Origin of the sequence: Bacillus gaemokensis, from assembly GCF_001590835.1 — a bacterium.
In the GTDB taxonomy this organism is placed as follows: domain Bacteria; phylum Bacillota; class Bacilli; order Bacillales; family Bacillaceae_G; genus Bacillus_A; species Bacillus_A gaemokensis.
Window position 1 is genome coordinate 57,672 of sequence record NZ_LTAQ01000067.1, and the last position, 57,671, is coordinate 115,342.

51 protein-coding genes, 10 pseudogenes, 1 riboswitch and 3 other annotated features (2 of these 65 cut by a window edge) are annotated in these 57,671 nt (G+C 35.0%); of the genes and pseudogenes, 20 read left to right on the top strand and 41 right to left on the bottom strand.

The features are described 5' to 3' along the window. From AZF08_RS30605 to AZF08_RS25265, 5 genes and pseudogenes are all read right to left on the bottom strand, one after another. Nucleotides 1-71 carry the 5' portion of a hypothetical protein gene (locus tag AZF08_RS30605; protein ID WP_156029123.1) on the bottom strand. 103 nt of this gene lie to the left of the window's left edge, so the window shows 71 of its 174 coding nt (coding positions 1-71); it begins with the start codon at nt 69-71; the stop codon falls past the left edge of the window. A 138-nt stretch (nt 72-209) separates the two neighbouring features. Beyond that, entirely contained in the window at nt 210-632 is a 423-nt protein-coding gene (locus AZF08_RS25250; protein WP_033675482.1) for a MarR family winged helix-turn-helix transcriptional regulator, read from the bottom strand. Nucleotides 633-780: 148 nt separating this feature from the next. Then, nucleotides 781-1,386: a PRK06770 family protein gene (locus tag AZF08_RS25255; RefSeq protein ID WP_033675481.1), complete on the bottom strand. Its 606-nt coding sequence runs from the start codon at nt 1,384-1,386 to the stop codon at nt 781-783. 509 nt (nt 1,387-1,895) lie between these two features. Beyond that, nucleotides 1,896-2,537: pseudogene (locus AZF08_RS25260) on the bottom strand (chloramphenicol acetyltransferase). A 22-nt stretch (nt 2,538-2,559) separates the two neighbouring features. Beyond that, nucleotides 2,560-3,462, bottom strand: a complete 903-nt coding sequence (locus AZF08_RS25265; protein ID WP_033675480.1) for a CPBP family intramembrane glutamic endopeptidase — start codon at nt 3,460-3,462, stop codon at nt 2,560-2,562. A gap of 494 nt (nt 3,463-3,956) precedes the next feature. Between AZF08_RS25265 and cspD the strand changes: the two genes are divergently transcribed. Further along, the gene (gene cspD / locus AZF08_RS25270) at nt 3,957-4,160 is read left to right on the top strand and encodes a cold-shock protein CspD (protein ID WP_000176367.1); all 204 of its coding nucleotides are present in this window, start codon (nt 3,957-3,959) and stop codon (nt 4,158-4,160) included. An 88-nt stretch (nt 4,161-4,248) separates the two neighbouring features. Further along, the gene (locus AZF08_RS25275; protein ID WP_000286198.1) at nt 4,249-4,434 is read left to right on the top strand and encodes a cold-shock protein; all 186 of its coding nucleotides are present in this window, start codon (nt 4,249-4,251) and stop codon (nt 4,432-4,434) included. Between the two features lie 139 nt (nt 4,435-4,573). Here AZF08_RS25275 and AZF08_RS25280 read toward each other — a convergent pair whose 3' ends face one another. Both AZF08_RS25280 and tyrS read right to left on the bottom strand, forming a co-directional pair. Then, nucleotides 4,574-5,128 carry a GNAT family N-acetyltransferase gene (locus tag AZF08_RS25280; RefSeq protein WP_033675479.1) on the bottom strand — a complete coding sequence of 185 codons (555 nt, stop codon included), beginning with the start codon at nt 5,126-5,128 and terminating at the stop codon, nt 4,574-4,576. Nucleotides 5,129-5,269: 141 nt separating this feature from the next. After that, nucleotides 5,270-6,520 carry a tyrosine--tRNA ligase gene (gene tyrS, locus AZF08_RS25285; RefSeq protein WP_033675478.1) on the bottom strand — a complete coding sequence of 417 codons (1,251 nt, stop codon included), beginning with the start codon at nt 6,518-6,520 and terminating at the stop codon, nt 5,270-5,272. A gap of 53 nt (nt 6,521-6,573) precedes the next feature. Beyond that, nucleotides 6,574-6,790, bottom strand: a binding site (T-box leader). 287 nt (nt 6,791-7,077) lie between these two features. On the opposite strand from tyrS, the gene AZF08_RS25290 reads away from it, so the two are divergent. Then, on the top strand, nt 7,078-7,635 hold the full coding sequence (locus AZF08_RS25290) for a hypothetical protein (protein ID WP_033675477.1): 558 nt from the start codon (nt 7,078-7,080) through the stop codon (nt 7,633-7,635). 130 nt (nt 7,636-7,765) lie between these two features. Beyond that, nucleotides 7,766-8,921 (top strand): annotated as a pseudogene (locus AZF08_RS25300) (IS3 family transposase). Between the two features lie 117 nt (nt 8,922-9,038). Here the strand turns inward: AZF08_RS25300 and AZF08_RS25305 are convergent. Then, on the bottom strand, nt 9,039-10,439 hold the full coding sequence (locus AZF08_RS25305; RefSeq protein ID WP_033675475.1) for a protoporphyrinogen oxidase: 1,401 nt from the start codon (nt 10,437-10,439) through the stop codon (nt 9,039-9,041). A 342-nt stretch (nt 10,440-10,781) separates the two neighbouring features. Between AZF08_RS25305 and AZF08_RS31905 the strand changes: the two genes are divergently transcribed. Beyond that, nucleotides 10,782-10,904, top strand: coding sequence for a hypothetical protein (locus tag AZF08_RS31905; protein ID WP_265182911.1), 123 nt, complete (start codon nt 10,782-10,784; stop codon nt 10,902-10,904). 12 nt (nt 10,905-10,916) lie between these two features. Here AZF08_RS31905 and AZF08_RS25310 read toward each other — a convergent pair whose 3' ends face one another. The 3 genes from AZF08_RS25310 to AZF08_RS25320 form a co-directional block, all read right to left on the bottom strand. Then, complete coding sequence (locus AZF08_RS25310; protein WP_033675474.1) at nt 10,917-11,066, bottom strand: aspartyl-phosphate phosphatase Spo0E family protein; 150 nt, start codon at nt 11,064-11,066, stop codon at nt 10,917-10,919. A 215-nt stretch (nt 11,067-11,281) separates the two neighbouring features. Next, entirely contained in the window at nt 11,282-12,232 is a 951-nt protein-coding gene (locus AZF08_RS25315; protein ID WP_033675473.1) for a hypothetical protein, read from the bottom strand. A 276-nt stretch (nt 12,233-12,508) separates the two neighbouring features. Continuing rightward, the gene (locus AZF08_RS25320) at nt 12,509-13,642 is read right to left on the bottom strand and encodes an RNA-guided endonuclease InsQ/TnpB family protein (protein ID WP_033675472.1); all 1,134 of its coding nucleotides are present in this window, start codon (nt 13,640-13,642) and stop codon (nt 12,509-12,511) included. 369 nt (nt 13,643-14,011) lie between these two features. Between AZF08_RS25320 and AZF08_RS25325 the strand changes: the two are divergent. Beyond that, a pseudogene (locus AZF08_RS25325) lies at nt 14,012-15,411 on the top strand (HD domain-containing protein). A 168-nt stretch (nt 15,412-15,579) separates the two neighbouring features. Here AZF08_RS25325 and AZF08_RS32420 read toward each other — a convergent pair. From AZF08_RS32420 to AZF08_RS25335, 3 genes and pseudogenes are all read right to left on the bottom strand, one after another. Next, a pseudogene (locus tag AZF08_RS32420) lies at nt 15,580-15,687 on the bottom strand (DUF2935 domain-containing protein); the annotation flags it as partial. Nucleotides 15,688-15,759: 72 nt separating this feature from the next. Continuing rightward, a complete protein-coding gene (locus AZF08_RS25330) occupies nt 15,760-16,098 on the bottom strand; it encodes a YmaF family protein (protein WP_033675471.1) in 339 nt (112 codons plus the stop codon). A gap of 321 nt (nt 16,099-16,419) precedes the next feature. Further along, on the bottom strand, nt 16,420-16,929 hold the full coding sequence (locus tag AZF08_RS25335; RefSeq protein ID WP_033675470.1) for a GNAT family N-acetyltransferase: 510 nt from the start codon (nt 16,927-16,929) through the stop codon (nt 16,420-16,422). Between the two features lie 154 nt (nt 16,930-17,083). On the opposite strand from AZF08_RS25335, the gene AZF08_RS25340 reads away from it, so the two are divergent. Next, the gene (locus tag AZF08_RS25340) at nt 17,084-17,935 is read left to right on the top strand and encodes a hypothetical protein (protein WP_033675469.1); all 852 of its coding nucleotides are present in this window, start codon (nt 17,084-17,086) and stop codon (nt 17,933-17,935) included. A 248-nt stretch (nt 17,936-18,183) separates the two neighbouring features. Here the strand turns inward: AZF08_RS25340 and AZF08_RS25345 are convergent, their stop codons facing one another. The 3 genes from AZF08_RS25345 to AZF08_RS25355 all read right to left on the bottom strand — a co-directional run bounded on the left by AZF08_RS25345 (nt 18,184) and on the right by AZF08_RS25355 (nt 19,985). Next, nucleotides 18,184-18,678, bottom strand: coding sequence for an NUDIX hydrolase (locus AZF08_RS25345; RefSeq protein ID WP_033675468.1), 495 nt, complete (start codon nt 18,676-18,678; stop codon nt 18,184-18,186). 63 nt (nt 18,679-18,741) lie between these two features. Continuing rightward, entirely contained in the window at nt 18,742-19,344 is a 603-nt protein-coding gene (locus tag AZF08_RS25350; RefSeq protein ID WP_033675467.1) for a hypothetical protein, read from the bottom strand. Nucleotides 19,345-19,406: 62 nt separating this feature from the next. After that, nucleotides 19,407-19,985 carry a histidine phosphatase family protein gene (locus tag AZF08_RS25355; RefSeq protein ID WP_051725801.1) on the bottom strand — a complete coding sequence of 193 codons (579 nt, stop codon included), beginning with the start codon at nt 19,983-19,985 and terminating at the stop codon, nt 19,407-19,409. A 321-nt stretch (nt 19,986-20,306) separates the two neighbouring features. On the opposite strand from AZF08_RS25355, the gene AZF08_RS25360 reads away from it, so the two are divergent. Then, entirely contained in the window at nt 20,307-20,771 is a 465-nt protein-coding gene (locus AZF08_RS25360; protein WP_033675466.1) for a hypothetical protein, read from the top strand. 410 nt (nt 20,772-21,181) lie between these two features. Here the strand turns inward: AZF08_RS25360 and AZF08_RS25365 are convergent, their stop codons facing one another. After that, nucleotides 21,182-21,655 carry a GNAT family N-acetyltransferase gene (locus tag AZF08_RS25365; protein ID WP_033675465.1) on the bottom strand — a complete coding sequence of 158 codons (474 nt, stop codon included), beginning with the start codon at nt 21,653-21,655 and terminating at the stop codon, nt 21,182-21,184. Nucleotides 21,656-21,714: 59 nt separating this feature from the next. Next, nucleotides 21,715-22,365, bottom strand: a complete 651-nt coding sequence (catA, locus tag AZF08_RS25370; protein ID WP_033675464.1) for a type A chloramphenicol O-acetyltransferase — start codon at nt 22,363-22,365, stop codon at nt 21,715-21,717. Between the two features lie 152 nt (nt 22,366-22,517). Between catA and AZF08_RS25375 the strand changes: the two are divergent. Then, nucleotides 22,518-22,922 (top strand): annotated as a pseudogene (locus AZF08_RS25375) (arsenic resistance protein); the annotation flags it as partial. 151 nt (nt 22,923-23,073) lie between these two features. Here AZF08_RS25375 and AZF08_RS30285 read toward each other — a convergent pair. Both AZF08_RS30285 and AZF08_RS25380 read right to left on the bottom strand, forming a co-directional pair. Continuing rightward, a pseudogene (locus tag AZF08_RS30285) lies at nt 23,074-23,220 on the bottom strand (metal ABC transporter solute-binding protein, Zn/Mn family); the annotation flags it as partial. A 141-nt stretch (nt 23,221-23,361) separates the two neighbouring features. Then, nucleotides 23,362-23,871, bottom strand: a complete 510-nt coding sequence (locus AZF08_RS25380; protein WP_033675462.1) for a GNAT family N-acetyltransferase — start codon at nt 23,869-23,871, stop codon at nt 23,362-23,364. Between the two features lie 471 nt (nt 23,872-24,342). Between AZF08_RS25380 and AZF08_RS25385 the strand changes: the two genes are divergently transcribed. Then, complete coding sequence (locus AZF08_RS25385; protein WP_033675460.1) at nt 24,343-25,080, top strand: ZIP family metal transporter; 738 nt, start codon at nt 24,343-24,345, stop codon at nt 25,078-25,080. A gap of 217 nt (nt 25,081-25,297) precedes the next feature. Here AZF08_RS25385 and AZF08_RS25390 read toward each other — a convergent pair. From AZF08_RS25390 to AZF08_RS25400, 3 genes and pseudogenes are all read right to left on the bottom strand, one after another. Beyond that, a pseudogene (locus AZF08_RS25390) lies at nt 25,298-25,598 on the bottom strand (peptide ABC transporter permease); the annotation flags it as partial. A 508-nt stretch (nt 25,599-26,106) separates the two neighbouring features. Continuing rightward, nucleotides 26,107-26,337, bottom strand: coding sequence for a hypothetical protein (locus tag AZF08_RS25395; RefSeq protein ID WP_033675458.1), 231 nt, complete (start codon nt 26,335-26,337; stop codon nt 26,107-26,109). Nucleotides 26,338-26,478: 141 nt separating this feature from the next. Beyond that, nucleotides 26,479-26,883, bottom strand: coding sequence for a GNAT family N-acetyltransferase (locus tag AZF08_RS25400; protein ID WP_033675456.1), 405 nt, complete (start codon nt 26,881-26,883; stop codon nt 26,479-26,481). 226 nt (nt 26,884-27,109) lie between these two features. Here AZF08_RS25400 and AZF08_RS25405 point away from each other — a divergent pair, with 226 nt between their 5' ends. After that, a complete protein-coding gene (locus AZF08_RS25405) occupies nt 27,110-27,883 on the top strand; it encodes a TioE family transcriptional regulator (RefSeq protein ID WP_033675455.1) in 774 nt (257 codons plus the stop codon). Between the two features lie 66 nt (nt 27,884-27,949). Here the strand turns inward: AZF08_RS25405 and thrS are convergent, their stop codons facing one another. The 4 genes and pseudogenes from thrS to AZF08_RS25425 all read right to left on the bottom strand — a co-directional run bounded on the left by thrS (nt 27,950) and on the right by AZF08_RS25425 (nt 32,713). Beyond that, nucleotides 27,950-29,875, bottom strand: coding sequence for a threonine--tRNA ligase (gene thrS / locus AZF08_RS25410; RefSeq protein ID WP_033675454.1), 1,926 nt, complete (start codon nt 29,873-29,875; stop codon nt 27,950-27,952). 44 nt (nt 29,876-29,919) lie between these two features. Continuing rightward, nucleotides 29,920-30,150, bottom strand: a binding site (T-box leader). A 42-nt stretch (nt 30,151-30,192) separates the two neighbouring features. Continuing rightward, nucleotides 30,193-30,423: a binding site (T-box leader), on the bottom strand. 134 nt (nt 30,424-30,557) lie between these two features. After that, nucleotides 30,558-31,265 (bottom strand): 23S rRNA pseudouridine(2604) synthase RluF, encoded by a 708-nt coding sequence (gene rluF, locus AZF08_RS25415; protein WP_033675453.1) that lies wholly within the window; start codon nt 31,263-31,265, stop codon nt 30,558-30,560. 297 nt (nt 31,266-31,562) lie between these two features. Next, nucleotides 31,563-32,027, bottom strand: a pseudogene (locus AZF08_RS25420) (DUF4937 domain-containing protein); the annotation flags it as partial. A 377-nt stretch (nt 32,028-32,404) separates the two neighbouring features. After that, on the bottom strand, nt 32,405-32,713 hold the full coding sequence (locus AZF08_RS25425; RefSeq protein ID WP_033675452.1) for a hypothetical protein: 309 nt from the start codon (nt 32,711-32,713) through the stop codon (nt 32,405-32,407). Nucleotides 32,714-32,909: 196 nt separating this feature from the next. Here AZF08_RS25425 and AZF08_RS25430 point away from each other — a divergent pair, with 196 nt between their 5' ends. From AZF08_RS25430 to AZF08_RS25450, 5 genes are all read left to right on the top strand, one after another. After that, nucleotides 32,910-33,494: a hypothetical protein gene (locus AZF08_RS25430; RefSeq protein WP_033675451.1), complete on the top strand. Its 585-nt coding sequence runs from the start codon at nt 32,910-32,912 to the stop codon at nt 33,492-33,494. A gap of 253 nt (nt 33,495-33,747) precedes the next feature. After that, a riboswitch (glycine riboswitch) is annotated at nt 33,748-33,867 on the top strand. Between the two features lie 105 nt (nt 33,868-33,972). Beyond that, a complete protein-coding gene (locus AZF08_RS25435; protein WP_033675450.1) occupies nt 33,973-35,340 on the top strand; it encodes an alanine/glycine:cation symporter family protein in 1,368 nt (455 codons plus the stop codon). Nucleotides 35,341-35,859: 519 nt separating this feature from the next. Then, a complete protein-coding gene (locus AZF08_RS25440) occupies nt 35,860-36,234 on the top strand; it encodes a hypothetical protein (protein WP_033675449.1) in 375 nt (124 codons plus the stop codon). 292 nt (nt 36,235-36,526) lie between these two features. Further along, nucleotides 36,527-36,799, top strand: a complete 273-nt coding sequence (locus AZF08_RS25445; RefSeq protein WP_051725800.1) for a hypothetical protein — start codon at nt 36,527-36,529, stop codon at nt 36,797-36,799. 161 nt (nt 36,800-36,960) lie between these two features. After that, nucleotides 36,961-38,154 (top strand): S8 family peptidase, encoded by a 1,194-nt coding sequence (locus tag AZF08_RS25450; RefSeq protein ID WP_033675448.1) that lies wholly within the window; start codon nt 36,961-36,963, stop codon nt 38,152-38,154. A 141-nt stretch (nt 38,155-38,295) separates the two neighbouring features. On the opposite strand, the gene AZF08_RS25455 is transcribed toward AZF08_RS25450, so the two are convergent. The 4 genes and pseudogenes from AZF08_RS25455 to AZF08_RS25465 form a co-directional block, all read right to left on the bottom strand. After that, nucleotides 38,296-39,039, bottom strand: coding sequence for an MBL fold metallo-hydrolase (locus AZF08_RS25455; RefSeq protein WP_321141631.1), 744 nt, complete (start codon nt 39,037-39,039; stop codon nt 38,296-38,298). A 21-nt stretch (nt 39,040-39,060) separates the two neighbouring features. Beyond that, nucleotides 39,061-39,219 (bottom strand): hypothetical protein, encoded by a 159-nt coding sequence (locus AZF08_RS31635; RefSeq protein ID WP_235190064.1) that lies wholly within the window; start codon nt 39,217-39,219, stop codon nt 39,061-39,063. 34 nt (nt 39,220-39,253) lie between these two features. Further along, nucleotides 39,254-39,771 (bottom strand): annotated as a pseudogene (locus tag AZF08_RS29400) (DinB family protein). 40 nt (nt 39,772-39,811) lie between these two features. Continuing rightward, on the bottom strand, nt 39,812-40,576 hold the full coding sequence (locus AZF08_RS25465; RefSeq protein ID WP_033675447.1) for a DUF3891 family protein: 765 nt from the start codon (nt 40,574-40,576) through the stop codon (nt 39,812-39,814). 323 nt (nt 40,577-40,899) lie between these two features. On the opposite strand from AZF08_RS25465, the gene tnpA reads away from it, so the two are divergent. The 4 genes and pseudogenes from tnpA to AZF08_RS25480 all read left to right on the top strand — a co-directional run bounded on the left by tnpA (nt 40,900) and on the right by AZF08_RS25480 (nt 43,149). After that, nucleotides 40,900-41,298 (top strand): IS200/IS605 family transposase, encoded by a 399-nt coding sequence (gene tnpA / locus AZF08_RS25470; protein WP_063177404.1) that lies wholly within the window; start codon nt 40,900-40,902, stop codon nt 41,296-41,298. Nucleotides 41,299-41,308: 10 nt separating this feature from the next. After that, a pseudogene (locus tag AZF08_RS25475) lies at nt 41,309-42,521 on the top strand (RNA-guided endonuclease TnpB family protein). A gap of 1 nt (nt 42,522) precedes the next feature. Beyond that, a complete protein-coding gene (locus AZF08_RS32300; RefSeq protein WP_082793739.1) occupies nt 42,523-42,642 on the top strand; it encodes a zinc ribbon domain-containing protein in 120 nt (39 codons plus the stop codon). Nucleotides 42,643-42,876: 234 nt separating this feature from the next. Beyond that, entirely contained in the window at nt 42,877-43,149 is a 273-nt protein-coding gene (locus AZF08_RS25480) for an HU family DNA-binding protein (RefSeq protein ID WP_033674836.1), read from the top strand. Nucleotides 43,150-43,198: 49 nt separating this feature from the next. Here AZF08_RS25480 and AZF08_RS25485 read toward each other — a convergent pair whose 3' ends face one another. The 9 genes from AZF08_RS25485 to AZF08_RS25525 all read right to left on the bottom strand — a co-directional run. Further along, a complete protein-coding gene (locus AZF08_RS25485; protein ID WP_033674837.1) occupies nt 43,199-43,747 on the bottom strand; it encodes a hypothetical protein in 549 nt (182 codons plus the stop codon). Nucleotides 43,748-43,888: 141 nt separating this feature from the next. After that, nucleotides 43,889-44,653: a 4'-phosphopantetheinyl transferase family protein gene (locus AZF08_RS25490; RefSeq protein ID WP_033674838.1), complete on the bottom strand. Its 765-nt coding sequence runs from the start codon at nt 44,651-44,653 to the stop codon at nt 43,889-43,891. A 176-nt stretch (nt 44,654-44,829) separates the two neighbouring features. Beyond that, on the bottom strand, nt 44,830-46,284 hold the full coding sequence (locus AZF08_RS25495) for an MDR family MFS transporter (RefSeq protein WP_033674839.1): 1,455 nt from the start codon (nt 46,282-46,284) through the stop codon (nt 44,830-44,832). A 2-nt stretch (nt 46,285-46,286) separates the two neighbouring features. Continuing rightward, nucleotides 46,287-46,508 carry an MbtH family protein gene (locus AZF08_RS25500; RefSeq protein WP_033674840.1) on the bottom strand — a complete coding sequence of 74 codons (222 nt, stop codon included), beginning with the start codon at nt 46,506-46,508 and terminating at the stop codon, nt 46,287-46,289. Then, nucleotides 46,505-53,662, bottom strand: a complete 7,158-nt coding sequence (locus AZF08_RS25505) for an amino acid adenylation domain-containing protein (RefSeq protein ID WP_033674841.1) — start codon at nt 53,660-53,662, stop codon at nt 46,505-46,507. Before AZF08_RS25505 ends, AZF08_RS25500 begins: the two co-directional genes overlap by 4 nt. A gap of 14 nt (nt 53,663-53,676) precedes the next feature. Further along, nucleotides 53,677-54,597 carry an isochorismatase gene (locus AZF08_RS25510; RefSeq protein WP_033674842.1) on the bottom strand — a complete coding sequence of 307 codons (921 nt, stop codon included), beginning with the start codon at nt 54,595-54,597 and terminating at the stop codon, nt 53,677-53,679. A 43-nt stretch (nt 54,598-54,640) separates the two neighbouring features. Next, nucleotides 54,641-56,260: a (2,3-dihydroxybenzoyl)adenylate synthase gene (locus tag AZF08_RS25515; RefSeq protein ID WP_033674843.1), complete on the bottom strand. Its 1,620-nt coding sequence runs from the start codon at nt 56,258-56,260 to the stop codon at nt 54,641-54,643. 18 nt (nt 56,261-56,278) lie between these two features. Next, entirely contained in the window at nt 56,279-57,493 is a 1,215-nt protein-coding gene (gene dhbC, locus AZF08_RS25520) for an isochorismate synthase DhbC (RefSeq protein WP_033674933.1), read from the bottom strand. A 26-nt stretch (nt 57,494-57,519) separates the two neighbouring features. After that, on the bottom strand, nt 57,520-57,671 hold the 3' portion of the coding sequence (locus AZF08_RS25525; RefSeq protein WP_033674844.1) for a 2,3-dihydro-2,3-dihydroxybenzoate dehydrogenase. 634 nt of this gene lie beyond the right edge of the window; the window shows 152 of its 786 coding nt (coding positions 635-786); its start codon lies beyond the right edge, outside the window; its stop codon occupies nt 57,520-57,522.

The following is a 57,671-nucleotide window of genomic DNA, read 5'->3' on the forward strand; positions in this document are numbered from 1 at the left end:
ACAATTAAAGAATCTAAACCGATAAAGAATGCGACAACTGCTAAGATACGTAACATAGATTTCATTTGCATTTCTAACTCTCCTTATTATTTATTTCATATATGAAATATTATATAAAGAAAAATGTAACTTTATCCCGCGTTAACGAGCAGCACACCCCCACTGATGGAAGTTTCACTTTATGTTACACTTTTACTTCCCTACTAAAATCAACTTAAATAACGCTTCCATTTTAATAACAACTCTTGTAACTTTTCTTCCTCTTCATCCGTAAAGCCACTACAATTTTCTTGTAAAAAGCGTACATATTTTACATCTACCTTTTCTCTTGCCTGTTCTCCCTTTTCTGTTAAATAGACGAGTGTTTCACGTTGATCATTTGGATTTTTTTCTGTTGCAACATAACCATCTCGTTTCATCCTTTGAATCATCGTTGTCATATTACTCGGAACACACCCCATATTTTCAATGAGCTTAGACATAGAAACCTTTCCAGACTTCGCAAGCACTTGAATAACACCAAATTGCACATAGCTTATATCATACTCTTCAATTGCCTTATCCAAATTTTTTTGCAGTTGATGATAGACATCTCGAATATTTCCATATAATTCTCTTTTATTCATATTCATTTAATAAGCCATCCTTTATTATTTCATATATGAATCTTATTCCTGTTTATTTCATATGTCAAATAAAATAACCTTTTCTTGGTAAATTTTTTCTCATCCACCAAGAAAAGGTCTGCAACAATCTAATCTTTTCAAAATTATTTATAGGTTATTTTTTATCTTGTTCACCACTTGCGATTAATGTACTTCCTGAAAATGTCCCCTTTTGCATAAAAACTTTATGAATCAACTCTTTCTGTTCATCTTGTGACATTACACCTTTACCCTCACCAAGATTTCCACTTTGTAATTTCCAAATCGTATTATGATCTGCATCTGCCTTCTCGTATTTTCCTTGTTTCCATCTCTCTAAAATATCTACATATGTATTTTTATGATTCATATCACTACTCTTAATAATTCCTAATAAACTCTCAATTCGTTCTTGCGTTATGAAAATATATCCCCACTTTTGGTCCGCTTTTGCTTTTTGATGTGCCATTTCATGCAATGCAGTTTGTACTTTTTCATCAGTCCACTTAAAGCTTTTGTTGAAGTCACTATTTGGCAGCGAATAATTACCATTCTCTAAAAGCTTCGCATTTTCTGCTTTCACTTTACTATCAGCTAATACTTCTACTGCTGGAGCAGCTGTTGATGTTTTTTTAGCAGTTGATTTACTATGATTGAGATAATATAAGATTCCATAAGTAAGTGCCCCCCCAACTACTGCCATCCCAGCAATTATCCCTAGTATTTTAAATAGTGTTCTCATTGTGCATGTTTCCTCCCCTGTATTCCATCACTCATTCTCTTCATGCCCATCTCATTTCACAACATCATTCACTATACATTCCCCATTGAAAATATTTTCCCATCAAATGTCTTTTATCTATTCCCACTCCTCTGCAATACTATTTTACAGGAATATTCATATATTTCCTTATATTGTATTTCTTTTCAGGATAATATTGCAAGATTATTCTGAAAAAATAGCGCGATTTTATTTAATATAACTCATCATCCTTCACTTGCTTCATTTTACATTGGAAATACTCCCCCTCTTTCATAAGAAACACATTGTTTTTGATTCAAATTTGTGGTGAGATTCCCTTTTCACCGTCTCAACTATTTTTACTACCATACCAGGAAGCTGTTGCAAAGAATGAAAAAGCAAATATACAAATCTTAAAAACCATCTACCAAACATCTAAACATTATAGCCATACATAGTAATCAATAATAAAACAACGAGTGCATCGTATCGATGTACTCGTTGTTTTATTATGCACAATTTTTTTGTAACCACTTCGTAATAGTCTTCAACATAAAAACATCATACCGCTGTTCTAGATTTACTTGCCTTCCTAACAAGTCTTTCATTATTTCTGTTTCATTTGTTTTCACACTTTTTGCTTCTATCATCTTACAGTAGCTTTCTTCAATCGTATTTAAATTGTTATACTACTCTTTATGCGCTTTAACAATATGTATATGCTTTTCGAAATTCCTTCTTTTTCTTGTATAATCAAAATCTTTTCGTTTTCTCAACTCACTATCTGTTGTATACAAATAAAAATATTGGTCTGGAAACCCAATTTCTCTTTTCATCATGCTTTTTTTATAAAATTCTTCTAAAAAAGACAACGGTTGATCAAATATTCCGAAATGAAAACACCAATTATAACTTAGCGGTTGAAAAACATCCCCATCAAGTATAACAATTTCATAATTCTTTGATTGTCGTACCGCCATATTCCATCGCTCAACTTGTCTCTCTAAATACCATGTTTTGTGTTCGTTCTTAGGACGTTCAAATAGAAGATTGACCTCAGGAATAATATACGCACCATAATCTTCTTCTAACTGCTGACATGTCGTCGTTTTCCCAACCGCACTCGGTCCCTCTAAACAAACGATAGCCATGATGTAACTCATCCCCTATAAATTATCCAATATTACGCTGCTTTTCCTTTTCCCTTCTTCCCCATATTTGCCTCCATAATACGATTGAAGCAACAGCAAGCATAATTGTTGTAATTACACTTCCTTCAATTCCAAATGCTCCTCCATGCAATGCTTCTTGCCCATTCGTTACAGACTTAAATATTGGTGTAGAGTGGATTGTTAAACCGCTCACCGCAAAACCATATACATTGTATTGAGCCCAGTTCCATATAGAATGCCACGCGCATATTCCCCACAGACTATTCTCTTTTAATACATAAAAGGCGGCGAATACACCAACTAATATGATATTTGAAATTGAAAGGATGGTTATACCAGGATTGAGTAAATGAAGAAATCCAAATAAAAAAGAAGTAACTACAACCCCTACCCATATCCGACTTCTAACTGAAATAACTGGAAATAACCAACCACGAACAACAATTTCTTCTGTGGCACCTTGTACTAAAAATGCAACTAAAGAGCTCAGAATACCTAAAATAACTGTGCTTGTAAATTGCTGTATTTGCAGTTGTACAATTCCTGTTACTACAAGTAATAATACCGGTATTGATATGAATATAAACCCTACTAAAGCTCCTCTTACATAATTTCTCAAAAATCCTTCTTTCCAAAGACCAATTGATGAAAACGACCTTTTTTCCACAAACCGAACCCATAGAAATACAATTAAAATTGCTCCTCCAAACGTTAATATCATTCCTAAATTATCATAAATCCCTTTCATAAATGTCGTTTCTGCTTTTGGTAAAAATAACATAAATAGCATAAACAACTCACCGAGAGTTAAAAATACAACCGATAATATTACTGCTAAAATGGGATGTACTTTCTTTCTACCTTCCTTTGCTGCATGAATCGTTTTAAAATGGCTACTATTCAAAGTTATCGCTCCTTCCTTTTATCCCTTCATAAACATTTCCTATTTTACGATTAATTAACAATTTTTAACACACTCATGTTTTTTGTTACTTTCTAGAAGAATAAACCTTTGAGTTTATCATTCTTTTCCATTCCTGCTATCAAATAACTACAAGTCACATACGTAAATTCGATTAAGAAATTATAAATACATAGTAAGAGACTGTTTTAGATCACCTTATTTATAAAAGAAGTACGTACATGGAGTTGTATAGCCCCCTCTATTTAATCAATAAACCACACTTTCTTTTCCAGCACTTGCTATTTCTCTCCATTTGTTGTAAGATGTGTTGTAGGGTCAAATTCATCCAGATTTCACTTTACATATTATCAAGCATCAATTAGGAATAATAAGTGTTCCTCATGGATTTTTGATAATATGTGAATTTTTATTTCCGTTGAAATAAGACGGATCATATTGTAATTTATTTTTCTTATTTTTAGGAGGCATTTACCATGACATTAACAGGTAAAGTAAAATGGTTTAACAGCGAAAAAGGTTTCGGTTTCATCGAAGTTGAAGATGGTAACGATGTATTCGTTCACTTCTCTGCTATCACTGGTGATGGATTCAAATCTCTTGACGAAGGTCAAGAAGTTAGCTTCGAAGTTGAAGATGGCAACCGCGGACCTCAAGCTAAAAACGTTGTAAAGCTATAATTTAAACAATAAAAAGGTTGTTACCATCGCACGGTTAACAACCTTTTTACTTATATAATTAAAATTTTTACATAAAAGGAGTGGTCCCATGTATCGAAATAGAAAGAACGATGTGGCAGAAGTACCACCAGAACAAACACCTGTCTGGGAATGTGAAGCCGAGGATTGTTTAGGATGGATGAGAAAAAACTTTTCATTTGAAGAGGAGCCAAAATGCCCTTTATGTAAAAGTAGCATGAAAAGCGGAGAACGTTTATTACCTAAATTAGGCTAATGATTTCATTACCCCTCTTACCTTTTGGTAAGGGGGTTCTTTATTTTTCATTTTCTTCAAACCAATTATTCATACAAAAAAATGATGAATAACTATTTTTAAACGCTGTATGTTGCTCACTTATCTGCTTGATTCCTTTTTACATTTCAAAATCTTTTATCCAATCCGTTCGTAAAATAGAATATATAAAAGCATCATGCTGCTGTTCCCCTTGATTAATATATCCACGTAATAGTCCCTCTTTATGAAATCCTATTTTGGATAGCATCTTACAAGAAGCCACATTTTCAGGATATGTAATCGCCCCTATTCTAAATAAGCCTAATTCCTGAAAACTATAAGTAATAATTTCTTGAGCAGCTTCTGATGCATACCCCTTCCTCCAATAAGTAGGATGTAGATCATATCCAATCTCAGATCGTTTACTCCAAAGTTGTAAATTGTTTAACCCAATTGTACCTATTAAAGTATTCGTTTCTTTTAAAACCATTCCCCACCGAATTGCGCGTTTCCCAAAATAATTTTTTGAAAAAGATTCAATCATACGGGAAGCTTGGCCAAACTCTGTAAAAGAATTCATTCCATAATAACGAGTTACTTCTTTATGCGAAAAAATCTCATATATTTTTTGACAATACGATTGATCAATCTCAACCAATCGTAATCGTTCTGTTTCTAAAACAGGAAATGTCATTAAAACCCTCCTTTTCTTTCTACTAATTTATTATAGCAGAAAAACCTCCTTTCCTTTTGAATTCATCGCATAATAAAGTGAAACTTCCACCAGTGGTGTTCTTACTACCCGTTAATGCAAGATAAACTCTTCCATTATGTTTTATTCATTCATACTTATTCTTACAAATTTTCTTTTTCCAACTTGCACGATCGTACCATCTTGGATGCTTGTTAATAATTCCGTGTCCTCAACTTTTTCTCCGTTCATTTTAATTCCACCATTTTTTATCATTCTTCTCGCTTCACTTTTTGAACTTTGCAAGTCGAGTGTTACTAGCAAATCTATAATAGGTACCTCTTTTTCTCCGTTCCAAGCAACACAGGGTACGTCTTCTGGAAGATTTCCTTTTTGAAATACATTTTTAAAATGTTGTTCTGCTTTTTCTGCCAACTCTTCCCCATGGTACATCCTTACAATCGTTTTGCTTAAAAGCATTTTTGCATCACGTGGATGTAACGTACCTATTTCCAGCTGTTCTTTTATTTGATTCTTCTCTTCTAAAGAAAGATCTGTTACAAGTTCAAAATACTTCACCATAAGTTCATCTGGTACAGACATTGTTTTCCCATACATTTCATTTGGCCTTTCATCAATCCCGATGTAATTCCCTTTCGATTTCGACATTTTTTCAACGCCATCTAATCCTTCTAGTAACGGAAGTAAAATCACGACTTGTTTCCCTTTTCCAAACTGCTCTTGCAGATGTCTTCCCATCAAGACATTAAAGTGTTGATCATTCCCACCTAATTCCACATCACTTTCTAATTCTATTGAATCGTAACCTTGCATTAGCGAGTAGAAAAATTCATGTAATGAAATAGGTTTCCCAGTAGATAATCGTTCCGAAAAATCATTTCGTTCCAGTAAACGAGCTACAGTTATTTTTCCTGCTAAATGAATAATATCCTCCAAATTTAATTTTGTAAGCCATTTTCCGTTATAATGCAGTTCCACCTTCTCCATATTTAATACTTTTCCAAATTGTTCAAAGTACGTTTTCGCATTCCGCCTCACTTCTTCATCCGTTAATTGTTTTCTAGCAACTGATTTCCCTGTAGGATCACCTATTTTCCCTGTGAAATCACCAATAATTAATTGAATGATATGACCATTCTCTTGAAATTGACGTAATTTATTTAATACGACCGTATGACCAATATGAACATCTGGAGCTGAAGGATCTAATCCTAATTTAATTTTCAGCGGCATACGATTCAATACTGATTTCGCAATTTTTTCTTTCAATTCTTGTGCTGGTAGTACTTCTTGCGTACCAGATACATAAGTTGAAAATTGTCTTTCCACTTCATGAAGTTGTTCACTTGTTAATTCATCAAATACATGAACCATTGCTTAACTCCTCCTCTAATCATTTTTTACATAATAAAAAACCACGCCCCTATAAAAGGGACGTGGTTAACTGCACGCGGTACCACCCTTGTTGAAGAATTTAATTCTTCCGCTCATACACATAACGGTTGCCCGTTCTTTGCTACTGACCTATTTCACAAAGAAAGCTCAAGGAGGTAATTCGCACTTATCTTTGTACTAATTCACACCATACATCAGCTCTCTGTTACAGGGAGATAAGTTGCTACTGATTCCTATCATCGCTTATCATTATTTTATTATACAGAATTAAATAAATAATCTATCATTTAAACCTTGGAGATATTCTAGCATATTTGGATTTTACTTACAAGTTAGAAATTAATGTATAATCGTTTGATAATACGTTCTCTTCTCCTTTTTGGTTGCTTATCCGTACCTACACCATACTAAAATTGGATATTTATGTTAACATGTAAAATAAACAATCAATTCCATTACTTTGAGATTTGAAAATAAGAGTTATATTTATAATCATTTTATTTTATATATAATCTAAAGGGAGGTGAATACAGAGCATGTATTTTTTTATAGGTATATCTCTCTTGTTTATTTTATTTGTCTTTTTATTTGCACAGAAATTCGCACCAAATTCAGCCATGATGACTAGTTTCAAAGGAAACAGCCTAAAGAAATTTATAATTGGACTTGGCGTAGCCTCAGTATTATCACTTTCTTATGGCATTTATCATGCGGCCACCTATAAGCCTGCCTTTCTAGACATTCAAATAGACAACAAACCATATACTGTTTTAGGTGATATCGGTGAATTTGGCTACTTCTCCGAGCAATTAATCAAAAAAGAAAATGAAAGTGAACTATATTTCGCTTCTTGGAAACCACTTCATTTAGAAAAACCTCAAATTATAATAAACTACCCTTCTGGTAAAAAAGAAACGTGGAAGCCTAATCTATCCCTACTAACCAATAAATCAACGAAAGAAATCAATAAAAAACATAAGATAAAAGAGATTTATCGAATTTCCTCTTATTCATTTAAAGAAACTGGGAATGTCACATTAACAATTAAAGAAAATGAAACGACACGTGCTGAAATTCCGATCAAAGTGAACTAGCGATATAATATTTAATAATAACGAACAAAACACCCTTCTTAACTAAAGTGAACCCAATTAATGAGACATGAACAAAACACCCCCTTAATTCGCATACTAAAAATGCGAATTAAGCGGAGGTGTTTTTCATTTGAAGAAAAGAGTACATGATCCAGAAGAAGTAAAGTGGAAAGTAATCGAGATGAAGAAAGAAGGTTGTTCTAACCGGACAATTATGGAGAAATTAGGTATTAAAAATGTAAGTCAAATTAAACAGTGGATGAAATGGTATCGCACGGATCAAACATATCGTGTCCAACAGCCTGTCGGAAAACAATATTCCTATGGGAAAGGACCTGAAGAGCTAAGTGAAGTGGAACAGCTACGATTAGAAAATAAACACTTGAAAACAAAACTACTGGTTTTGGGAAAGTATCTGGAAATCGAAAGGGGTTGAAACCAAGTATTGTCGCTAAGCTATGGGAAGAATTAAAAACTGGAATGACAGTAAAGGAACTATGCGCAGTGTTAGATTTACCACGTTCAACATTTTATCGTTGGTTACAAAAAGCAAAAGTTCTCAGAAACGAACTTGAGGAGAAGATTAAGAGAGTTTGCCTATGTCATAAACTACGTTATGGATACCGAAGAATTACAGCTACTCTTAGAAAAATGGGTATTTGTATCAATCATAAAAAGGTATTACGAATTATGAAAAGTTACAATTTATTATCGAGGTGCGTCGCAAGCACAAGAAGTATATAGTTGGTGCCGAACCTGTGGTAGCACCACATCTCTTAGCACGCCAATTTGAGGCATCAGCTCCGAATAAAAAGTGGTTTACTGATGTGACATACTTGATGTTTGGAGAACGTACCCTGTATCTTTCTACAATCATGGATGCCTTTAATCGTGAAATTATTAGTTGGGTGCTAAGTGAATCCCCAAATCTTCAATTATCCATGGATACACTCAAACAAGCAATGAAAGGAAGAAATGTAGAAGGTGTCATTCTTCATTCTGATCAAGGAAGCATCTATACAGCGAAAGAATTCCAAATGTATGCCAAAGAAAAAGGCATTATCACCAGCATGTCTCGGAAAGGAAACTACCATGATAATGCCGTGATGGAAAGCTTCTTCGGACATTTGAAAAGCGAAGCTTTCTACTCACAAAAATTAACAAAAGTATCCAACACAACTGTGCGAAAGACTGTGCTAGAATACATTCATTACTACAATTGTGTGCGAATTCAGGAAAAATTAAACTACCTATCCCCTAAAGAATTTAGAGAACAGGTAGTTTAGGTGTTTTGATATATGCCCCATTTTCAGGGTTCACTTCACAACTTAGAGGGGTGCTTTGTTCGAAACTCATATTTTTTTATTAGACAAAATTAATTATGTAGTTCCCTTTCATTTGCACTACTTAGAATGGGTATGTAATGTATCCATAATCATACCTGCTGTTTTCTTCCCATTTCCTATACAAGCGCCAATCCCCACACCATAGTATGATGCACCGGCTATATAAACATTTGGAAAAACAGCTGATAATTTCTCATTTAAAGATTGAACTGCCTGATTGTGTTCTAAATGGTAATTTGGCATTAAATCTTTCCAATTCGTAACTTCAACTGTTTGCGGTTCGCCCTTAATTCCAAGACTCTTTTCAATATCAGATAAAGCAACTTGAATCAATTCCTCTTTACTATTATGCTTAATTTTTTCATACGCTGGATTTGAACTTTTATAAAACATTCTCACCAACAAATTTTGTTTATCTGATGTATGCTTCCATTTCCGGCTTGTCCATGTACAAGCATCGCAATATAAATTACTATTTTCCGCAACAATAAAACCTGTACCATCTGCAGGCAGTTGATCATCAGGGATTTCGAATCCTAAATAAATACTAATAAGGGATGAATTTTTAAACTTGTTGAAATCACTGTCTAATTCATTAGAATGTAATACAGTTTGTGCCACATCATGAGGCGTAGCTAAAACAACGTAATCAGCTTTTATGGTCTCGTGATTCGAGAAAGAAATTTCATATGTATCACCGTCTTTACTTACATTCGTCGTTGTTACTCCTTTACGTATTTCTGTCTCAGTCAATGCTTCTTCTAACTGATTGATAATCGTAGAAAGTCCACTTTTGAACGATAAAAACTTTTTATTTCCAGCAGCCTGAAATTGTTTTTTATTCACTTCAAATCCTTTAATAATACTACCGTATTTATTTTTATAATCAAGTAAATATGGTAATGTGGATGCCATTGTAAGTTCATTCAATTTACCAGAATACACTCCTGAAAGAACAGGAGAAATTTGCTTCTCCACCAATTCTTTCCCTAAGAAACTCTCTAAAAACACCGCAAGTGATGTATCCTTTGTAAAGCCTTTATTCTTTGTAATAAAATCTTTCAGTGCAACAATTTTCCCTTTCGTTGAAACTAACGTACTATTAAATAGTGATTCTACACTTGTAGGTATACCAAATACAGTGTCAGAAGGAATAGGATGTAACATATCATTTGAATAGATATATGAAATCCCTGTTTCGTTATATACCATTTCACCCTCTAAGTTTAACTCTTTTACAAGGGGCATGACATTTTCATTTCGAGCAACAATAGAATCTGCTCCCGTTTCCATCATAAAATCCTGTTCTTTCAAACTGCGGATTTTTCCGCCTAAATATTTATTTTGCTCTACAAGGATTAAATCTACGTCTATATTGCAATCCTTTTTTAATCTTTCTAAGTAATACATAGTAGAGAGTCCTGTAATACCTCCCCCTATGACAACAACTGTTTTCATATTTGCTGTGCTCCTAACCGATACTATGATTATTAAACCCTTTTATTATTATACCCAAAAAAGTTAGCTTTCTCGACTAGTAGCTTTCATAGTCTTTAAAAAGGCATGTAGTGTATGCGAATATATTTCGGGTTGATCATCATGTACCAACTGATTAGCAAAAGGAATAACAGCAATTTAAATTTCAGAATTTAATTTTTCAAAAGAAACCGCAGCCGAGAACTTCAGCTCTGTGCTCCCTCCTGCAACACATAATGTAGGTACTTGTAGATTTGAAACATCAGTTGTTTCGTGAAAAAGATATTTTTTATTGCTTGATGTGATTCTAAAATGAGGTTCATAATGCTTATATTAGAAACTACAGAGAAGGTATATTTCAATAAGGAAATAATTGCACTTTATTATTATTTACAGATTAGTGGTTATAAAATTATTAACTATCATTTCTTCATCATTTATACATAAAGTGATCATTTTTCATTTTAATAACATAAACCAATTTATTAACTTATCTAATTCTTGGCTCACTTCAAGTACTTTTTGGTGTTGAAATCCATAATTTGAAACAAGTTTAAAAAGCTCGTCTTTTTTCACTTCAATAATCTGCTCTAATTTTCTCAGCTCCATGTCGTATTTACTCGCTCCAATTTAAAAAGATATGTACTCTAGTATAAACCACTTACATAATAAGTAAAAGTGTCATGTTTATGTAAATCTTACATCTTTAAGAAAAAACGAGTAAATGCCGATCAATCAAAAATAAGGCGAATGCAAGAAAGTATATGCTATGTCAAAAGAAAAAAGAAACTTAGAAGCATCATTTCCTACTCGTAGCTTACCCGCTAAAAGCTGATAATGTAACGAAAATTCTCCATTGTTGAATCTTTATATCCAGAAGCTCTCTGTAAATGGTTAAAATAACTAAGTGAAAATTTAAATTGATGCCCAAAATCCCAATCTGAATGGCTGTGATCTTTAAGCCAAAATAATTCTTCCGTCGGTAACGCCGTTGCTTGTTTTTTCCTAACTAAAGGTAGGCAATCGACAGGAGAATTTAATTTAATGGGCTCATCTAATTTGAGATTTTGACTTTCCCTAAGAACCTGAACTAGTTTTAAGAGAGAAACTAAACCTTTCTTAAAAAATGAAACATGACCCAAATCGTGTAAAATATTCAAGGCATGTGAGAAGGTAAGCATATGTCCAATTAAATCATGATGTGCCTCCGCCTTATAAATGACTTTAAATTGTGATAGTTCTTTTAAAATAAACTCTGATAACTTTTCCGGATTATTGATGGAAGAAATGGTATCATTGTTGTTTATTTGAAGTCTCTTCACTTCCGAAGTTGAAAAGCCAATCCAGGATCTCCCTGGAATCGTTTTTTCAAAAGAAAGAATGAGATCTGCTATACCTTCAATATCTTCCTGTGTTCCCCAATTATGAAGTTCACGAATTGCTAATAAACTTAAAGCAGTATAAATAACATTGTGTCCCACCCAGTGAAGACCATTAATGTTTTTTTCTAAAGCTGTTAGAATCATATCTTCAGCTTTTTGAAAATCAACTCCATGCATTACATCAATTGTCTCTCCTAAAGCATGTTTATTAAGCATAGCTGTAGTTTGGGAGCTAATCTGATTAACCGTATCTAAAGCGAGATTGTTCTCTTTACTAAAAAAGTAACTAGCGATAGCTGCCACACCAAAATGCGCATGCCAAATATCTTTTGTTTCTTTTTTACATCGAGAAACAATTGAAAGTCCCCTTTTCAAAACATTTGTATCTTGCATCCCTACTCCTCTTTCTCATCATTCTTTTGAATTTTTACCGAATCACATATTACTTACACAAAGAATTTGCACATCAACTACTCTATGATACTAAATTCCTTTCTATAGCACAAAATACTTATAATATAACTCCATCGGTGAATGACCCCTCCTTAACACTCTTACGAGTCGTTTGAAGAAGGGGCTTCCTGTTTTGCTGCTTATGAATCCAAGCAGTCTTACATACTCTCCACAGGCGTCGTTTATACTGTTTGGACACAACCTTGCCCTACAGTTTCAGTCTTCAGTCGTTCTCACAAGTAATTGTTCTAACCCTTTTCGCAAAATGTTTAGACTTGCATTATGATCTCTGTCTAATACCATTCCACACTTTGTACAAATATGTGTCCGAATCGAAAGTGATTTTTTCACACGATTCCCACAGCTCGAACAATCTTGTGATGTGTATGCTGGATCTACTTTCACAAGTAGCCCTCCAAATTTCTCGCACTTATACAAAAGCATCTTACGAAAAGCGCCCCAGCCCGCATCAGAAATCGACTTCGACACTTTTCGATTCCGAACCATCTTGCGAATATCAAGATTTTCTATACAAATCACCGAATACACTTGCGTGAGATGATAACTTAATTTGTGTAAAAAATCTTTTCTTTGATTCGCTACCTTTTCGTGAAGATTACGAATCCGCTCTACTTGTTTCTTATAGTTCGCAGAGCCTTTCTTTTTCTTCGAAAGATTACGCTGTGCTTTTCTCCGTTGCTTTTCTTTTTGCAGAAGAAATCTTGGATTTTCAAATACAGTTTCATTTGAAAGAACAGCATATTTCTGAAGTCCTACATCTATACCAATTGCATTTTCTATCACAACAGAGGAAGGTACAACTTGTCTTTCGACACTAAAAATAGCATACCATCTCTTGGATTGGCGTTTGATAATCAGTTGCTTAATGGTTCCTTCTATCGGACGATGAAGAAAGATATCTATTTCTCCTAATCGTTTGTTGTATAATTTTCCGTTCTCTGCAAATGACATCACCAAGCGATATTTCCCATTCGGTTTGAATCCAAATTGAGTGAAAGTAAGACTATTATAATCTTTATACTTTTTCAATTTTGGGTAGTTGGCATCTCCACGAAAAAAGCCATCATATGCCTTTTCCAATCGTAAAAATACTTCTTGTAAGGGCTGTGATGGCACTTCTTTTAGGAAAGGATACATCTTCTTATCCATTGTTTGTTGCTTTTGCATATCAAAACGTGTGTACAATTGTTTGTTTTCTTTATATTTCCTCTGTTTATCTAAAAGAGCAGAGTTGTAGGTTTGACGACAATATTGTAGCCAACGGCCTAGCGTTTCTTTTTGTTCTTTCATTGGGAAAATCTCGTATTTTTGGCTTAGCAACATTGTCATCACCTTTCTCTTTTTTCGTTATAGTGTTTCAAATTCCTAAATACAAAGAAGAATGTATGTTCTTGTTTTCTAGTGCTAGCATACATGGAATTACATAAAAAGGAAATAGAAACTTCGTGCTGTGCACGACCAACATTCATCCCCTCCCTACCACCTGGACTATGCCCTGCACGTACTTGAGGAAGGGGACTTCTGTTGGAGTACTGTTAAAATATATCATATATCAAACTATTTTTCGTCATTTTTGACTCTATATAATAATCCGTTATGGTAATCTCTCATCGTTTAGAGAGGTATTTCACTTTTAAAAAACGAATTATAATATTATTAGGATGAACATAAGAAAATTAATATGATGAAGGTGAAAATATGAAAAAAGAATTGATAAAAAAAGCCTCCTATCTACATAAATCAGAATTAGAACAGTTGAATACTGCTATATATGTCGCAGAGAAAGCTTATGAAGGTCAATTTCGAGTTTCAGGTGAGCCTTATATTACTCACCCATTTGCAGTTACAGAGATTCTGCTAGATTGTAAAGCGGATATCACAACTTTAGTAGCAGCATTACTACATGATTGGTGGAAGATACAGATTACACAATTGAGGATATACTTAGTACGTTTGGCGAAAAGGTAGCCGATATTGTCGAAGGATTAACCAAAGCGGATAAAAAACAGATTCCCAGTAAAGAAGAGTATGAAGCAATTAATTTAAAGAAGTTATTGTTAGCTACACAAGCAGATATATGAGTAGCTATTATAAAAGTGGTAGATCGTCTCCATAATATGAGAACTTTACAGGTGAAAACTGTAAAGAAACAAGTTCCTTATGCAAATGAAACACTCAAAATTTTTTCTCCTATATGTAAAAGGTTAGGATTATTACATATTCAACGAGAGTTAGAAGATTTAAGTTTTTTTCATCTTAATCATTCTAAATATAAGGGCATGAAAATACTTTTACAGAATTATGTTCAATTACTAGAGGATATGTCTCAAAATATCATTCAAGACATAAATAGCTTTCAAGAGCCGCTTTTAATGTTTGAAGTAGACTATGAAGTGAGTCCCATTTATACAGCTTATTCTCGTCTTCAAGACATGCAAGACTTAGCTACAATATCAAAGATAGTCATCACAACCTCAAGCAATTTGAACTGTTATAAAATGTTAGGAATCATACATCAACTATATAAACCAGTTCCTCATCAATTTGAAGATCATATAGCAATTGAAAACGATGTATTAAACAAATACTTAAAGACTAAGGTGGAAATAAATGATCATGAGGTAGTGATATGTATCCAAACAAAAATAAATCAGGAGATAAGAGATAAAGGGTTTTTCTACATTCTTACAAAAAGTATAACTGATAAGGAGATGCAAGACATCATTGATAAGTTGATGAACCAGTCTATCGCAACGAATGATTTAGTAACTCAAGACGCTCTAGAATTTTATGATTTAGTATCATTTGAATTATTTCAAGATACCATTGTTGTATTTACACCTAAATTAGATCCCATACATCTGCCACAAGGTGCTACTGTAATTGACTTTGCTTTTGCTCTAAATCCCGAGATTGCTAAACACATGTCAGGTGCTAAAATTAATGGTATAAAAAAAACAATAACAACAAATGTTTCGCATCTAGATATTGTCGAACTTTGGATTACTGATAATAAAAGTAAAGTGAGGACCGATTGGTTAAATTTTGCGAATACCTCTAAAGCTCAGCTTGAAATTAATAAAGAGTTACAAGGATAAACTTCTAATAAACACTAATTATGTAAATGGAAAGTCTCTTCAGATCTCTGAAGGGACTTTTAAAGACTTTAAATTTCACTTTATTACATAACACAAAAATCCCTATCAAAAGAAAGGGATAAAAAAATTATGAAATAAAGCATTTTGTCACTGTACAGATTGTTCCATTTATCTTTGTTTTAATCGTTGTTCCAAAACATGAACCATAAAGAGGAAGTACTCCGCCTCTCTTGTAACGTGATCAGCTAATAATGGATTCATTACATTACGAATTTTTCAAGGTTTTTAATGCTTACAGTCCAAAATGAACACAGAAATAAAAACCACTTCTTAACAATCGCATTTTCCTTATTTATCACCTGGGGCGGGCTGATCTACTCCCTTAATACGGTGTTTATGCCCATTATCTTCCGTTGTATAAAAATCGTAATAATGAACATGCATCCCATTTCCAACTGGAATTGCTGGGCCAGAGTACGCCTTGTAATAGTGCGTATGTCCATCCTCGAAAACAACATATCCTTCTGTATAATGAACATGCCCTCCATCCTGCGCTTGAATTGGTGGGGATGTAACATCTAAACATTGATGTACGTGTCCCGCTTCAATAGATGTATAATCCACTGATCCATGGTTATGATTTGGTACAAATCCAGAAACAAAGTCATTTTTCCCTACCCTGTTCATTCTACTCATTCCCCTTATACACAAAAATAAATTCTATAAACTCATATGCTTCCAATGTCAAGATGATTCCTACCATTATTTATCCAACCACTTGCTGATTACTTATTTTTATATCAATTTATTTAAATTATCAAACAAAAAGAGAGTAGGTCTATACAAATATTTTTATCGGACAGTATACATGTAAATTGTGAAGTATTTTGCTTCTTTTATTTGTTGCCTAACGCAAAAAAACCTTGTTAAATTGTTATACTTTTCTCATACAATTTAACAAGGTTTTTCATTTTTTAACGAACAACTTTCTTGCAATTACACATTTTTTTAATTATGTACAAGTAAACCGTTTGGACGAAGACGACTCATCATAATCTCATCAACGAACTTCCCTTGCGCTTTTAAATTCCCTTTCTTTACACCCTCTTCTACAAATCCAAACTTTTCATATAATCTTTTTGCACCAGGATTTATTTCTAAAACACCTAACTCCACCCTCTCCAGCAGTAACCAATTATCTGCAAGATCCAGCATTTTCGTAAGCAATGCTTTTCCAATTCCTTTATTATGATATTCGCTATCTACCCCTATAAATAAATCTCCCACATGAGATCTTCTACCTTGCCCTTGGGTCAAACCAACAAATCCAACACCTATACCGTCATACTCTGCTACAAATTCAAATTGGTTAGGGGCTAAATTTCGAATTCTATTTTCCATCGCATCCACCCTCATACTAGGCAAGAAAACCATATAAGGTAAAACATCATTTTGTGTGCATATACGATGAATTGCTCTAGCGTCTTGTATCTCTACTGCGCGAATTGTAACTTCCATCATATTACCTCCTTTTCAACTCATACAATAAAGATTCTTTATACTACAAGAGAATCCTACTTGAAAATCCTTAATTTCTTGATTTTTCATTGTTATCCTATACTCTCAATCTTATTTCAAAACATCATTAATCATGAACATGGGAGGTACGAAAATGAAGAAAAAAATATTTGTAATAGGTTTATGCATGCTTATAATAGCGGGGATTTTTACAGGGTGTAACAACCAATCGGATTCAAAAAATTCACCTTTTCAACAAGAGACGAAGAATAAGAAAAATACTGAACATGCCGCTCATACTGAAAAGAAAGCTCAGGATGTAAATATCTCATGGCATTTATCCTCTTCCACTCCTAAAGAAAACAAACAAGAAAAGTTAACAATTGAAATTAAAAATAATCAAAACAAACCTATTGAAGACTATGAAATAAATCATGAGAAGAAAATGCATCTAATTGTAGTGAGTAAAGATTTATCTTATTTTAATCACATTCATCCAACATATGATGGGAAAGGGAAATTTAGTGTGAATGTAAACTTCCCTAAAAGCGGCGAATACAAACTTATATCTGATTTTATTCCAAAAGGCAGTTCTCAAACTACGAAAACACATGCAATCAAAGTTGCAGGATCTACGCCGAAGTTAGAGCCTCTTCAAGCAGATAAATCATTCGTAAAGATTGTGGATGGAAAAGAAATTTCACTAAGTTATGATGGTGAAATAAAGCCTAGTAAGGAAGTTATGCTTAAATTTAACCTATCAGATGCATCTACGAAGAAACCCATTACTGATCTTGAAAACTACTTAGGGGCCATTGGGCATGTTGTCATTTTAAGTGAGGATACTGAAAAGTACCTTCATGTACATCCGGCAGATTCAAAAACAATGGGACCTGAAGCTATGTTCTATACCGAATTCCCTACTAGTGGTACTTATAAAATATGGGGACAATTTCAACATAAAGGTAAAATAATTACTGTGCCTTTTGTCATTACGATTCCTTGAATCTATTTACAAAAATAAAGAAAGGGCAGTTCATAGTATGGTGACTTTTTTGTACATGTTTCAAATATGATCAAATCTCTTAAAAGTCTACCAATAAAAAAATTGATAAAATTAGAAAACAGATGGAACAAGACACAGATTAAAGTATGTTCATTTCAAACTCTCTTACAAATCTATTAATACAATAAAAATCATATAATAAAAGAGTTCATTTTAAAGACTATTAAATCACTTTAATAGTCTTTAACCTACTTATCCAATAATTTATTCTCAACTATATGCTCAATACCATTAGGTAAATTTAATATCCGCTCTTTTAGAAATAACGGATATAGATATAAATCTTTAATTTCCTCTAACGGTTTCCAGTAGAAAACAAGTTCATGTTTTCCTTCTTCTATCATAACAAATTCATTTCCTCTTTTTAAAATTTCATCATCTTTCAATTCTACTAAATAATAAAAACTTATTTCATGAAAAATTTCATCACAGACATCTTCTTTGAAAAAGTTCTCAACTAGCCAAAGCATTCTACCGACATGCACATCAATCTTTAGTTCCTCTCGTAGCTCTCCTGTAATTGCATCCGTACTTAACTCTTGCAAAGCGACTTTCCCGCCTGGAATATAATAACAAAAATAATTTTCATCCTTCATAACTAATAATTTATTATCGTGAATTAAAATTCCTGCAACTCTATACACAAAACGTTCTGCTTCTTTTGTAAATGTAATATCTGCCATTGAAATTCTCCCCGATTGTATAATATCTACTGCATCTGTTATGAAAACATCCATTGATGAAATTTAGTCCAAATGGATGTTTATTTCAAAACCTGTTAGTTTGTCTGTAAAAGGCTCGCTAAATTCCCTGAAGATTAAGTTAATTCCTGATGTATCATCAGGTAAGGGTGGTGATACAATAAAATTATAGGAAAGATGTCCTGCTGAACCACCTCCATCAATCATTCTACAATCATACTTTTCACCTAAAAACAACTCAAAAAAATGGTGTTTAGATTGCTCACCAGGCAAATCATTTACTGCATCCCAATCTATATTGAAGTTAATAACACTAGCGTTCTCATACTGACGAATGAATGTAACAGAATATAGATATTTATCCTTTTCAACGCACTTTAAAACCGGTATATACCGTCTGAAGCCATTCGGTTCCACAAAAGGTCGAAAATCACTTTCATTTCTTAATAACTCAAATACACAATTTAAAAATTCTTCATAGAATCCATATTTTATTGCCCAATTATTTATGTGTTCATCTAAAGGAAAACCTGGATCATCATTTGAAATTCCCTTACGTTTTCTTAGTAGTTCACAAATATGTTCATCAATTTTGAAAAGCCGTTTATCATAATGATCTGTTGGACGTACAAATGGTATTCTCTTCATCATACCCCTCCTCTTTCTAGCCCCCAAAATCACACAATTCTTATATCATTCATATTCGATTATTAATCTCCTTGCTTAATAATCGAATTACCGCTATTAATGAAAGCTTTTTTGTGTTTAAAATTATATACTTTATACTCTCCATTGTTTGAGGATAGTTTTAAAATATTTCTGTCTTCTGGTATCCGATCAAAATAAGCACCAATACAACCGGTTGTACATCTGTGTCCAGATAACAAAATATTCAACCCTCTCTTGCCATATTTAACTTCAAGATCATGCATAAAGCCAAAAATTCTTCTCACATAACTGCTACTTTCTTCAATCCCATTATAAATACTAGAATCCGGAACTCCTCCAGCCATTTTTACTTCGTCCTTTCTTAATCCGTCTGCTTCACCTAAATCAAAAACCTCAAGCCTTGTATCTATTATTGCTTTTATACCCGTCGCTATCTCTGCTGTTTGAATCGCTCTTTCTTGCGGAGAAGAAAATACATAATCGAATTTTATATTTTTAAATTTATCCCTTAAACGTTCTGCCTGTTCTATACCATATTCATTTAGTGGTAACCCTAATCTCCCTTGCAGTCTTCCTTCTTTATTCAAATCTGTTTGCCCATGTCTAATTACATAAATCATTGTCACACCTCCCAAATTGTTCTGACTGGTTTTTCTAAAGGGCTATGATATAGCATCAAATATATCTATTATTCTTTATTTAAATTTTAACATTTTTATCCACTAAGTAATAAGAACAATTAAAATATAAATACTGCTTTATCATCTGATGTTACAGGTCACATATTTTAGAATAAAGTCCAATTAAAATTGTTTATAAATCAAAAAATCCCTTTCAATTTTTTTAGATTCATAGATATATTGAATTCTGATAGTGTTACATAATGTTAACCTTACATGAATAGAATATTCATATAAAGAAGAAAGGATTGGTGAAGAATCATGAATGAAGTAAGTGATAAAATCCGAACATACTTTGAGGAGTTCAATCGGGCGCATAATGCGTTTGAGCCAGGTCTTCTGGCTCCTCATGTGAGTGATCCCCTTGTGGGTGCGGGTCCTAGTGGCGCTATCCAGGTAATCTCGAAAGAAGACTATCTGGCAGGGACTGAAAAAAGTCAGGAATACTTACATTCCCTTGGTTTTCAATTCGTCAAAACGATCCCAGTTGAAGAGATTCCCCTCAATCCTTACTATACAATGGTGAAAACAAAAGGTACGATGTGCCTTGAAAAAATCCCAGGTCAACCAATAGATCTGATCCATGATACTATTTACATCTTGTACATTAAAGATGAGAAACCTAAAATGGTATTTACTCTTTCTCACGAAGACCCTATGAAAATGGCGCAAGAGCAGCATGGTGTATCCTACGATGGTCAAAGTTCATGGGATGATACGCTGTAAATATAACTAAATACCTTTGTTACTGAAAATACCCCTTTAGATAATTTTATCCAAAGGGGTGAAACGGTACATTTTTTTATAAACGGTTAAACTTTGTTCAAAACAGTACGTCTTTTTTATAAACATTGGTTCTTAAGATTATTCTTATTCTCATAGAACGCGTTGTTCTTCAACTTACAGAGGCGATTGTTAAATATTTAGCTCTTAAAATATCAAAATAAAAACCGAGCTGATTCTATACATTCGTAGAGCCAACTCTATTTTTTTACCGAAAAACAACAATATCATTTAACATAGCCAAAAATAAAAGAGAGTGCATATCTAGTACCACTAATATGTACCCTCCTTATATTACTTCACAAATGTAGCCTTCCTAATGAATCCTTACACTGTAAATCTTCTATTTCATTTTAGTTAAACTCTTTCCTCATATGAAAATTAGTTAGCGTAATCCCTTTACGTTCTACCTGTTGTTCAGAAACTACATTATAACCACGTCGTTGAAAAAAGCGCTTGGCAGTAATACTCGCATTCGTATTGATTTCTTGAAGATTCAATTTTCTTGCTTCCAACTCAATTTTCTCAATTAAAGCAGTAGCTATTCCTTTTCCTTGATAACCTTTATGAACAAAAAGCCGATCAAGATAGCCAGTATGCATTATGTCACTAAAACCAACAATCATATCATTTATTTTAGCGACATACGTGATATTTTGATGTAAAGAATCTCTCCAAATTTTTACCTTACTCTGTTTTTCTTCTTTAGGTGCCCACGCATCTAATTGGCTTTCCGAATAATCTTTTGCATTCACTGAATGGACTGTATCATAAAACAAATGAATAATTTCTTCAGTATCTTGTCTATCAAATTTCATAATGTTCATACATTCTAACCTCTCTTACAAACTAATTTTCCCATAAGGAATCACAAACAATTCCTTACTTAACAAAACCATTCATGAAAATTATTAGCTAACTCTTGTACCTCTTCTATAAATTTACTAGCATGATAACCATCGCAAACAGCATGATGCACTTGTAATGAAATAGGTAACAATATTTTATCGTTTTGATTAAAATATTTCCCTCCTGTAATGATGGGGAGTAAGAAGTCGTTATCATTAATTATATTTAAATTAAAACCTGTAAAACCAACCCAAGGAATACTAGATATAGGAAAAGAATTCTTTGGTACATTCTCTTTTGTAAAAAGCCCATGTACATCACCGTATTCCTTTATATCATCTTGATAATTTTTATAAAAAGTACTAAATTCGTTAGAAAACGCAGTCCATATACTTGAGAAAGATTTGTTATCGTTATGGAATATTGTATAACTCGGTATCATCTTATCCCAATACCCTAGAACGCCTTCATCATTAAAACAAGTTCGAAATTCTTTATGTGAATTAACAGCCTTGCTGATCATATAAATAAAAGTAGGATATAGCTTAATTCCTTTGTGACGAAGTTGTTCTAATAATCTCGTGATATCTATATTCGCTGTCATACTAAAAGTACATTTTAGATTTAAATAATGCTCAAAATAGGGATTTCTATCCCAATTTTCTCTATCAATTAAATGAAACTTCATTTTATTAGCCTCCTAAAATTATATTTTTTATTTTAGAAGGCTGATTTTCTTGTTTTCACCAAGTCTCTCACCCCTTTTATTTTTATAAGAAAGAAATTCCCTTTTACTTTTTAGTCTATACAAAAAAATATTTAAGCATGCGTATTACGTTAGTAGAAAATAAGCTGATTCCATTTTTCAGTTCTGCTCAAATTGTATTTCTAAGTTTAGCAATTGTGGCGATGTTCGCATCACAAGGTAAATACTTATTACAAAACATGAACGTTGTCCTGTTATTACTTATTCCTGTATTACTGTTCTTCATCATTAACTTTATACTAGGACAATTTGTAGGTCGTGTCATGCGTTTATCCTATCAGGATACAGTGAGCCTTAGCTTAACAACTTTGGCTAGAAATTCGCCTGTTGCTCTTGCGATTGCTGTAACAGCTTTTCCAAATGAACCCCTTATCGCGTTAGCATTAGTAATCGGACCATTAATCGAGCTTCCTGTACTCGCAAGCATTTCTCAATTATTGTTACTGATTAAAAAGAAGCAACAAGTAAGCGAAAGTTAAACATGTATTTTCTACTACAATAAAGTGAAACTTTAATCAGTGGGGGGGTTCTCCATCCCCCACTGATTATTAGCCTCACCAATCGTGCTTTTACGAACAGTTTATCTCCCACCTGCTTAGGCGCTTGTTTTTTTGTTTATTCACATCCATTTTACTTCTGTAATCCATTAATAATTGCATCTGTATTCCATTTCATCATTTGTAGATAAGTATCTCCATCTTCACCTAATTTACCTAATGAATCTGTAAAAATTGTACCAGCAATTGGCATATTTGTTTCTTTTGAAACAGTTTTCATACGTAATTATCGATAAATTATTGCTAGAAATAAAGAAACAGGTTCCCTACTTTAAATAACTATGAATGAATTAGTAAAAATGATAACATCGCTCAATATTATGACTGTTTCAAAAATGGATAATAAAGTTGCTTAATACGATTATCGAATCTTCCACTTCTCCCCCTCTATAAACCTACTTAAAATTTCTCCAGGTAACCCATCGATTTCACAAATCTTCTCTGATGTAAATCCTTGCTTTATTAAAATTTTTCTAGAGGGTATATTTTTTGGATCAATAACCGCTTTCAGTATGTTCACTTTTGTTTGCTTAGCTAATTCAATTAATTGTTTTGCAATCGTACTACCATATCCTTTACCCCAACATTCAGGTAATATCATATAACCAATTTCAGCTTCTTCGGTTTCGATTTCATTTAATGTTAAATGTCCAAGACCGATAAATCCATCCGTTACACGATCGTAAATCTTATATGAGCCATATATCTCATATTTTTCATTACGCTCTAATAATTTTTGATAGTTTACTTGAGCTTCTTCTAACGGAATCGCTCGTTCTGTAATTTGCGCCATAACTTTTTCATTCGATACTAGTTGGAAGTAATCCTTAAAATCTATTGCTTCAAATTTCTTATATTTTAGTTGATGCATATTCTCCCTCCAAACTGCCTTTTACTTAAATTAAAGTTCTTACTATTACAAGTGGCCCTTCTTCAAGGTTAAGATTTACACTTACTTTTTCAATAAGATTCATGATGATTTACGTCCATTTTATATTAATACTTATGTTTTTCGAAAATCCATTTTCCAATCGTTGTTTTGTATTTATATTTGAAATATATTAGTAACACTTCTTTATGTCACTTTTCAACAAATGGACGGTTACAAAAATAACAGTTACTAACATATCTTTCTCCATTCCCCTTCAAACTTATCTGCGTAAACATACATCATTAGAAGAAGTCCATTTCAATAAATGATTTACCATGTTTCTTTGGAATACTCTAGAAATAGTGTTGAATGTTTTTTAACTTTATCTATAATCACTTCAAAATAATTTGGACTAATCTCTTCCCTTACATAGTAAGCTGAAAATGAAGGTTATAAATGGAGTGTGATAATATGGAACGATTGTGGATTCCAATGATCGTTACGTTTTTTTCATTTGGTGGATTACTTTTAGGCGGTGCTGTTGGACTTGCAACGCGGCAACTCATTGAAGAAAAAATGCACCGTTTATATGCGTTATGCGGTGGCATTTTACTTGGATTATTGTCTCTTGAAATTATTCCGGAGACTTTTTCAAGCTATGAAATCATTGGCCCTATTCTCGGAATTACGATTGGTATATTAATTATGAGTTTACTTGATAATTATTGCCATCACCCAATGATACATAAAAAAGACCAGCAAGCATGGCAAACCTTTTTATTTCTTTCCTTCGCTATTTTTATTCATAATATGCCAAGTGGTTTTGCATTAGGAGCAGCCTTTACAAATCATAATGAAACGGCAATCCCCTTCTTATTCGCAATTGTTATACACCATATTCCAGAAGGATTAGCATTAATCATTCCTTTTTTATTTACAAAACATAAGTACCTCTCCTTTCTATTAACGATTCTACTACTATCAATTATTCTAGGTACCGGTACAATCTTTGGCATTATGATGAACGGAAAAGCACTTCATTTACAAGGACTTATAATGGGTAGTGCAATTGGGTCATTAGGTTATGTCACAATACATGAAATGTTATGGAAGGCAAAAAAACACCTTTCGCCTCTTCCCTTTCTTTCTTGGTCTATGAGTGGTTTTTTACTCATAACCGTTTTTACTCTTTTCACAGGACACCATTAAATTTAGCCTTTTATTTATCATTTGTATATTTCACCTTTTTTCCGAAACATAATAGCATCTCAGTATGTAAGAAGGAACCATCCTGTTTCGAAAATGCAGTAAAACAAAATAAACCGTGTGTTATTGATGTCCTAGTAGATATAAACGAGGCATCCATGTCTGCAAATATAAAACAGAAAAAAGATAGATGAAAACAAATTGTTTCCATCTATCTTTTTTACTTAGATACTTCTTTATGAAAAAAAATCTTTTCTTCCGCTATTCACTTGTTCCTTCACTCTCTCTTCTTTCTTTTTTACTTTCCCTCTATTGCTGTTTCCTGTTCCAAGCGCTCCTTGCAGCCTATTGCTAATAAGGTTTCCTGCCAAAATTGTCAGGCTATAAAAACATATAGGTATAAGAACAATCCAAGTATGTGTGGTAAGATGACGAAAGTTTTTTCCAATCAGTCCTGTCCACTCTTTTGTTACACTATCTGCACTATCTGCAAATAAGATGGTCCCACCACTTTCCAATTCGAAATAACATACTCTTCTCCCCTCCTAAACCCTGTTCTTATTTTACAAAATATTTAAAAAATTCAAAAATGTATTTTTCTAGATTTAAGGAGAAATTTGACCAAAGATTTTTTTAAAAAGTAAAAATACGTCTTGCAACATACTTCATTAAAACCTTATCAACAATCAGCTCAACCTTTTCCCCTCTCTTTATGAGGCACCCTATTCTTTCAACTTATGTTTTTCATTCCTTAACACCTTATAATCTCAGACATGCCGAATGAAGAATCCAAGAAGTACAATGGATGAAATCAGCACTGTTCCTGTCTATTTGAAAGGGGCCGTGTTGAAAAGAAAGGCATGAGGAAAAATACAATCAATCGCAAACTTTCTTATCAATAATGTGGAACATCACGAGAATTCCCTATTAAAACCTATGAGAGAATTTATCATCATTGCTAAAAATTTAGTCTCTAAGAAAAATGCTTTATTTACGACTCCCCTTCTTTCTTAAGAATAAATTACCTTGCTACGTTACAGTTAAGATCACAATTACCCCAAAAATAATGATTGCTACAAACATAGAAACTAGATTCACCCACCACTTGTTTTTAGATACAACAAATAATATCCCTGCAACCGTAACAAATGACCATTTTAAAACATGTTCGTTTATATTCATAAATTCAGGTAAAAATATAATTGTTACATAAAACAATGTTGCTATTACTAAAGATGAAATAATTATTCTTACTATCATTACATTACCTACATCCCTTTTTCAATAATCTTATTAAAATAGTATACCTTAGCAAATTTAAATTTACCTAATAGTTCAATACCACTTTCTACTATAACAAATCAAAAAAATTGGATTTAAGACTATTTTGTTACATAATTTCTACAAACTTCTAGACATTCCGTAAAAATCAGGATATACAAGATTAAACCCAAACTTTTGATATAATTTTATACTCGATACATCTGCCATTACCGTAACATGAGTACCTTTTAAAGACTTCCCTTCTAAATACGACAATAATTCTTTTAACACAATATCATCTATTCCTTTATCTTTTTGCAATGGCGAGGCCATCATATCTACAATTTGAAAGAAATAAGCACCATCTCCGATAATCCTTCCCAGACCTAAAACTTCTGATTCGTCTCCCTCCTTTACAATAACGGAATGTATAGTATGATTTAAAGCGATTTGGGCGAGTGATTCATCCTGTGCACTTTTTCCTGTGCTTCTTCTTAAATCGATGTATTCTTTTATAGTTGGCATTTCATGCAAAATATTCATTGTGTTCCCTACCTTTTTTATTAAATTTTAATGAAATAAGTACCTATATAATCCAATATACAACATTGATGCAAGTGATAAAGTTCCACCAAAATCCCCATTAAAAATAGACTATCATGCACCAAAAAATTTATCTTAGCACTTTAAAGTTTTTATTTAATGTTTGTATCCATCAAAAGCTTTTGGTAAATTAAGAATCTACTTTTCATTTTAAGGAAATGCTATCATGCATTATTACAAGCCAATAGAGATTGCAAAAGAACTTCAAATCAGTACAAGCGCTTTAAGACATTATGAATCTTCAGGGGTTATTCCATCTCCTGAACGATCTGAAACTGGATATCGTCTTTATACAAAGTTACATTTAGCCTATTTCCGTTGTCTTCGTGCCATGGTTCCTAGTTTTGGATATACAGTAACTTATAATGTACTACGTCATATTCAAAACAAAGATATAGACAATGCATTTTGGATTGTCAACGCAGAACAAGCAAAATTACAGCATGAAAAAAGACTTGCTGATCAAACACTTCTATTGCTACAAGATAAAAATTTAACTGTTATGAAAGATAAGAAGTTAAAACATACAATGACTATCGGTGAAATAGCCGCTCTAACCGATGTGCAAACCTCTGCCATTCGTCATTGGGAAAAAGAGGGTCTGTTATCTCCTAAGCGAAACCTTGAAAATGGCTACAGGCTCTATACCCCCATACATGTAAAACAAATTCTACTGATCCGTACTTTGAGAAAAACAGGCTATTTTTTAGATCAAATGAAAGAAATTATTCAAGCTGTCGAAAATCAAAGTATTGAAAAGGCAAAAAAAGTTACCGAGAGTGCACTTTTAAGTATTCATCAACGAAACCGCCAACAGTATAATGGCGTACATAAGTTGGTAGAACTTTGTAATAAAGCTGAATTAATGGATTACAACGATACCTCTCTATTAAAACCTAATCATTCTTTTGACCAAACAAGGGAAAACACCCATGAATAATTTTTTTATTGTAATAAAAAGCACACCACTTATTAGAAGTGGCGTGCTTCAACGTTTACTATTTTTTTATCTAGAACATTTATTATGAATTTCATCCTGTACGCTTTCCATAAATTCAACTAGTGAAACCACTTCAGATTGTTCTTCACCATATTTACGTACATTTACAGATTCATTCTCCATTTCTTTATCTCCAATAACAAGAACATACGGTACTTTTTTAAGCTGTGCTTCACGGATTTTATAACCTAGTTTTTCACTACGAACATCTCGTTCGACGCGAACACCAGCTTGTTTTAACTTTTCTTCAATTTCTTTTGTATATTGGTCATGTACTTGATTGGAAACAGGAATCACCTTTACTTGAACCGGAGCTAACCATGTTGGAAATGCCCCTCCGAAATGTTCAATAAGTATTCCTAAGAAACGATCAAAAGAACCTAATACAGCGCGGTGAATAACAACCGGTCTTTTTTTCTCATTCCTTTCATCAATATAGTTTAGATCAAATTTCTCAGGCATTTGGAAATCAAGTTGAACTGTTCCACATTGATGGCTTCTTTTTAACGCATCTTTAATATGAAAATCAATTTTCGGCCCATAGAATGCGCCATCTCCTTCATTTACTCTATAGTTATAATTTAATGATTTCAGTACACTCTCGAGAGACGCTTCAGCTTGGTTCCATAATTCATCATCCCCCATTGAATCTTCTGGCCTTGTTGAAAGTTCAATTTCATATTCAAAACCAAATGTTTTATATGCATAATCAATTTGTTGTAGGACTAACTTTATTTCACTTTCTATTTGTTCAGGTGTTACGAATAGATGTGCGTCGTCCTGACAAAATGTACGAACTCTTAATAATCCGTTCAATGCACCACTAAATTCGTGACGATGTACTTGGCCAAATTCACACATTCGAATTGGTAAATCACGATATGAATGTAATTTATTCTTAAAGATAAGCATGTGCCCAGGACAGTTCATCGGTTTTAATGCAAAACTTTTGTTGTCTACCTCTGAAAAATACATATTATCTTTATAATGATCCCAGTGTCCAGATTGCTCCCATAGCCCTTGATTCATCATAATTGGAGTACGTACTTCTTGATAATCGTATTTTTGTTGTATTTCTCTTAAAAAGGACTCTAATTCATTGCGAACAATTTGCCCTTTCGGTAAATAAAATGGCATTCCTGGCGCTTCTTCCGAGAACATAAATAATTCAAGTTCATTCCCTAATTTACGGTGGTTTCTCTTTGCAGCCTCTTCTACAAAATGCAAGTAGCTTTCTAATTCTTTTTGAGATGAAAATGCAACGCCATATATACGCTGAAGAACTTGGTTATTACTATCCCCGCGCCAATATGCACCGGAAACGTGAGTTAATTGAAATGCTTTCAAGTAACCAGTAGACGGTAAATGTGGTCCTCGGCATAAGTCTACAAATTCTCCTTGTTTATAAATTGTTACAACTTCACCATCAGGAATCGCTTCTAAAAGCTCCAACTTTAAGTGATCATTTACATCTTGAAAAAGCTTTTCCGCTTCCTTTCTAGTGATTTCAACTCGCTCCATTTCCAAGTTTTCATTCACAATATTCTGCATTTCTTTTTCGAGTTTAGGTAGGTCCTCGACAGTTATGCTGCTCGGAAGATCCATATCATAATAAAATCCATTTTCAATAACAGGCCCTACACCAAGTTTTATATCACCATATACTCTTTTTACAGCCTGCGCTAATATATGTGCAGAAGTATGTCTTGCAACTTCTTTTCCTTCCTCTGAATCCATAGTTATAATTTGAATTTCTGCATCCTGTTCTATGTTTCGGCGTAAATCAAATAATTGATCATTCACCTTTCCTACTACTGCTTTCTTTTTTAAACTAGAACTAATTGATGCCGCAATCTCTTCTAGAGTAATTCCTCTAACATATTCTTTAACACTACCATCTGGAAAAATAATTTTAATCATCTGTTCACTCATTTTTATCGCTCCATTCCATAATAAAAAGCACACTCATCCCTAATGATAGGGACGAGCGTGCTTTTTACCCGTGGTTCCACCCAGATTCCCATCGTATTACACAACATACGATGGCTTCTTTTGCAGTAACGTCGCTTACACGGCACTAGATACTCTTATTTCCCCAGTACAGCTCTAAGGTGGTAAGTTATTTCACTGCGTTAGGAAGTTCTCAGCATTCCTTCCCTCTCTGTACAACCGTTAAAAATAACTCGTGTCCTTTTCTTTGCTTATCATCATATAAAAATTAAAAATAAAAAAGCATACTCATCCCTAGTAATAGGGACGAATATGCTTATATTCGTGGTTCCACCCAGATTCCCATCGTATTACACAACATACAATGGCTTCTTTTGCGGTAACGTCGCTTACACGGCACTAGATACTTTTATTTTCCCTAGTGCAGCTCTAAGGTGGTAAGTTATTTCACTGCGTTAGGAAGTTCTCAGCATTCCTTCCCTCTCTGTATAACCGTTGAAAATAACTCGTGTCCTTTTCTTTGCTTTTAAAAAACATCCATTAATTGTTATTTAATATATCCTATGTAAATTATTTTTGCAAGTGTTTTTAAATTTTTTTAGAGCTATAAAAAAATAGAGGGTAAACCAAAACTGTCTTAACGTTTTGGTTTATCCTCTATTTTTTACCATTCTTTCGGTTCGTAGTTTAAATCTGCGAATAATCGATTTTTTTCTTTCTTTGTTAAATCTCTCCATTGTCCAACTGGTAAATTGTTTAAATGGATATTCATGATTCGAGTTCTCTTCAATCTGTAAACTTCATATCCTAATGCTTCACACATACGGCGAATTTGACGATTTAATCCTTGCGTTAAAATAATTTGGAATTCAAATTTTGATAACTGTGTTATCTCACAAGGAAGTGTTTTTGTTCCTAAAATTTTAACGCCTGCTGCCATTTGCTTTAAAAACTCAGGGGTAATAGGCTTGTCTACTGAAACGATATATTCCTTTTCATGTTTATTTTCAGCACGCAAAATTTCATTGATAATATCGCCATCATTTGTAAGAAGTATCAAACCATCTGAGTCTTTATCAAGACGCCCAACGTGATGAATCCGTAAAGGATGATTAACTAAATCGATAATATTACCTTTTACCTTCTTTTCACTTGTACTCGTAATACCTACTGGTTTATTTAAAGCGATATAAACGTTGTTTCGAGCAATCCTAATTTGCTCCCCATTTACTCGCACATCATCACCTTGTTGTACTTGATCACCTATTTTTGCAACCGATCCGTTAATAGTTACTTTTCTTTCACTAACTAACTTATCTGCTCCACGTCTAGATGCTTTTCCAGATTCACTAATAAATTTATTAATTCGCAAGTTAGGCACATCCTTTTCTCTAAAAATTTCAAGCTTACACTGCTCCTACCTTACAATAACAAAGGGTAAGCCTCCTAGTATAACTTACATATAGTAACATGAAAGAGTGTCTGACGTCTTCTATTAATTTCATGTTTGACAGAAAATAATTGGTCTTCTTTTCCTTCTCTTATTGAACTACATACTCATCAATAAATTCACTGCACTCTTTATGCTTTCAAACTAACATTTCATACAAATATAACCGCTCAAAGAATCTGCCTAGTGTATAACATCATTTATTCACTTTTTCTATAATTAATATACAGACCATTCTTTCATGCACAAAACTTGCTTTCCATTTATATTTTCAACGTCCTCGTTTACATTAGCCATTTCATATAGTCCTGGGAAAATTTCTTTCACATAACGTTGATGCAACAGTTCATTTTTCCAAAAAGAAAGGACTACATAACGATTTGAGTTTGTAAGAGATCTTCCTACAACTCCTCCTAACATTCCTTCTGATTTTTCCATCCCTTTATTCCAAATCATTTCTTGCACATGCAAAAAATGCTGATCACTTCCATTTTTCACGTCACAAACTGCCGCTCTTACAAACGAACTTTGTTCAATTGCATGCGTAAATGGCAACTCTGTCATATCAAACAAAGTTTGATATAATTCTATTTTGCAAGATACATATGTATTCTTTTGATTGCTACTTAAAAAAATCGGATCGTGCATATCATTCATAAATGTTTGATAGCTATTCCTATTTTCTTAATCATTGACAATCTATCAACTCATTTCTATATAAAGTGTTACCTCTATGCTATATATAAATTGATCATAAATCAAAAAATTCTGAACAAAAACGTAAAAAACTATTTATCATGATAAACTTGTAACAGTATTTATATTGACTAAACAATTCGATAAAGGAGTATCAGTAATGAATACTGCACATATCCATATGATTGAAACGAACGGCTTACAACTACTACATGAATTACAAAACTTCATTCCTTTTTCGTTCAGAAATTAAATCTTTCTCCACTACATGCAAAGGAGCTCAGATTGTTATCTTATATAATAAAATAAATAGGACACAAACAAAATAATCATTCTGTTTATGTCCTATTCCCTGATATCTCAGCCTATTCTTCAAACAAATAATATGTATTGTCTGCCGGATAATGTACTACAATTACCTTTCTGTCACCTTTTTGAAATCCTACAGTATGTCCATCTTCTCCAAGACTCTCCCATCCCTTTGCTTTTGATATAGACATTAAGCTTATATATTTATAAGTTGCTTGATTATCATCTTCAATATGAATTGCTGACATAGGAACTGGAAAGTCTTTAATTTTTGATTCTTTCGTCATGAATATTAGGCACCCTAACCCGCATAAAACCATCCATATAATAATGTTCCAATATACTTTCCGCGTCTTTTTCTCCATAAAAGCTCCTTCCTCATATATCTTCAAATTCACAACTATCGGATATTTTACCAATTTCAAATATATAATCCTACTATTTTTATTTATTCCATAAAAATACCTTCTTTTTTCGACAAAATAAAACAAATTCTGAATGTATAAATTGTTATTATAGATAAATACATCTTATGTTTTGTATATTAGGAGGGAATGTTCAATGAGGAAATTGTTCTATAAAAAACGTTTATTTTGGCTTTTTAGCATGATAATTATCGCTAGCATTGGGCTTACTATTTTTTTAAACTTCACGAAAGAAACAAAAAAACAGGCTACTAATGAACCTATCGATAAAACAATCTATCAACAAGAATTAAAATCTCAAATTGATTTAATCACTACAAAATACGATAATATCGTAGAACAAGACTGGTTACCGACATGGACTGATCTAAATTCAAATCCAAGTAACATACATACAACTGAATTACTGGATAAAATGAATAATATAGCGAAACATTTCAACGAAATTTCTAAAAAAACGGAGACATTTAAAGCTGAAGAAAAAATGAAAGACCCTACACTGAAACAAAAAATAAATAATTTTAAAACAGCATTTATTGCCGCTTCAAATTGTATGGCAAATGCAGCTTTATCTGTTACTCATAGTTTAAACAATGAGAAGCCTTTAAAAGATGGTGTAGAAAATGCCACTCAATCTTTAGGACTTGCTGATCAAAATATTGTAATGGCATTATCTACTTTAAATGAATTGGAAGAAATGTTGGGGATAACAAAAAAATAATTCCACTATGTACTTCCCCTTCATTCTAAGATGTAACACTTTTAATAAATAATGATTGCAATTCATTTGTAAGAGACCTATAATAAATTTTATTGATTATGTAAAAAATATTTCATATCAATAGGATTAAATTTTTAATCACATAATTCGGATGAACCATTCAGGAGAAGATCAATTGATCTACCGACGGGGCAAAAAGTTGATGACTCAGCTTTGAAACTCTCAGGTCTTGTTTACAAGTAGAACTGCATGGGGACGAATCTCTGGAGAGACTCCCTCTCGCTTTCATATAGCGCGGAGGAAACAGAGCACCGAAGGAGCAAATCCGTCAATTGACGGATAATCTCTCAGGTAAAAGGACAGAGACAAGCGAAAGAAATTGCCGATTTGTATCGGTTTATTTTTCTATCCCTTGTTTCTCCAGAGACCATTTCATTTATATGAAGTGGTTTTTATTTTTTTTAAAAGGAGAATAAAGATGGAGACAGTAAGTAAAGTATTAGAAGTAATGAATCACTACGTATGGGGGTTACCGACCTTATTCCTTCTTGTCGGAACTGGAATCATTCTCACTGTGCGTCTAAAAGGTTTACAGTTTAGTAAACTATTGTACGCTCACAAACTAGCATTTAAAAAATCAGAAGATACGTCTTCTGCCGGAGATATTAGCCATTTCCAAGCACTAATGACAGCAATGGCCGCAACCATTGGAATGGGGAATATTGCCGGCGTTGCAACTGCTGTTACAATTGGTGGACCAGGAGCAATATTTTGGATGTGGATTACTGCCTTGTTCGGGATGGCAACGAAATATTCGGAAGCTATCCTTGCGGTAAAATACCGTGTAAGTAATGAAAATGGTGAATATTCAGGTGGTCCAATGTATTACTTAGAACGTGGTTTAGGTAAAAAATGGCTCGCAATTTTATTTGCTATTTTCGGGACAACCGCTTCTTTTGGCATCGGGAATATGGTGCAATCAAATTCCGTTGCAGAAGCTATGAAAATAAACTTTTCAGTCCCTCCTGCTTTAACTGGTATATTAATGGCTTTCTTAATTGCAATTGTTATTTTAGGCGGCGTGAAGAAAATCGGAAAAGTCACTGGATTTTTCGTTCCAATTAAAGCTTTCTTTTATGTAATTTCTGGTCTTATTATTATTTTTTATCACTTTGATCAAGTTCCAGAAGCATTTTCACTTATTTTTTCTGGTGCGTTTCAAGGAACTGCAGCTGCTGGTGGTTTTATTGGTGCAACAGTTGCATCTGCCATTCAAATTGGAATGGCACGAGGAGTATTCGCCAATGAAGCTGGTTTAGGAAGTGCTCCAATTGCTGCAGCTGCTGCCAAAACAGATTCACCTGCGAAACAAGCACTCGTATCAATGACAGGAACTTTCCTCGATACATTTATTGTTTGTACCATTACGGGTTTAGTATTAATAACGACGGGGGCATGGAAGTCCGGAAAAACTGGTGTTGAAGCAACGACACTGGCTTTCCAATCTGTATTTGGTAGTACTGGTAGCATGATTCTCGGTATTGCAATCATTCTATTCGCCTACTCCACTATTTTAGGATGGTCTTATTATGGTGAAAAATGCGTAGCTTATTTATTTGGACAAGGTGCTGTACAATATTATAAAGCTATCTTCATTGTAATGATCGCATTTGGTGCCAACTTAAAACTAGGAATTGTATGGACGTTTGCTGATATCGCAAACGGACTTATGGCAATCCCGAACTTAATTGGTTTGATTGGATTAAGTGGTGTAGTCGTTGCCGAAACAAATCGATTCTTACAAGCTGAGAAATTCAAAACATCGGATAAAAACAGAGCAAGCTAATAAAAAAGGGAGTGTCTCATAAAAAATGAGGCATCCCTTTTTTATTAGCTTGTAAAACATTTTTATAGAATGTATTAAACTCTTTTCACTTACTATTATTACGAAAAACAAAGATACACCTTACAGAACCAAGAAGACTTAATCAAAAACTGACAGTAAATTAATTTTATGACACATCCTTTTAAATAACACCCAGAACCTCCCTAGTATTTACAATTAAACAACTATTAAATAGTTAAATCAAAATAACTACTAATAAACTTTTATCAAATTATTTCACAATATTAAAACAATTAATAATAATACAATTAACGAATAAACTATTCATTTTTTTGTTATCACATACATTTTTAAACTGTGACAACTTTTTGAACAACGCATTATTATACATATTCTAAAAAATATAGGGTTTTATGTAGATTTTTGTCTACTAATATCTATGTACACTTCCTATCTACTGGATATAGACTGTGAGGTGTAAGGAGCTATCTTACAACAAACGTAAAGGAGGTTTATCAAATGAGTAGATTTACAAATTTTTCAAAGTTCGCATTTGCAACATTAATTGGGATAGGTAGCTTAGGTGTCTTTTCACAATCAGAAGGTGTAAAAGCTGACAGTTTAGATCGTACTTCTCAAAACACTGTCCAATTCATACCATCTTCTACTATTACCAATACTTTTGAACAAAGAACTACTATTGTTCCTGAATCCAAAGTTATCCAAAATCATTATGTAAAATACTCAAAAACGCATTACCAAGTTAAAGAAAGTATCCCAAAAGAAATTTATTATTCTTCAGAAGGCTTTAAGGGGTACGTACAAGTAACAACTATTATTGATATTGGTGATCATTTCTTAACTTTCTACTCTGGGACTGTAATTCGATGTTAATTTTATGATTCTATTTCTTGAAAGTAGCGTAAAACATGTTGTTGAGAATACAGTAATGTCTATTTTCAAAAAAATAAACCACAAAATTATTCAATTTCATGGTTTATCAAATGCAAGATAATGCTAGACTAATACTCTCACATTACCTTCCCCAAAGTTAATTATAGAGTATTAAAGTAGATATGCACAACAAAAAACATTCAAATACGTTATTTTTTCTGAACTTTCTATTTTTTAACTTCTAAAACATGGTTCAGAATCGGAACGTAACAAAGTTCATTTCTAATGCAAGATGCTACTTAGAAATGGAAAACCCTATATTAATAAAATTGATAAAATAGAAGAATCATACTTAATTATTGCAGATATATCTACGAAAAACGAGGCACTATCTTATCAAAATGATTGGTGGGAATTAGTATCTCAAAATAAATTACTAAAAATTCCTGTCTCAAATAAAAATATTTTTCATGTAGGAGATAAGTTACATGCATACACAAAAGGAATAATTAAATCACTCCCACCTATCGCAATTGCTCCTACTATTAAGAAAGTAGGAGGATAAATAATAAAGACTCAGTTCAAAACGAGCTGAGTCTTTTTATTTCCAAAATTCTTCACAAAAAAGTCATAAATCGTATGGTCTAACTATATAGTTGAAAAGGAATGCGTAGATAAAGGAGTGCGCAGAAAAAAATTGTCCAAATAAAAAGGAGGAAAAATCTTTTGAAAAACAAATTCATTGTTTTCTTATCTGTTTTGTCAATTATTTTTGGAGGGTTCTTTTTTAACACCGATACTTCAAAAGCAGAAACACCATCTAGTGAATATGTCCCTAACCAACTAATTGTAAAATTTAAAAACAATGCATCTATAGGAGATGTGCAAGAATTTCATAAATCTGTAGGAGCACGCGTGTTATCCAAAGATGATACATTAGGATTTGAAGTCGTTCAATTTGTAAAGGGCTCTGTAAAAGATAAGATAAAAAGCTATAAGAATAATCCAGATGTAGAATACGCAGAACCAAATTACTACTTCCATGCTTTTTGGACTCCAAATGATCCGTATTTCAATAGTCAATATGGATTACAAAAAATCCAAGCTCCTCAAGCATGGGATAGCCAAAGAAGTGATCCTGGTGTAAAAGTTGCTATTATTGATACCGGGGTTCAAGGTTCACATCCAGATTTAGCTTCTAAGGTTATCTATGGGCATGATTATGTAGATAATGATAGCCAATCAGATGATGGCAATGGGCATGGTACACATTGCGCAGGAATTGCAGGAGCACTTACAAACAATAATGTTGGTATTGCAGGAGTGGCCCCGCAATCTTCCATATATGCCGTTCGTGTATTAGATAATCAAGGAAGCGGTACTCTTGATGCTGTAGCGCAAGGTATAAGAGAAGCTGCGGATTCAGGAGCGAAAGTTATTAGCTTAAGCCTTGGAGCTTCTAGTGGTGGTACTGCCCTGCAACAAGCTGTCCAATATGCATGGAATAAGGGCGCTGTCATTGTTGCGGCTGCCGGAAATGCTGGAAATACAAAGCCTAATTATCCAGCCTACTACAATGAAGTTATTTCTGTTGCTTCAACAGATCGATCGGATAGAAAATCTTCATTCTCGAATTACGGAAATTGGGTAGACGTTGCAGCGCCTGGTTCAAGCATATATTCCACATATAAAGGAAGCGCATATCAAACATTAAGCGGAACATCCATGGCAACACCTCATGTAGCTGGAGTTGCAGCCTTATTAGCAAATCAAGGCTATAATAATACTGAAATTCGTCAAATCATTGAAACAACATCAGATAAAGTTAGTGGAACAGGAACGTATTGGAAGAGCGGTAGAGTCAATGCAAATAAAGCTGTGCAATATGGTAAACAATTAAAAGAAAATAAAGCTTCATAAATAACAAAATAAATTCATTTTGTATATGAAAAGAAGCAGGAACTTTAACTATAAAAAGTTCCTGCTTTTTAACCTTCTTGTTTATATGAGTTTTTTATGTAGTAATGAATATATTCCTAATGTATTTTTCATCAGTACACATTAATTATGTACTGTAATTTTCTCTAAATACTTTAAGTTTGATGTAAAAATCTCTGGATCATGCCAATTTTTATAAGCACTCGGACATTGGACATCATCGATATTTGCATTCTCTCTAGCCAATAACGTTAATTCTTCAATATACTCTATTACTTTTCTCAAATCTGCCTTTATACCTATAGGGCCATGGCCTGGTACTGCTTTATCGATTTCAAGCCTCTCAATCGTTTCTAAAATATGCTTCCATTCTTGAAGATTAGATTCTTCAAAAAAAGTGGGGTGTGATTTCACAAATAATAAATCCCCCATAAAACAAACCTTCTCTTTCGGTAAATAGAGAATTGTATCACAAATAGAATGTCCCTCGCCTAACGTAATCAATTTTGCAGTTCTCTTTGAACCATATAGAGTAAATTCATTTTGAAAAGAATATTGAGGTAGTACGAGTTGAAGTGTAGGTAATGAAATAGCTAACTGATTTAAGAATGCAGTCTGTTTTCTTAAGCTTTCATCATTTGTTTGATTGAATTGATCTTGTAGGGATTGTATATATGTTTGTAGACCTTTTATATCTTCTTTCTGTTTATTAATTCTTGAAGGGTGCATTTCTGCCATTTGTTTATATGTTTTATCGCTAGATATGATATTACAATTTTCAAAGACTTGATTCCCGCGAATATGGTCTCCATGCCAATGACTATTAATAACCCACGATATAGGCTGGCCCGTTATTTCTTCGGCTATCTCTTTTAGATCCGCGGCTGTTTATTGTGTATTACTTGTATCAAAAATGATGGTTTGATCCCCCATATCAATAAAACCTGCATTAGCTAAGGAGCCTCCTCCTTCTTTCGCAATCGCCGCAAAAATACCTTCTCCTAATTTCTCAACGTAAAAATGTTCACTTACATATTCTTTATGCATAAACTTACTCCCTTTTCTTATATTTTCTATGCATTCAAATATCAAGTTTCGATTTCGAATGTAAATAAAGTACAAAATCAGTCATAGTAGTTGCGTGACCAATCTGCCTCAACATAGCTGTTACATTCCCTCTATGATAAGTTCCTTGATTCACCACGTGCTGTATCATAGAGGGAATAGATGTTTCCAATCGTCCAGCATATGGATTATCAATTACAATGACTCCATCTATATCTTTTTGTTCGTCAATAAATGCTTTATACTGCTGCGCTACATCAGAAAACATCATTTCCATTTCTTCATTGCTTTATTTTCTACTTGTTCTTGTAATTGTCCTCCAAGTTGTATGGCCTCAACCATACTTTTACCAATTAGAACATTTAGCCATACACAATCAACTACATAAATATGAACCAGTGCCTTTGCTATAGAAGGAAATACATTTTGAACTTCTTAATTATACACATCCTTTGGAAGCTACTTGAGTCGCTCGAATATTCTTTTGTTTGCCCATACATGATAATCAAATTGTTTTATAATGTAATGTGTCATACCAAATTCCTCTTCTCTTCATTTTTTTATAACTAAATGATTACCTCACAAAATATAATTCTAGTTTCTGAAATTCTGCTTTTCTATCCGCTTTAACGATACCAATTTCCTCTATTGTATTCCTTCGTATAGATTTGTACCTTACGTATGTCTTACATTCTGCTTCAAAAGGAAATGGCGTAATTCGAATCTTTTCTTTATCAATCCACTCAGCTGTTAACGGTTCATTGGTAGCCTTGTTAAAAACTTCGCTCCCTTCAAATCCCTCTTTAAACAACTCAATTTCTTCTTTTTTCTTGACACCAGGTTCGTTCATACAAGCATACAAAGATAATTCATCACAGAATTTCAAAAGCTTATAGTGTTTATCAAACATAGCACACTGTATTTTTGTTAACGTTTTCAAAATTCTTTTTTGACGATTTAATTCCTTGTTATAAAACCCTACCATTTCCTCATCTTCTTGATTAAGAGGAAATGATATAAAATGCTTACTACAAAGCAAAGCACCGTAAGGATTTACATTCTCAATTTCATCAAGGCCTAGAGTATAAAAAACAAATCGTAATGAACTCGGACAATCCATAAACGTATACGGTACATTTTTAGCATCATTCCAAATTGGCGTTTTATCTAATGCAATCCATCCTCTATCATGTTCATAAATCGCATCGATGCACTCTTTTAAATAGACGTTATCTTCAAATAAATTTGTTTTAACATACTTCGCAATTTCCCCTGCCAAAAATCCATGATCATGTTGCCGAATTAATATTAGTTCTTCACTTTTTGTGCGAATAATCATAATTATACTCCCCCTCACTTCTATTTTATATATAAATCCACCTTTTTAAAGCTGCAATAAAAATAAATTCATCTATACTTTGCAGGGATTTAGCCTCTTTCACCGAAATTAAGATAACAATGCAACGCTACCAATCTTTTACACTAATAAATATTTCTCCATTCTATCAGATTTTACTGAAAGAGTACCCCTACTTCAATTATGTGAAGGGCGAAGCCAAATGATAAGTGGTGGGGTAAATTTCGCCTTGCAAAGCAAAAGCCTTGCTTTTCATTTTATCGTTGATACAATCAGTCTGATAAGTAATGAAGGTTGGTGTATCAATGAATTTAGATAGTAATAATCATTCGGTATTCAGTTTACATTATCACTTGGTATTGGTTATCAAGTACCGTAGAAAAGTGATAACTGATGATATATCAGAGCGTGCGAAAGAGATGTTTGTCTTGCTTAGGGAAAAATATCACATTTCACTACTAGAGTGGAATCACGATATTGACCATGKTCACGTTTTGTTTAAGACACAYCCAAAAACAGAGTTATCAAAGTTTATTAATGCCTACAAAAGTGCAAGTTCTCGTATCTTGAAGAAAGAGTTTCCACAAATCCGAAAGARACTTTGGAAAGAATACTTTTGGTCAAGAAGTTTCTGCTTGCTTACAACAGGCGGAACACCGATTCATGTTGTACGTCAGTATATCGAAARTCAAGGAATGAAATGAGGTGAAAAGAATGTTAATCAACAAAGCATATAAGTTTCGTTTATATCCAAACAACAAGCAGRAAGTATTAATTGCGAAAACAATCGGTTCCAGCCGTTTTGTGTTTAATCGCTTCTTGTCCTTATGGAATGAAACGTATCAAACAACASGAAAAGGCTTAACGTATASTGCTTGCTCCGCTCAACTCACACAGTTAAAGAAAGAATTAAGTTGGTTGAATGAAGTTGATTCACATTCCCTGCAATCATCCTTGAAAAATCTYGTAGATTCATTTGACCGTTTCTTCAAGAAGCAAAATGATGCYCCACGCTTYAAAAGTAAGCGAAAYAAAGTGCAGTCTTACACAACTAATATTGAAAAGAAGAATCAGTTRCCAGAKGTGAGTATTGTAGGCAATCGTATGAAGTTGCCTAAATTRGGTTGGGTGCGTTTTGCAAACAGTCGTCAAGTACAAGGGCGTATCTTGAACGCTACTGTAAGACGAAATCCTTCTGGCAAGTATTCCGTATCGATTCTTGTAGAAACAGAAGCACAACCTTTAGAAAAAACAGGTACTTCGTATCTTGAACGCTACTGTAAGACGAAATCCTTCTGGCAAGTATTCCGTATCGATTCTTGTAGAAACAGAAGCACAACCTTTAGAAAAAACAGGTACTTYCGTTGGTGTCGACGTTGGCTTGAAAGACTTTGCTATTTTGAGTACAGGAGAAATATTCTCTAATCCAAAATGGTTTCGCAAACTCGAAGAAAAATTAGCAAAAGCACAACGTATTCTTTTCAAACGTACAAAAGGTGGTTCAAATTGGAATAAGCAACGTATCAAGGTTGCACRTATTCACGAAAGAATCACCAATGCACGAACAGATTACTTACAGAAAATCTCTACTCACATCATCAAAAACCACGATKTTGTAGGAGTGGAAGATTTGCAAGTATCTAACATGGTCAAGAAGCACAAACTTGCGAAAGCCATTAATGAGGTATCATGGTCTAAATTTCGCGACATGCTTGCGTACAAAGCGAAATGGTACGACAAACAAGTGGTGGTTGTATCCAAGACATTTGCTTCTTCTCAACTCTGTTCTTGTTGCGGATACCAAAACAAAGACGTTAAGAATCTTAAGTTGCGTGAATGGGACTGCCCTTCCTGTGGTGTTCATCACGACAGAGATATTAATGCAGGACAAAACTTAAAAAATGAAGCCATAAGACTTCTATCTTAAGTTGCGTGAATGGGACTGCCCTTCCTGTGGTGTTCATCACGACAGAGATATTAATGCAGGACAAAACTTAAAAAATGAAGCCATAAGACTTCTAACCGTAGGGACTACGGGGTTAGCCTAATGAATTAGAAACCGATAGGTTTCCGTACTTAGGAATCCCCTTCTTCAATCAGACCGTATGGCTGATAAGGAGGGGTAGTTGGACTACGGGGTTAGCCTAATGAATTAGAAACCGATAGGTTTCCGTACTTAGGAATCCCCTTCTTCAATCAGACCGTATGGCTGATAAGGAGGGGTAGTTCAATATTCGTTACACTAACAAACCTAGACAAAAAATTTACTATGGGGTGAAAAAATGAACAAAACCGAATTAATTAAAACTGTAGCCCAAACAGCTGATATCTCACAAAAGGAAGCTTCAGCAGCTGTTCAATCTGTATTTGACGCAATTTCCAATTCTTTACAAAATGGCGACAAAGTACAACTTATTGGCTTTGGAACATTCGAGGTACGTGAAAGAGCTGCACGTACAGGAAGAAACCCACAAACAGGTGAAGAAATTCAAATTGCAGCTGGAAAAGTTCCAGCCTTTAAAGCAGGAAAAGAATTAAAAGAAGCTGTAAAATAATAATAAACCAGCCTTGAATTAGGCTGGTTTATTATTATTTTAATGGAATTTATTTCATTACCTCATATATATTATCTGCATGATATACTTCACAAACATAAAATAAGCATCTACAGTTACTTACAATTTGATATTTTCTCGTTGGATATACACTAGATTGTAATAAGCATCCATCAAACAATTCAATAATATTTCCAGAAGGCTGATATCCTTGATATAACATATTCTTTCTTACTTCCATGTGCTCTACTAGTTTTTCAATAGGGACGTTTCCGTCTTCTAATTCTTTCGTAATTTCATTTGATAAAAGTGAGGTATCAGCAAAAATTAAATTCTCAGATAACACCTTTCCTTTATAACTAACGGAAGAAACTCGGTACAGGAATGCTCCCTTTTTATCAAAGAAGGTTTTTGCTTCTTTTGGAATATATTTTCTATCTATCATTTCTTGTTCAACAACATTGAATTGCACTGTATCTTTCACAATATTTTCTAACGATGTAATTGAGGATGTTTCTGTAGAAAACAATAAATCTTTAACCACTTTAACTGCTGTAGCATCAGCCAATTCTCTTCTTCTATTTTCCATTACTAACATGACTAACACCTCTTCTATATTTATATAATCTAGCAGCCACTCAAGCGAACATATTCCTAAACTTATTTCATACGAAAAATATCAGTAGGTAACTATTCTATTATCGATACACACCTTCGTCAATTGAAGAATTACTATCCATTAATGAAGGAGAAGTCTACTACTTTGCAAAAGCGTTCCTGCATCAAACTGCTTCATTTCTGTTACATCTTTGTTTAATAAAGCTACTGAAGCAATATACCCCAACCCAGGTTGCAAATTCATCATGGTTGTAGTTTCAACAAGCTTTGGCTTATCCTTAAAAACAAATAGTTCCGGTAACTGCTCTGGAGTCGATACAGTAAGATTAGATGGTGAAATCATTAGCCCTTCTCCAGTCGCCTTAAGTATAGCCTCCTTCCGAGTCCAATACGTTAAGAATCCTTCAACCTGCCTTTCAACAGGCATCTGCATGAGCTGAGCAATTTCTATATCTGTTAATACCCCTGTTGCCATTTTAAGCACATCAATATTAGAATTTATTTGTTCCACATCTATACCGACCAGTGTGGATGTTGTAAATGCGACAGCCACTCGCTTTCCTGAGTGTGAGACAGATAACTGCGGCATACCTACAGGTAATTGCGGGCGTCCATGGGCTAATTTACACACTGAACAAGTTCGATCGATTGGTACTTGAAGCGGTGACATTGAAAGCAGTTTTCCCAGTACCAATCGACTAATTGCACATCCAATAATAAATCTTACTCGATCCTCGGAATGATGAAATAAATTTGCTTTTTCACGTTCCGTTTCATTTAGTAAACGATAATGCCAAGATTGTAAGTCTGAAATTCGTGCCCACCATACTTGACATTGATGACCGCTTAGCTCTGGTACTGAATCTACAATCTCCCAGCCTTTCATAAAACTTCTCCCCTTTTATAACCCATATCTCATACAAAGAAAGGTATGGAATCTATCCCAATTATTTTTTAAAAAACCTACTAGCATGTAAGAATAGTATTCTATTTTTTACGCTTACTATATTTGGAAAAGCCTACCCAGATTTCCTATTACATCTGGGCGGACTCTTCATTCTGTTATTCACCTGCAACTGCTTTTGACGGATCTTGATTTAATTGATCTGAATGTTTCTTTTTTGTAACAGATATCGCATCCTCATCACGAATACGTAATGCAAATAATAATGCTACGAATAGAAATACAGCTGCACCAATTAAAGCAATTTGATAGGCTACAATACTAGCGTTCTCACTTCCCGCTTCACCTACAGTATTATTTCCAAAAGCAGCTAGAAGACTTGCAAGAATCGCAACACCGATGGCAGAACCTAATCGATTTTGCACATTAAAAATGGTTGTCGCTCTCCCCATTGAAGATGGATGAATATTACTGAAAGCTGAAAATTGTACAGCGCCTACAGAATGACCTAAGAAAAATCCTATGCCGAACAATAGCATGCGAATCATCCAAGGGTTTGTCTCCTGATTCACGAAGCTTAACAAAACAAATATGATTGCTGAGCATAGTAAGCCGATAGAAATTAGCTTACGTGGTCCAAGCCTTTTATACGACCAAGGCACAATTTGTGAAGAAATCATTAGTCCAATCGCTTCTGGAAATGTAGTAAGACCTGTTTCTAGTGCTGACGCATGTAATACATTTTGATACATAAGCGGGAATACAAATAACATTCCGAGTAACCCAGCAGCTGAAAATAGCGAAATAAGACTCATATTCCGAAATAGACGATCTTGTAGTAAACGTAAATCCAGCATCGGCTGACTCACACGAAGTTCTACAAAAATAAAGAGAATGATAAGTAAAAGCCCGCCTAATCCTGCCCCTATTATTTCTGGAGAACCCCAACCTTTCGATGGGCCTTGACTCATCGCATATATCAACATTGCAAAACCTGGTGCTGAAAGGAGAAAACCAGGTAAATCTAACCGACCAGCAGCTTTTTCAATATGCTCTGCCAAAAACAACAAGCCAAACAGTAAAGCCAATATTCCAAACGGTAGATTAATATAAAAAGCCCAGCGCCAAGACATATGCTCCACAAAGAACCCACCAATAATTGGCCCTATTGCTGGTGCAACAGCAATAGGCAGGACAATGAATCGCGAAATTTTCGGCCTTTCTTGCGGCGAAAACGTTCGAAACAACATTGCCATTCCTACTGGAGTCAATAGTCCCCCGCCAGCCCCTTGTATAACGCGAAATATATTTAATGCAGTTATATTATCAGCAATTCCGCATAACGCAGAAGCAGCTGTAAATACAGAAAGAGCAAGTAAGAAAACTCGCTTCGTACCAAACCGATCTCCAAGCCACCCAGAAATAGGTAAAAACACAGCGAGACTAACTAAGTAACCAACATTGACTGTCCCCATTGCTGAAGGTGGAACCTGCAGTTCATGACTAATCGTTTGCAAGGCTACATTTACAATTGTCGCATCCATAGCAGCCATAAACATAGCGGTTACATATACAATACTAACAACAATTTTTGGATTCAGCTTCAAATTCATTGCTACTCCCCTGCTGGAACGCATGCAAGCGAGCGAAGACGATTTGGCTGCATATCACTCCAATGTAATTCGATATACGCAAGACAAGCTTGTCTACTATCTTGTTCATGAACAACATCCCAGCCGGCTGGTACATCGAGAAAGGCTGGCCAGATAGAGTGCTGGCCTTCCTCATTTACTAACACTTTATACATAAAATTATCGTTTTCAAATGGATTCGTCATACTTTACTTACCCCTCTCATCCCGTGCAGTCTATTCGCTAACACTTGTCCAATTTCTGTAAGTGGTCCTGGCTGACATAAATCTTTATGTCGACAATCAATCTCATACTGTTCAAGCTCTCCATCTATATAGCTATGCCATGTGTCCGGAGAAATTGGGTCAAACCATTCTGGTATGATTGTTGATCTAAAGAATACAATGTTTCCACGGAATAACTTTGGAACGTACTTCCCTAAAAGACCAACGGAATTTACGTATGTTTCTTTTAAGTTCAAGATTGTCTCCTCTTCAAGGCTCGCTAATGCACTTCCATCCCTGCGAAGTATATCAATAGCGTTTGCCATATCAAGCGGTTTACCATCCATGTTATCTGGGTCATAGCCACCTAATGCAAGTAGTGCAATAAGCGCTTCTTCCTCACTAGGCGCTTCTGTATTTGGTAAAAAGTGACCAGGATAAGAGTCTAGCATAACAAGTAATTCAACTTCTTCTCCTTGATTTTGCAGCTGAGTTGCCATTGCATGAACAACATTCCCTCCAAGAGACCAACCTAATAATCGATAAGGCCCATGCGGCTGAATCTCACGAACGTGCTTCAGATAATCAGTCGCCATCTCTTCTAATGATTTTGGAAGCTCTTCATTTTTCGCAATACCACGTGCTTGCACGCCATAAATTGGATAATCGGTTCCTAAAGATTTCATTAATCCTGCATAGCACCAGCTCAGTCCACCTGCTGGATGTACACAAAACATAGGTAGTTCTTCACCACTCGTTCTTAATGGCAAGATTACATCCAGTGCACTTTGGCTCGTCCCCATCTCAAGTCTTTCGGCAAGCCCAGCAACTGTCGGTGCCGCAAATAAACTACCAATACTTAGTTCTACCCCTAGCGCTTCCTTGATCCGGCTCATTAACTGCACAGCAAGTAATGAATGACCGCCAAGATCAAAGAAACCATCATCAATACCAATTCGAGGTAAATTCAAAACTTCTGTAAATAAATCACATAAAATTTCCTCTTTTGGTGTTCTTGGTCCTCGGCTTATCGTAGATACTGTAAATTCAGGTGCTGGTAATGCTTTACGATCTAACTTACCATTTGGAGTTAGAGGTAGTTCGCCTATCATAACAAAAGCATATGGTACCATATAATCAGGTAAGCTAAGCCCTACATACTGGCGCATTTCGGCTGTATCAACGCCCCGATTTTCTGATGAAACAATATAGGCAACTAATCGCTTATCACCAGGTTGATCTTCACGTACAATGACAGCTACTTGTTCAACATGAGGATGCTGCATAATAACCGCTTCAATTTCACCTAGTTCAATTCGGAAACCTCGAATCTTAATTTGATGATCTGCACGTCCTATATAATCTAATGTGCCATCTTGACGCCAACGTGCCAAATCTCCTGTACGATACATTCGCGTACCAGGTTTACCATATGGATCTGCTATAAAACGTTCTGCCGTTAACCCTGCACGTCCTAAATAACCACGTGCAAGACCTGCTCCTGCAACATACATTTCGCCTACCACTCCCGGTGGTACAGGCTGTAAATAGTTATCTAATACGTATACTTTAAGATCTGGTATACTGCATCCAATTAAACTGTTTGCTCGCAAGGATACAATATTTTGATCCAGTTCAATATAACTCACATGTACGGTTGTTTCTGTAATACCGTACATATTAATAAGTTTCGGTGAATTTTCTGGATGACGACTATACCAATCTTCTAGACGACTTAATTCAAGTGCTTCACCACCAAAAACAACATAACGTAAGGAAAGCTTCTGCCCCACTTCAACATTTTCACGATCCGCTTGCATAAGTTGATAAAATGCTGACGGTGTCTGGTTTAAAACTGTTACCTTTTCCTGAACAAGCAGATTTAAAAATTCTCTAGGTGAGCGACTCACAGTGTGCGGTACGACAACAAGACGTCCTCCATACAATAGTGGTCCCCAAATTTCCCAAACTGAGAAATCAAAAGCATAAGAATGGAACATTGTCCAAACATCTTCCGAATCAAATTGGAACCAATGATCAGTTGCCCCAAGCAACCTTATAACATTTTGATGTGGAATCATTACACCTTTTGGTCTACCTGTTGAACCTGATGTATAAATCACATAAGCAATGTGTAAAGGTGACAGAGATTGCATTCGTTCCGTATCTTCTATATTCTCTTCACCATATTTGTCTAATTCTTCAATTGTCTTTAGATCATCTACTACAATCTTTAACGTCTCTTCACTTTCTATGGCTACTTGTCTGTTCATAATCATACAAACAGGCTTAGCATCACTTAACATAAATGAAATTCGGTCCGATGGATAGTCAGGATCTAACGGTAAATATCCCGCTCCCGCTTTAAGAACTGCTAATAAACTAACAACCATATCGAGGGACCTTGGCATCGCTAAAGCAACCATTTGTTCTGGCCCTACACCTTTTGCAATTAACAGACGAGCAAGTTTATTTGCTCTTTTATTTAACTCTTCATAACTCAGTGTAGCATCCTCAAATACTACAGCGATTGCATCTGGAGTCGTACGAACTTGTTTCTCAAACAATTCCGGTAAGGTCATTTCAGGCCCAATTTGAAAACCACCATTCCATTTCTCTAGCACTGTTTGGCGCTCTTCCGTCTCTAAGATTTCCAAACGTCCAATAGATTGGTCTGGATTTTCTACTGCATCTTCTAATAGTCGAATTAACCGGCTCGCAAGTTTCTGAGCTGTATCACGCTTAAATAAATCTGTACTAAATTCAAGTAAACCATGCAATCCATTTGGCTCACCTTCAGATGTACTATGTTCACTTAGCTCTATAGTCATATCAAATTTTGAAGAACCAACGCTCTTAATTTCAAGGCTCGTTTCTAAATTAGGCATATCAAGTGTAGCCTCAGGTGTGTTTTGAAAAGCTAACATAATTTGAAATAGCGGATGACTATTTCTCGAACGGACAGGATTCAATACCTCAACAAGTCGTTCAAATGGAACATCTTGATGTTCATATGCTGAAAGGTTGACCTTACGTACCCGACTTAGAAGCTCATTAAAGCTAGGATCTCCAGATGTATCTGTACGTAGAACAAGTGTATTCACAAACAATCCAACAATATCTCCAAGTGCATCATCATTACGTCCAGCTATCGGGCTACCTATTGGAATATCGGTTCCCGCCCCTAATCGTGTAAGTAAGGCAGCAAGTCCTGATTGCAGTACCATAAACAAACTAACACCATTTTTACGAGCAAGCGCTAATAACCGTTCATGTAACTCTGGGTTGACATGAAAATCTAAAGTTTCTCCACGATAGCTCGTTTCTACTGGTCGTTGGTAATCTGTGGGTAACTCAAGTTGATCTGGTAACCCCTTCAGTTCTTCTTTCCAAAAATCAATTTGTTGTGAAATGAGACTATCTTGCGTATTCTCATTTCCTAGTAGTTCTTGCTGCCAAAGAGCATAATCCGCATACTGTACCGGAAGTGACTTCCACTGAACAGATTCACCTTTACAATGTGCTTGATAAGCAGCTTCTAGATCTCGTGTCAACGGGTTTAAAGACCATCCATCCCCTACAATATGATGTAACAATACAAGCAGTACATGTTCATCCGGCTTTATTTCAAAAAGCTCCATACGAATAGCTGGCTCTTCTGCAAGTTTAAAGCTATATCTTACAGCTTCAGCAAGTAACTCAGGCAATTCAGACTCAGTTGTATGTGTAACGATTAGATTCGGATTTACCTTAGCAGTCTCTACAATCTGCTGGTATGACGTACCAAGCTTGTCTGGGAATATTGTTCGTAGCGTCTCGTGTCGATCGACAATATCGTAGATCGCAGATTGTAAAGCTCCTCTATTTAATTCTCCAGACATGCGAATAACTACTGGAATATTGTAAGTTGGACTTGGACCTTCTAAGCAGTTCAAGAACCATAAACGACGCTGCGCAAAAGAAAGCGGCACTTCTTTTGGACGTTTCACTTTCTGAATAGCTGGTCTTGCACTCTGAGCGCTATCTAATTGTTTAGCAAGCTCAGCGACCGTTGGCGATTCAAATAGTTTTCCAATTCCTAATTCGACACCTAATGTTTCACGAATACGTCCCATTAAACGAGCAGCAAGAAGAGAATGTCCACCTATTTCAAAGAAATTATCATCGATTCCGATTCGCGCCAGACTAAGTACTTCCGCAAACAGATCACATAAAATTTCTTCTTTTGGATTTCTAGCTACTCGTTCACTAACAAGCAAATTAAAATCAGGTGCTGGTAATGCTTTACGGTTAATTTTCCCGTTTGGTGTCATTGGCAATTCAGATAACATCATGATTGCCGAAGGTATCATGTAACCTGGTAGACTTTCTGCTGCATATGTTCGAACTTCTGTAGAATCAATAATCCCCTCAGCATGAGGTACAATATAAGCGACCAAACGTTTATCACCAGGTCGATCTTCACGAACAATTACAACGACTTGTTCAATACGAGGATGCTGGTGCAATACAGCCTCCACTTCAGATAGTTCGATACGAAATCCACGGATCTTAATTTGGTGATCTGCACGGCTCACATAATCTAACGAACCATCTTTGCGCCATTTAACAAGGTCACCTGTACGATACATGCGCGTACCTGGTGTTCCAAACGGATTGGCAACAAAGCGTTCCGCTGTTAATTCTGGCCTTCCTAAATATCCATTAGCAAGTCCAGTACCAGCAATATATAATTCACCAATTACTCCAGGCGGCACTGGTCGTAATCCTGCATCTAGTACATACACTTCTGTATTCCAAATTGGCTTTCCAATTGAGGGTATACCCGTCTCTTCTTCGTTTATGTGCATAGAAGTTGACCAAATTGTTGTCTCGGTTGGTCCATAAAGGTTTGTAATATGGCAATTTAATTCTTTTAACCTAGATGCTAGATTAGAAGGAAGTGCCTCACCACCCACAAGAACTTTAAGTCCTATCAACCTTTCCGGATAATCCGTTACAAGTGCATGCCAAAGTGTCGGTGTAGCTTGCATAATTGTAATATTTTCCTTTTGGATGATCTCTGTTAATGCAGATGAATCTTGAACTACTTCCTTTTGAGCAACTTGAACACTCGCTCCACTAATAAGTGGCAAATAAATCTCTAACGCAGAAATATCAAACGCAAAAGTTGTAACAGCTAACAAACGGTCATTTGCATGTAATGAGAATTGATCTTGCATTGCCAATAAAAAGTTACTTAAACTTTGCATTGGCACAACGACACCTTTTGGCTTACCTGTTGATCCCGAAGTATAGATTGTATATGCAGGATTTAAAAACGATCCCCCATCAAATGAATCTATATTGTTTTTCGGATATCCTCTTAACTCCTCTTTTGTATCCTCATTATCAAGTACAAACCTTTGTGTATGATCCGTATTCGGTAAATTAGCCGAAATAGAAGAATGTGTTAAGATACAAGCTGGCTGAGCATCGCTTAGTATATATGTAATTCGATCCTCTGGATATTCTGGGTCGATTGGTAAATACGCCGCACCCGTCTTAAGAACTGCTAACATCCCGATGACCATTTCTACAGATCTTGGAAATACTAACGCTACAAATTGTTTAGGTTGAACTCCTCGCTCTAACAATAAGTGAGCAAGTCGATTTGCCTGTTCATTTAATTCTCTATAAGTAAGTTCAATCTCATCACATACGACAGCAATAGTATCAGGAGATTTACTTACTTGATTTTCAATAAGAGCAGGTAAACTTACTAATGTATTTTCTTTCGTAGTTTGATTCCATTCGACTAGAACTTGCTTACGTTCCTCATGAAGTAAAAGTTCTATTTTTCCAATTGGTGAATTTACCTGAAGATCCGAAACATTTTCCAGAATATTCATAAATCTCTTTTTATGAGTTAGTAGCTCTTCCAATGTATATACCTCAGGATTTGCGTCAAAATTAATCCTTAAACCATTTCCACCAAACTCGTTTGACACATTTATTGAAAGATCCTCAACCGGTCCTGCAGAAAGATTATGCTTAACCCCATGATTTCCCGCAAAACTCAAAGCATAATCAAATGGCAGTACATTAACCATTGGACCAAATAATCTTTGGTTTTCTCCCAACAATTTGAGATCTCGGCGCAATTCTTCATGACGATACTTATGATGACGACGTATATCACGAACCTCATTAGAAACTTGCTTTACAACCTCAGCAAAACTCATATTAGAGCTTATAGACAATCTAAGCGGAACTACATTCATAACCATACCAGGAATATTAATTGATGCAGATCCTAAACGTCCCATCATTGGTAAACCTAGAACTACATCCTGTGCACTTGTTAGTTTGTGTATATAGATGGCAGTTGCAGCGATGATAAGCTCTGGCCAATTCGCATTACAATCTTTTGCTGCCTTCTGCAAAGATTCTGTACTTAAACGAGACAAATACGCTGTTTGGCGAAGAAATGTCTTTGACGTTCTAGGAGCACGTTCTGCTAAACTTACTACTTCCGGTTGATCTTGGAATCGTCCTAACCAAAAGCTACGGTCTTTCTCAAATTGCTCCGATGCGCGATACGCAGCATCCTCCTCTAAAATAGTATTTAGTGTTCCAAATGGTCTCTCATCATACGATTGATTATTCATTAATGCCGTATACACTTTCGCTACTCGCTCTGCAAGTAACGAAAAACCGTAGCCATCCATTACAATGTGATGGATGCGCTGATACCAAAAGAAACGATTAGACGCGACTTTAAAAAGTGCCTCTGTATACAACTTGTCTTTTTTCAGATTAACTGGCGTAGATAAATCTAATTCCATCCACGCCTCAGCTGCTTTTTGAGGATTTTCTTCTGCACGAACATCAATAATATGCATATGAAATTCAGGAGTGGCATCAATAACTTGCCATGCTCCATTCTCATCTTCTTCAAAGTGAACATGTAAAGATTCAGCTTCCATTACAACCTTACGCACAGCTAATTCAAATATTTCCGTATCAACTGCACCATGTATTTCTATGTACTCACCAGTATTATAAATTGGATTTTCTGGATCAAGTTGCTGCGCAAACCACATACCCGTTTGCGCACCTGACAATAAATGACGAACCTTTTGACAATGAGACATTCGTATTTACCCCTTTATCTATCTGTATTTGACAGCACCTTTTCTGATTGGGAAGACACCAAATTAAACCAGTCATTAATTGTTGGACGCTCAGCCAAATCGGCGAATGTAACTTCTACACCTATCTGGCGCCATTTCTCTACTAAACTCATAATTCTAACTGAGTCGAGCCCTCTATTTAATAAATCTTCATCATCTCCAATATCCGTTGGTGATTCACGGAGCAATTCAGCAACTTGTTCACGTACCGACTGTAATGTGAAGCCTGTATCTTCTTCTGTTGCAGAAATTTCTTTTCCACTCTGTAAATCTGTTACTAATAAATTCGTTGTCATAGTCACTGCACATCGATCAGATGCATACTGCAAAGCTTGTTTATGATGTTCTTGTGAAAAATCAGCAACCGCATCCGCGATGAAGAATGGCTGTATCCCGTCCATAAATGCCTCACATGCTGTTAAAAGACATCCAATATGCGCATACACTCCGCAAATAATAAGCTGATCGCGCCCTTGTTCATGTAAAATCTCTAAAAGGTTTGTTTTCTTAAAAGCACTGTATCTCCATTTTGTAAGGAAAATATCATCCTCATCTGGCGTAAGTTCATCTACAATTCTTTTCTTATGAGGCCCATCAGGAATGCCTGCTCCCCAAAAATCTTGCAATAATCCTCTTTGCTCTAACGTTTGTCCACCTGGTTGCGCAGTATAGACCACAGGAACCCCAAGGTCCTTACATGTTTTTCTGATCAATTGAATATTTGAAATAAGTTCTACTCTTGGTGATTCCTCTGCATGATATGCATCAAGAAAATACTCTTGCATGTCATGAATAAGAAGCACTGCACGTTTCGGGTCTGGTTTCCACGTTACTTTATTATTTGGTAAATCTGACTCTAATGGCATTGGGTATACTGAGATAGCTGGAATAGCCATCTAATCACTTCCTTCCGAATTATTAAAAATATTTATTTAAAATCTATGAATTAATAGTAGCTTTCATTTTTTCAGCGATTGCTTTTCGTAATTCTTTCTTGCTCACTTTTCCGACACCAGTTTGTGGAAACGATTCAATGAATTCGATTCGATCTGGAATTTTATATGCCGCAATCCCCCGATTTCTCAAGAACATTTTCAGCTCTCCTACAGTTGGTGTTTGCCCACGTGCTATTACGAAAGCACATGTACGTTCACCTAGATAATCGTCTGGCATAGATACAATTGCTACATCATGTACCGCTGAATGAGCTAACAGATGATTTTCAACTTCTTCAGCTGCAACTTTCTCACCACCACGATTAATCTGATCCTTATCGCGCCCTTCAACTACTAAGTAACCTTGCTCATTTATTTTGACAAGATCACCCGTGCGATAAAAACCATCAGAAGTAAATGATTTAGCGTTATGTTCTTCAGCTTTATAATATCCACGAATTGTATATGGTCCACGAGTTAATAAACTCCCCACTTGACCTGGCTCCACGTCATTATCATCTTCATCAACTACACGAACTTCATCGAACTCCGACATTGGTCTTCCTTGCGTATGAATAATGATTTCCTCTGAATCATCGAGTCTCGTATAATTCACTAATCCTTCAGCCATACCAAAAACTTGTTGCAGTGTACAATCGAATGTCGGGCGTATACGTTTAGCAACTTCAGCACTAAATTTCGCGCCCCCCACTTGTATAACTTCAAGGCTTGATAAATCATTATGGCGTGATGCTTTCGCATCAAGCCATACCATCGCAAGTGGTGGTACAAGCGCTGTAATTGTGACACGCTCCTTCTCAATAAGAGAAAATGCTTCATCAGGGCTTCCTCCAGAAGCTAGAACAACTCTTCCTCCGGCATATAACGTTCCGAGAATCCCTGGTGAACTAAGTGGATAGTTATGTGCAACAGGAAGTACAGCAAGATACACACTATCTTGATCCAATTCACAAATTTTAGCACTTACTCGTAAGCTATAAATATAGTCATCATGCGTTCTGGGAATTAATTTAGATAATCCCGTTGTTCCGCCTGATAATTGCAAGAAAGCTACATCACTAGATTTAACTTCTGGCTGCTCAATCGGATCCATATAAAGATCATGTATACCGACAAATTCCTCTTCCTCTCCTACAACAATGACATGTTGCAATGTCGGAACTTTCTCCTTCACTTCTCTAGCAAGTTTGCGGTAATCAAATCCAAGCTGTTTATCCGAGATAATATAAGCAGTTGCTTCAGCAAATTCACAGAAATAACTTATCTCACTGCTTCGATGTGACGGCAGCGCAAAGACTGGAAGTGCCCCAATTCGAAAGAGTGCAAAACATACTTCAAAAAATTCCGTAATATTAGGCAACTGAAGGACAATTCGGTCTTCTTGTTTTATCCCTAATTTGCGGAGCCCTGCAGCTAAACGGTCTACTCTTGTATCAAGTTCAGCATAGCTTACATGCTTTTCTCCGCTTGTAACAGCAATTCGATCACCATACTTTTCAGCACGTTCTCTTAACATTGCTCCAAACGTTTCTCCGCGCCAACAATCTTTCTCTCTATAGCGATTTGCAAACTCTTTTGGCCACTCACGGCATCCTGTTAACATCATTTGTCCCTCCAACTTTTATTTCAGCGATTCATCATTCAATCCCATAGCTCGAAGCATCGTACGAAACTTAGCCGATGTTTCAGCTAACTCATCTTCAGGTTTTGACTCCGCAACAATACCAGCTCCTGCAAATAAACGAAGTGAATTCTCTTCAACTTCTGCGCAGCGAATCGTAACAATCCATTCACCGTCACCGTTTAGATCACTCCAGCCAAGCATACCAGTGAAAAATTCTCGATCAAATGGTTCAATTTCTTTAATAGCTTCCCGGGCTTTTTCTGTTGGCGTCCCGCACACAGCTGGTGTTGGATGAAGCGCAAGCGCTAGTTCTACTGAAGAAACGGATGCATCTAGCAGTTCTCCTTTTACTTCTGTAGATAGGTGCCACATCGCTTCACTATTTATTAATGATGGTTTTTCCGGAACATGTAACGTACGACAGTATGGACGAAGTGCTGTAGCTACCGCTTCAACCACAACAGCATGTTCATGTAAATCTTTAGCAGAAGAAAGTAACTCCTCTGCTCTCCTCTTATCTTCTACAGGGTCTTCACTTCGAGGTCTAGATCCTGCAAGCGGATTAGAAATCACCTGCATTCCACTACGAGAAACAAGTAGCTCAGGACTCGCTCCTATGAGTGTACGACTACGTTGCTTTGAAGCATCATCATTTTCTTCTTGGCTCTTTGGTAAATCTACCGCAAACGTATACCCGTGTTTATTATGCTCAGCTAAATCACGAAGCAGCTTTTGAATGTCAACCTTTTCTGGAGATTTTAAATCTAATGATCTAGATAGAACGATTTTTTTTAGGTCACCACTCTTTATTTTAGCTACTCCTTGCTCTACACCACGCATATATTCTGAAGGTGCTGGAACAGGTTTCATTTCATATGTAAGTGCAGGTGATTGTTGGACTCGATCTGTAGAATCCAATTGCAGACGATCAGCAAATCTGCTCTCCTGGGGTACAACGAGCTGGACAGCTTTTGTTCGATCAAAAGGCAGTGCTCCTACAACAATCGGATTCGGGCGGCCAGCTTGCTTCGCGTTATTTAGTACAGCATGAACCAGCTCAGGAAAATTTTCTGCCTGACTATGTTGCACCGTAGCAAATGTTCCTTCAGCAAGTATTGTACGGTATGGTGAAGCAAAGAAGAATGAAGATCCAGCTTTATAGTCATCTAGTAATTTTGTTGCTAACTCCTTTAAAGCAGTTGTATGATTCATCATTTTAAAGCCTCCTAATATGTAATTTAAATTCCTAAAGTAGCACCGCCATCAATACATAAATTATGCATTGTAATATGACTTGCTTTATCTGACGCTAAAAATAGAACTGCTTCAGCAATCTCTGAAGGCGTTGCTATTTTTTTCAATGGAATTCCTAATCTATATGTATCTTGCG

Coding starts and splice junctions, on each gene's coding strand:
- AZF08_RS25250 (WP_033675482.1), bottom strand. CDS start 632: ATGAATATGAATAAAAGAGAATTATATGGAAATATTCGAGATGTCTAT.
- AZF08_RS25255 (WP_033675481.1), bottom strand. CDS start 1,386: ATGAGAACACTATTTAAAATACTAGGGATAATTGCTGGGATGGCAGTA.
- cspD (WP_000176367.1), top strand. CDS start 3,957: ATGACATTAACAGGTAAAGTAAAATGGTTTAACAGCGAAAAAGGTTTC.
- AZF08_RS25275 (WP_000286198.1), top strand. CDS start 4,249: ATGTATCGAAATAGAAAGAACGATGTGGCAGAAGTACCACCAGAACAA.
- AZF08_RS25280 (WP_033675479.1), bottom strand. CDS start 5,128: ATGACATTTCCTGTTTTAGAAACAGAACGATTACGATTGGTTGAGATT.
- tyrS (WP_033675478.1), bottom strand. CDS start 6,520: ATGGTTCATGTATTTGATGAATTAACAAGTGAACAACTTCATGAAGTG.
- AZF08_RS25290 (WP_033675477.1), top strand. CDS start 7,078: ATGTATTTTTTTATAGGTATATCTCTCTTGTTTATTTTATTTGTCTTT.
- AZF08_RS25305 (WP_033675475.1), bottom strand. CDS start 10,439: ATGAAAACAGTTGTTGTCATAGGGGGAGGTATTACAGGACTCTCTACT.
- AZF08_RS31905 (WP_265182911.1), top strand. CDS start 10,782: ATGCTTATATTAGAAACTACAGAGAAGGTATATTTCAATAAGGAAATA.
- AZF08_RS25310 (WP_033675474.1), bottom strand. CDS start 11,066: ATGGAGCTGAGAAAATTAGAGCAGATTATTGAAGTGAAAAAAGACGAG.
- AZF08_RS25315 (WP_033675473.1), bottom strand. CDS start 12,232: ATGCAAGATACAAATGTTTTGAAAAGGGGACTTTCAATTGTTTCTCGA.
- AZF08_RS25320 (WP_033675472.1), bottom strand. CDS start 13,642: ATGACAATGTTGCTAAGCCAAAAATACGAGATTTTCCCAATGAAAGAA.
- AZF08_RS25330 (WP_033675471.1), bottom strand. CDS start 16,098: ATGAACAGGGTAGGGAAAAATGACTTTGTTTCTGGATTTGTACCAAAT.
- AZF08_RS25335 (WP_033675470.1), bottom strand. CDS start 16,929: ATGGAAGTTACAATTCGCGCAGTAGAGATACAAGACGCTAGAGCAATT.
- AZF08_RS25340 (WP_033675469.1), top strand. CDS start 17,084: ATGAAGAAAAAAATATTTGTAATAGGTTTATGCATGCTTATAATAGCG.
- AZF08_RS25345 (WP_033675468.1), bottom strand. CDS start 18,678: ATGGCAGATATTACATTTACAAAAGAAGCAGAACGTTTTGTGTATAGA.
- AZF08_RS25350 (WP_033675467.1), bottom strand. CDS start 19,344: ATGAAGAGAATACCATTTGTACGTCCAACAGATCATTATGATAAACGG.
- AZF08_RS25355 (WP_051725801.1), bottom strand. CDS start 19,985: ATGATTTATGTAATTAGACATGGGCAAACAGATTTGAATAAAGAAGGA.
- AZF08_RS25360 (WP_033675466.1), top strand. CDS start 20,307: ATGAATGAAGTAAGTGATAAAATCCGAACATACTTTGAGGAGTTCAAT.
- AZF08_RS25365 (WP_033675465.1), bottom strand. CDS start 21,655: ATGAACATTATGAAATTTGATAGACAAGATACTGAAGAAATTATTCAT.
- catA (WP_033675464.1), bottom strand. CDS start 22,365: ATGAAGTTTCATTTAATTGATAGAGAAAATTGGGATAGAAATCCCTAT.
- AZF08_RS25380 (WP_033675462.1), bottom strand. CDS start 23,871: ATGCATCAACTAAAATATAAGAAATTTGAAGCAATAGATTTTAAGGAT.
- AZF08_RS25385 (WP_033675460.1), top strand. CDS start 24,343: ATGGAACGATTGTGGATTCCAATGATCGTTACGTTTTTTTCATTTGGT.
- AZF08_RS25395 (WP_033675458.1), bottom strand. CDS start 26,337: ATGATAGTAAGAATAATTATTTCATCTTTAGTAATAGCAACATTGTTT.
- AZF08_RS25400 (WP_033675456.1), bottom strand. CDS start 26,883: ATGAATATTTTGCATGAAATGCCAACTATAAAAGAATACATCGATTTA.
- AZF08_RS25405 (WP_033675455.1), top strand. CDS start 27,110: ATGCATTATTACAAGCCAATAGAGATTGCAAAAGAACTTCAAATCAGT.
- thrS (WP_033675454.1), bottom strand. CDS start 29,875: ATGAGTGAACAGATGATTAAAATTATTTTTCCAGATGGTAGTGTTAAA.
- AZF08_RS25425 (WP_033675452.1), bottom strand. CDS start 32,713: ATGGAGAAAAAGACGCGGAAAGTATATTGGAACATTATTATATGGATG.
- AZF08_RS25430 (WP_033675451.1), top strand. CDS start 32,910: ATGAGGAAATTGTTCTATAAAAAACGTTTATTTTGGCTTTTTAGCATG.
- AZF08_RS25435 (WP_033675450.1), top strand. CDS start 33,973: ATGGAGACAGTAAGTAAAGTATTAGAAGTAATGAATCACTACGTATGG.
- AZF08_RS25440 (WP_033675449.1), top strand. CDS start 35,860: ATGAGTAGATTTACAAATTTTTCAAAGTTCGCATTTGCAACATTAATT.
- AZF08_RS25445 (WP_051725800.1), top strand. CDS start 36,527: ATGCTACTTAGAAATGGAAAACCCTATATTAATAAAATTGATAAAATA.
- AZF08_RS31635 (WP_235190064.1), bottom strand. CDS start 39,219: ATGCATAAAGAATATGTAAGTGAACATTTTTACGTTGAGAAATTAGGA.
- AZF08_RS25465 (WP_033675447.1), bottom strand. CDS start 40,576: ATGATTATTCGCACAAAAAGTGAAGAACTAATATTAATTCGGCAACAT.
- AZF08_RS25480 (WP_033674836.1), top strand. CDS start 42,877: ATGAACAAAACCGAATTAATTAAAACTGTAGCCCAAACAGCTGATATC.
- AZF08_RS25485 (WP_033674837.1), bottom strand. CDS start 43,747: ATGTTAGTAATGGAAAATAGAAGAAGAGAATTGGCTGATGCTACAGCA.
- AZF08_RS25490 (WP_033674838.1), bottom strand. CDS start 44,653: ATGAAAGGCTGGGAGATTGTAGATTCAGTACCAGAGCTAAGCGGTCAT.
- AZF08_RS25495 (WP_033674839.1), bottom strand. CDS start 46,284: ATGAATTTGAAGCTGAATCCAAAAATTGTTGTTAGTATTGTATATGTA.
- AZF08_RS25500 (WP_033674840.1), bottom strand. CDS start 46,508: ATGACGAATCCATTTGAAAACGATAATTTTATGTATAAAGTGTTAGTA.
- AZF08_RS25505 (WP_033674841.1), bottom strand. CDS start 53,662: ATGTCTCATTGTCAAAAGGTTCGTCATTTATTGTCAGGTGCGCAAACG.
- AZF08_RS25510 (WP_033674842.1), bottom strand. CDS start 54,597: ATGGCTATTCCAGCTATCTCAGTATACCCAATGCCATTAGAGTCAGAT.
- AZF08_RS25515 (WP_033674843.1), bottom strand. CDS start 56,260: ATGTTAACAGGATGCCGTGAGTGGCCAAAAGAGTTTGCAAATCGCTAT.
- dhbC (WP_033674933.1), bottom strand. CDS start 57,493: ATGAATCATACAACTGCTTTAAAGGAGTTAGCAACAAAATTACTAGAT.